The sequence below is a fragment of the Burkholderia sp. Bmkn7 genome (assembly GCF_041103175.1).
GTDB classification, from domain to species: Bacteria; Pseudomonadota; Gammaproteobacteria; order Burkholderiales; family Burkholderiaceae; genus Burkholderia; species Burkholderia cepacia.
Genome location: NZ_JBGCUH010000003.1, coordinates 340,107 through 396,720 on the forward strand (window position 1 = coordinate 340,107; position 56,614 = coordinate 396,720).

Sequence of the window (56,614 nt, forward strand, 5' to 3'; positions counted from 1 at the left end):
TCATCCACGCGGTCGAGGAGGCGCAGGGCGCGAAGGCGCCGACGCAGCGCTTCGTCGACCAGTTCGCGCGTGTCTACACGCCGATCGTGTTCGCGGTCGCGCTGCTGGTGGCGGTGGTGCCGCCGCTCGTCATGGGCGGCGCGTGGCACGACTGGATCTACCGTGCGCTGGTGCTGCTCGTGATCGCGTGCCCGTGCGCGCTGGTGATCTCGACGCCGGTGACGATCGTGTCGGGGCTCGCGGCCGCGGCGCGACGCGGGATTCTCGTGAAGGGCGGCGTCTATCTGGAAGAAGGGCGCAAGCTCGCCTGGCTCGCGCTCGACAAGACCGGCACGATCACGCACGGCAAGCCGGTGCAGACCGACTTCGACCTGCATGCGACCGATGCCGATGCGGTGCGGGTGCGGCACCTCGGTGCGAGCCTCGCGGCGCGCTCCGATCACCCGGTGTCGCAGGCGATCGCCGCCGCGGCACGTGACGCCGGCACGACGGCCTTCGCCGATGTGCAGGACTTCGAAGCGATCGTCGGGCGCGGGGTGCGCGGCACGATCGACGGCACGCGCTACTGGCTCGGCAACCACCGGCTCGTCGAGGAGCTCGAACGCTGCTCGACGGCGCTCGAAGCGAAGCTCGATGCGCTCGAACGGCAGGGCAAGAGCGTCGTGGTGCTGGTCGACGAAGCGCGCGTGCTCGGCATCTTCGCGGTGGCCGACACGATCAAGGACACGAGCCGTGAAGCGATCGCCGATCTGCACGCGCTCGGCATCCGCACCGCGATGCTGACGGGCGACAACCCGCATACCGCGCAGGCGATCGCGAAGCAGGCCGGCATCGACGACGCGCGCGGCAACCAGTTGCCGGAAGACAAGCTCGCGGCGGTCGAGGAGCTGTCGGCCGGCGGCGCGGGCGCGGTCGGGATGGTCGGCGACGGGATCAACGACGCACCGGCGCTCGCACGTGCCGACATCGGCTTCGCGATGGGGGCGATGGGCACCGATACGGCGATCGAGACGGCCGACGTCGCGCTGATGGACGACGACCTGCGCAAGATTCCCGCGTTCGTGCGGTTGTCGCGCGCGACGCATCGCGTCCTGGTGCAGAACATCGGCTTCGCGCTCGGCGTGAAGGTCGTGTTCCTCGGCCTCACGGTCGCGGGGCTCGGCACGATGTGGATGGCGGTCTTTGCCGACGCGGGCGCCAGCCTGATCGTCGTGGCCAACGGCTTGCGGCTGCTGTCGTCCTCCGGGGCGTTCGGCGGTACGCAGGCCGCGCGTTGAGGAGCGGGCGATGAGCTTTCTGAAGCGAATCCTGGGCGGCCACGGCGGTGGCCACGGCAGCGGCCACGGCAATGGCCACGGCAATGGCGGCCACGGCGGCGGAGGCGGGCATCACGGCGGGCAGCGCCGGGACGCACACGGCGGCCACGATGCGCGCGGCCGCGATCGCCACGGCTGGGGCTGGCAGGCGCCGGCCGACGCCAGTGGCGGGCGAGGCGGCCAGGGCGGCAACGTGCCGCTGAGCCAGCTCGCGTGCGCCGGCTGCGGCGCGCTCAATGGGGCCGATGCACGCTTCTGCGCGCAGTGCGGCGCGGCGCAACGCGGCAAGGCCTGCAGCCGCTGCCATGCGGCGCTGGCGGCCGACGCGCGGTTCTGTCCCGGCTGCGGGACGCAGGCGGCTTGAAGAGGTCCGCGCGCTCGTGCCGGCTGCGCAAAAGCACCGGCCGGCGCGCTTCGTTCGACGGCCGGCGCACCAGCCTGCCCGATATCGTCCCGGGCCAGCTCGCGCCGGCAATATCGTCGCGGTCCGTCCAGATACACGGCTCCACGACGCACCCTTCGATCAGCGCAGCGGCAGGTAGATCTCGGTACGCAGGTCGGCCGGCGCCGCGTCCATCGGCGTGTTGAGGTACAGCTCGAACGGCGGCGCGTCGGCGGCTTCGCGGCCCGAATGACGCAGCCAGTCGCCGTAGAGCCACTGGTAGGCCGTCTTCAGGTCCGCGTACGGCCCCGTATGCAGCAGCACCGCGTATTCGCCGCCCGCGATCGTCGCGCGTTCGACCGGCGGCACGGGCTCGACGTCCGGCGCGCCGTCGGCCGGCATGAAACACGCCTTCGCGCGCAGCTGCGCTTCGGGCGTCGTGTCCGGATCGTCGTAGAAAATGCCGATCATCTTCGCGCCCGGGCCGATCAGCCCGTGCTGCCCGACCCAGGCGCCGATCCGCCCGAACGCGTCGCCGACCTTCAGGTACGCGCCCGTGTGCGCCACCGCGTAGCCACGCAGTTCCGGCAGCCGCCGGATTTCGACTTCATGCTTGAACATGTCTTCCTCTCCTCTCTGTAGTGGATAGATGGGCCGGTGGCTGCCCGTGCGCCGGTGCTGCGCGGGCGGCACACCGTACGCGTCGCGAAACGCCCGCGCGAACGCGTGCGTCGAACCGTAGCCCGCGCGCCGCGCGATCTCGTCGATCGGCCGCGCCGTGCACACGAGATCCTCGGATGCGCGCACGATCCGCATCCGCCGCACCGTCAGCACGATCGATTCGCCGTACAGCGCGCGATAGACCCGCTGCCAGTGATACGGCGACAGGCACGCGACTTCGGCGAGCCGGTTCAGGTCGAGCGGGCCGTCGAGGTGCGCGCGGATGTATTCGTGGACGCGCGCCACGCTTGCCGCGTAGCGGGCCCAGGCAGGCTGGTCGGGTTTCGTTTCGACGGTCATCGGCGTATCCGGGCAGGAACCGACGCCACGGTAGCACGGTGCGAATTGATAAATCTTGCGGAAATACGCAGGCGCGCCGACCCGTCGGGCCCTTTTTCATTTTGACGAAATGGGGTCTTGCCCCTCTGCGATCTATGACTAAAGTTAAAGACGGTGAAATCGGGTGATCGCGTCATTTTTCTCGGGTAAGTTGCTCCGTCGGGGCAGCACGCTTTTCGAAGTACGCAGGTAGTTCGTCGATGTCCAATCGCAACACCACGTTTTCGGGAGAAGAAGAAATGGATGCTTCCAGCTTCATCACGTCGCTGCAGACCACGCTAGGGGGGTATCTGCCGAAGATTGCCGGCGCGATCGGCATCCTGGTGATCGGCTGGCTGATCGCCGTCGTGGTGCGGGCCGGCGCGATGCGTCTGCTCGGCGCGCTGAAGGTCGACCAGCGGATCAGCGAAAGCACCGGCCAGGGCGCATGCGTCGAGCGCATCATCGCCGGCGGCCTGTTCTGGCTCGTGCTGCTGGTCACCGCGGTGGGCATCTTCAACGTGCTCAACCTGTATGCGGTCTCCAACCCGTTCTCGCTGCTCGTCACCCACATCGTCAACTACCTGCCGAACCTGATCGGCGGCGCGGCGCTGACGCTGATCGCGTGGCTCATCGCGTCGTTGCTGCGCAGTCTCGCGAACCGCGCGCTGAAGGCGAGCAAGATCGACGACAAATTGTCCGAAGGCGCCGGCTTGCAGCCGATGAGCGGTTATCTCGGCGACGTGCTGTTCTGGCTCGTGATCCTGATGTTCCTGCCGGCGATCCTCGCGTCGTTCGCGCTGTCGGGGCTGCTGACGCCCGTGCAGGGGATGGTCGACAAGCTGCTCGCGATCGTGCCGAACCTGTTCGCGGCCGCAGTGATCGGGATCGTCGGCTGGATCGTCGCGCGCGTGCTGCGCGGCCTCGTGACGAACCTGCTCGTCGCCGCCGGTGCCGACCGACTCACGCAGCGTCTCGACAGCCCGACGCCCGTGCGCGTGTCGAGCCTGATCGGCACGGTCGTCTACGTGTTCGTGTTCGTGCCGACGCTGATCTCCGCGCTCGACGCGCTGAAGATCGACGCGATCTCGGTGCCGGCCACCAACATGCTGAACCAGTTCCTCGGCGCGGTGCCGGACATCGTCGCGGCGATCGTGATCGTGCTGGTGACGTTCTACTTCGCGCGCTTCGTCGCGTCGCTCGCGCAGAAGCTGCTGGAAGCCGCGGGCGCCGACGGGCTCCCGGCCGTGCTCGGCGTCGAGCGCGTGTTCTCGGGGATGCTGCAGCCGTCGGTGCTGGTGGCGCGGCTGATCGTGTTCTTCGCGATGCTGTTCGCGTCGGTCGAAGCGGCGAACCGGCTCGGCTTCTCGCAGGTGCGCGACGTCGTCACGCTGTTCATCGAATTCGGCGGCCACGTGCTGATGGGCGGCGTGATCCTCGTGATCGGCGTGTGGCTCGCCAGCCTCGCGCGCCGCGTGATCGAGCAGGCCGACCGCGAGCACAGCGTGCTGTTCGCGCGCATCGCGCAATTCGCGATCCTCGGCCTCGTGTTCGCGATGGGGCTGCGCGCGATGGGCATCGCGAACGAGATCGTGCAGCTCGCGTTCGGCCTCGTGCTGGGTGCGATCGCGGTGGCGGTGGCGCTGTCGTTCGGCCTCGGCGGCCGCGAAGCGGCCGGCAAGCTGCTCGACCGCTGGTTCAACCAGCGCGGCGGCGGGCAATAAGTCTTTCGCGTCGAGCTTCCGTCCGGCCGCTGCGTGCGGCCGGCGGCGGCGGTCGCAGCGGGGCGGGCCCGGCATCGGTGCCTTTCGCGCAGCGGGAGGCCATACAAGCCCGGAACAGGCGTTTCCGTCAGCGAAATGTCAGCCGCGATCTTTGCCGAATTTCGATAACACGTCGTTTAATGACTCTCTAGCATCGATTCTCAGTCGCGCAGGCCGCCAGGCCCGGCGCATTTGAGGAGAGAGTCCGATGAAAGCAGAGTCGAATGGCCGGCCCGCCGCCGGCGCCAAGTCGTCCGGCCAGCCCGCGCTGCAGCAGACGCTCGGGACCTGGCAACTGTGGGGCATCGCGGTCGGCCTCGTGATCTCCGGCGAATACTTCGGCTGGAGTTACGGCTGGGCGAGCGCCGGCACGCTGGGTTTCGTCGTCACCGCGCTGTTCGTCGCGGCGATGTACACGACCTTCATTTTCAGTTTCACCGAGCTGACGACGTCGATCCCGCACGCGGGCGGCCCGTTCGCGTATGCACGTCGCGCATTCGGCCCGACCGGCGGCTATCTGGCCGGCGCGGCGACGCTCGTCGAATTCGTGTTCGCGCCGCCCGCGATCGCGCTCGCGATCGGCGCGTACCTGCACGTGCAGTTTCCGGGCCTCGAGCCCAAGCATGCGGCGATGGGCGCGTATCTCGTGTTCATGGCGCTGAACATCGTCGGCGTGCAGATCGCGGCGACCTTCGAGCTCGTTGTCACGCTGCTCGCGATCTTCGAGCTGCTGGTGTTCATGGGCGTCGTGTCGCCGGGCTTCGCGTGGAGCAACTTCATGAAGGGCGGCTGGTCGGGCGCCGATCATTTCAGCATGGGCGCGTTCCACGGGATGTTCGCGGCGATCCCGTTCGCGATCTGGTTCTTCCTCGCGATCGAAGGCGTCGCGATGGCCGCCGAAGAGGCGAAGAACCCGAAGCGCTCGATCCCGATCGCGTACGTGGCCGGGATCCTGACCCTCGTGGCACTCGCGATCGGCGTGATGGTGTTCGCCGGCGGCGCGGGCGACTGGACCAAGCTCGCGAACATCAACGACCCGCTGCCGCAGGCGATGAAGTACATCGTCGGCGCGAACAGCGGCTGGATGCACATGCTCGTGTGGCTCGGGCTGTTCGGCCTCGTCGCGTCGTTCCACGGGATCATCCTCGGTTATTCGCGCCAGATCTTCGCGCTGGCCCGCGAAGGTTACCTGCCGGAGTGGCTCGGCAAGGTGCATCCGCGCTTCAAGACCCCGCACCGCGCGATTCTCGCGGGCGGCGTGGTCGGCATCGCGGCGATCTACAGCGACGAGCTGATCCAGTTCGGCGGGCAGACGCTGACCGCGAATATCGTGACGATGTCGGTATTCGGCGCGATCGTGATGTATATCGTGAGCATGGCGTCGCTGTTCAAGCTGCGCCGCACGCAGCCGAACATGGCGCGGCCGTTCCGCGCGCCGCTGTACCCGATCTTCCCGGCCTTCGCGATCCTTGCGGCGCTCGTCTGCCTCGCTACGATGGTGTATTTCAACGGGCTGGTCGCGCTGGTGTTCGTCGGCTTCCTCGCGGTCGGCTACGCGTACTTCCTCGCGACGCGTTCGCAGCGCGAGGGCGCGCCGGGCGACGCGCTGGTGGAGGAGTGAGCAGGTGAAGGTGAACGGCCGTTCCTGACGGCATCCGGCGCGCCCCGTCGAACGGGCGCGCCGTCGGCTTTTGGCAAGGCAAGGAGACTCGCACGATGTCCTATACGGAGACGATCGGCCCGCGCACGTACCGTTTCGCGGACCTGAAGACGCTGCTCGCGAAGGCGAGCCCGCTGCGTTCCGGCGACCAGCTCGCCGGTGTCGCGGCGGCGAGCGAGGAGGAGCGCGTGGCCGCGAAGATCGCGCTCGCGGGCGTGCCGCTGAAGGCGTTCCTGAACGAGGCGGTGATCCCGTATGAAGACGACGAGGTCACGCGCCTGATCGTCGACGATCACGATGCGGCGGCGTTCGCGGAAATCTCGCATCTCACCGTCGGCGATTTCCGCAACTGGCTGCTGTCGCCCGCCGCCGACGGCGCGGCGCTCGAACGGATCGCGCCGGGCCTTACGCCCGAGATGGTCGCCGCCGTGTCGAAGCTGATGCGCAACCAGGACCTGATCGCCGCGGCGAGAAAGCGCCGCGTCGTCACGCGCTTTCGCAACACGGTCGGGCTGCCGGGCCGGATGTCGGTGCGGCTGCAGCCGAACCACCCGACCGACGACGTGAAGGGGATCGCCGCGTCGATGCTCGACGGGCTGATGTACGGCTGCGGCGACGCGATGATCGGCATCAACCCGGCCACCGACAGCCTCGCGGCGATCGTGAAGCTGCTCGCGATGATCGACGGATTCCGCGAACGCTACGGCGTGCCGACGCAGTCGTGCGTGCTCACGCACGTGACCAACACGATCGCGGCGGTCGAGAAGGGCGCGCCGGTCGATCTGGTGTTCCAGTCGATCGCGGGCACCGAGAAGGCGAACGCGAGCTTCGGCATCTCGCTCGCGCTGCTCGGCGAGGCGCGCGAGGCCGCGCTGTCGCTCAAGCGCGGCACCGTCGGCAACAATCTCATGTACTTCGAGACGGGCCAGGGCAGCGCGTTGTCGGCGAACGCGCATTTCGGCGTCGACCAGCAGACCTGCGAAGTGCGCGCATATGCGGTGGCGCGCAAGTTCGAGCCGTTCCTCGTGAACACGGTGGTCGGCTTCATCGGGCCCGAATACCTGTACGACGGCAAGCAGATCATCCGCGCGGGGCTCGAGGATCACTTCTGCGGGAAGCTGCTCGGCGTGCCGATGGGCTGCGACATCTGCTACACGAACCACGCGGAAGCCGACCAGGACGACATGGACACGCTGCTGACGCTGCTGGGCGCGGCCGGCATCAACTTCATCATGGGGATTCCGGGCGCGGACGACGTGATGCTGAACTACCAGAGCACGTCGTTCCACGACCAGCTCTACGTGCGCGAGGTGCTCGGCCTGCGCCGCGCGCCGGAATTCGAGGAGTGGCTGGAGACGATGGAGATCGCCGACGCGCACGGAGCATTGCGCGCCGCGAACTCACGCGTGCCGCTGCTCGCGGGCGCGAACGACTGGATGGGGATTTCGGCATGAGCGACGCCGTCGAAAAGAATCCGTGGGGCCAGCTGAAGTCGTTCACGAACGCGCGGATCGCGCTCGGCCGTGCGGGCAACAGCCTGCCGACCGCGCCGCTGCTGGCCTTCAACCTGTCGCACGCGCAGGCGCGCGACGCGGTGCACCAGCCGCTCGACTCGGACGCGCTGCGGCGCGAGATCGAGGCGGCCGGCCTGCTGCCGACGCTCGGCGTGCAGAGCGCCGCGCCGGACCGCGACCACTATCTGCGCCGGCCCGATCTCGGCCGCAAGCTGTCGGACGACAGCCGCGGGCTGCTCGCCGGTTACGGCGCGGCGCTCGACGATGCGCCCGATGTCGTGTTCGTGGTCGGCGACGGGCTCTCTGCGTTCGCGGCCGCAAAGCAGGCGCTGCCGCTGCTGCAGGCGGTTCGGCCGCGCCTCGACGCGGACGGCTGGCGGATCGGCCCGGTGGTGGTCGCGACGCAGGCGCGCGTCGCCCTCGGCGACGAGATCGGCGAGCTGCTGCGCGCGAAGGTCGTGGCGATGCTGATCGGCGAACGGCCGGGGCTCAGCTCGCCGGACAGCCTCGGCGTGTACCTGACGTGGGCGCCGAAGGTCGGCTGCCACGACGCGCTGCGCAACTGCATCTCGAACGTGCGGCCCGAAGGGCTGCCGTACGCGGCGGCCGCGCACAAGCTGCATTACCTGATGACGCATGCGCGCAGGCTCCAGCTGACGGGCGTCGGGCTGAAGGACGACAGCGATGCGCTGTTGCCGCAGGCGGAAGCGGAGCGGATCGGGGCGGACTGAAAACGGTCGCACGCGGGCCGCTCCCGTATCGCGGGGGGCGTGCCGTTCGAGCGGCATGAGCGGCACGAGGGGCGGCTGTCGAGGCGCCCGCTACCCGGCTACCTGAACAGCCGCTCGCACAGAAAATCGACGAACACGCGCAGTTTCGGCGACAACTGCCGGCTCGACGGCCACACGATCGAGAATTGCCCCGGCGCGATCCGGTAGTCGTCGAGCACGGTGACGAGCGTGCCGTGTTCGAGCGCGTCGCGCGCGAGGAAGTCGGGCATGTAGCCGATGCCGAGCCCCGCGAGCACGGTGCCGCGCAGGGCTTCCATGTTGTTGCAGGTCAGTGCGGTGCGCAGCTTCGCCGGCGTGCCGTCGGCGGCCGCGAGCGCCCAGTCCTGCAGCTTGCCGGTGGTCGGGAAGCAGTAGCGCACGCATTCGTGCGCTTCGAGATCGCGCGGCGTGCGCGGCGTGCCGGCCCGCGCGAGATACGCGGGCGTCGCGCACAGCACGAACGCAAACGGGCCGAGCCGCCGTGACATCAGGCTCGAATCGGACAGCGGGCCGCTGCGGATCGCCGCGTCGAAGCCGCCTTCGACGACATCCACCATCCGGTCGTTGAAATCGAGATCGAGCTCGACGTCCGGGTAGCGCTGCCGGAACTCGGGCAGCACCGGCAGCAGGAACCGGTAGCCGATCACCGGCAGGCTCACGCGCAGCCTGCCGCGCGGGCGCTGCGCCGACGCGGTCACGGTCGCTTCCGCGTCGCGGAAATCCTCGAGGATCCGCTGGCAACGTTCGTAGAAATGCCGCCCCTCTTCGGTGAGGGTGACGCGGCGGGTCGTGCGGTTGAACAGGCGCACGCCCAGCGACTGTTCGAGTTTCGCGATCGTCTTGCCGACCGCCGACGCCGAGATGCCGAGCGCGCGGCCGGCCGCGACGAAGCTCAGCGCTTCGGCGGTGCGGACGAACGCGACGATGCCGGACAGGTTTTCCATCGAATCGAAGCGCGCACGACGACACGCGCGGTGAAGTGAATTGCGGAATTCTAGTCCGGTATATGCGGAACTTCGCGTGGTTTTTCTTCGATTGAATCGGATTTATCGTCTGTCGCTCTGACGGCGCATCCGCGCCGGCCTTTTGAGGAGCGATGATGGATCAGCCTTTTTCAGCCGCATCGACGCAGTCGGCACGCCGGCGCGCGTGGGTGCTGGCCGCCGTCTGCATGGCCGCCGTCGCGCTGCCGTTGTCGTTTTCGGGCGGCGCGGTCGCGACGCCCGCGATCGGCCGCGACCTGCACGGCGGCACGGTCGCGATGAACTGGATCACCAACGCGTTCATGCTCGCGTTCGGCAGCTGCCTGATGGCGGCGGGCGCGCTGGCCGACCAGTTCGGCCGCAAGCGCGTGTTCGCGCTCGGCGTCGGCGGCTTCACGCTGATGTCGGTCGCGCTCGCGTTCGCGCCGTCGATGCTAGCGGTCGACCTGCTGCGCGCCGCGCAGGGGCTCGCGGCGGCCGCGGCGCTCGCGGGCGGCACGGCCGCGCTCGCGCAGGAGTTCGACGGCGCGGCGCGCACGCGCGCCTTCAGCCTGCTCGGCACGACCTTCGGCATCGGGCTCGCGTTCGGGCCCGTGCTGGCCGGCGCGCTGATCGGGCACGGCGGCTGGCGCACGATCTTCGTGACGAGCGCGGTGGCCGGCGGGCTGTCGCTCGGCTTCGGGCTGCCGCGCATGCACGAGTCGCGCGACCCGCACGCGACGGGGCTCGACTGGCCCGGCACGGCCGCGTTCACCGCCGCGCTGACGCTGTTCACGTTCGGCGTGATCGAAGCCCCTGCGCGCGGATGGTCGAATGCACTCGTGATCGCGCTGCTGGCCGGCGCGGCGCTCGGCGCCTGCGCGTTCGTCGCGATCGAGACGCGGGTCGCGCGGCCGATGCTCGACCTGTCGCTGTTCCGGATCGCGCGTTTCGTCGGCGTGCAGGTGCTGCCGGTGTCGACCTGCTGCTGCTACATCGTGCTGCTCGTCGTGCTGCCGCTGCGCTTCATCGGCATCGACGGCTTCAGCGAGATCGACGCCGGCTGGCTGATGCTCGCGATTTCCGCGCCGATGCTGGTCGTGCCGCTGGTCGCGGCGACGCTCACGCGCTGGCTGACGGCCGGCGTGATCTCGGGGCTCGGGCTGCTGATCGCGGCGGCCGGGCTCGTGTGGCTGGACGTCGCGCTGCGCGGCGGCGCGGGGCCGGCGGCGATCGCGCCGATGCTCGCGATCGGCGTCGGGGCCGGCATGCCGTGGGGGCTGATGGACGGGCTGTCGGTGAGCGTCGTGCCGAAGGAGCGCGCGGGGATGGCGACGGGCATCTTCAGCACGACGCGCGTGGCCGGCGAAGGGATCGCGCTCGCGATCGTCGGCGCGGTACTGGCCGCACTCGCGCAGACGGGGCTGCGACAGGCGGCGGGCGCAGCCGGCACGCCCGAGGCAACGCTGCGCGCGGCCGCGCGGCTCGCGACCGGCGATCTCGCGGGCGCGGCGGCTGCATTGCCGGGTGTCGGCCATGCGGCGCTGCTCGCGAGTTACGCGCATGCATTCGACCGGTTGCTGATCGGACTGGCGGGCGTCACCGTGCTGTGTGCGGCGGTGGTGTTCGTGTTTCTCGGCGGGCGGCGGGTGGCTGCGGAAGCGGGCGACGGTGCCGACGCGCACGCCCATGCCGACGTGCCGGTGCGCAACCGGATCGATGCGGCCTGCACGGAAACGCACGGGCGTTGAGCGGCGTATCGCCATGCATGGGCGCTTCGGCCACGGCAGCCGGAGCGCCGCGTCGTTTCATCGTCGTTTGCGTCGCGAGTCGACGATCCGTCCAGCGCATCGCGTGAATCACGCCAGCACCAGCGGCGGCAGCGCCGCATCCGCGCGCGCCTGCGCCCGTTCCACGTCAACCACCACATAGCGCCGCGCGTCCGGCCACAGGTGAGCGCGGCCTTGCACATCCTCGTTGATCGTCGCGCGGCCCTGCACGAGCCAGGTCGTCTGGCGCACGAAATCGACGAACAACAGCGCGACGGCCGGATTCACGAGCAGGTTGCCGATCGTGTTGAACAGGTTGTTGCCCGCGAAGTCGGGCAGCACGAGCGTGCGGCGGTCGGGGACGTCGACGAGCGGCTCGAACGAGCCGTCGGCGCGCGGCTGGCGGCCGCGGTACGAGCAGTCGCTGTTGCCGCCTTCGTCGGCGGTCGCGACGATCAGGAACGCCTGCTCGCGGATGAACGCGATGGCGTCGTCGGTCAGGGGGCCGCGGTCGTTCATGGTGTCGGTCGGCGCACTCGCCGTTGCGTGGAAACGCACGATGCGCACGCAAGCGACATGCCACGCGTCGCGGCCGGCGTCCGCCTGCCCGCGCGCCCGCGCACTGTGGAAATTTCGCACACCGGCCCGGCTGCTGCGCAATCGCGCTGTTCAGAATGGGTACACCCGCCGTGCTGCGTGGGTGAACACGGCACGGCGCGCACGCGGGCCGGCCGTGGTCGCCGTGCTTCCGTCCCGTTTGGCACGCATGTTGCGTAAACCGATGCAGCGCGATCCAACCGGCGCTGTACGCACACAAGCACGATGAACAGGAGACATGTATGAACCCGTTTGACCTGAAACAACTGGGCCTCGACGTCGAATACCCGTACCGTCAGCAATACGACAACTACATCGGCGGCAAGTGGGTTCCGCCGGTGAAAGGCGAGTATTTCGAGAACGTGTCGCCGATCAACGGCCAGCCGTTCTGCCGCATTCCGCGCTCGGGCGCCGACGACATCGAGCTGGCGCTCGATGCCGCGCATGCCGCGCGCCGCAAGTGGGGCAAGACGTCCGTGGCCGAGCGCGCGAACCTGCTGCTCGCCGCCGCCGACCGGATGGAAAAGAACCTGAAGCTGCTGGCCGTGGCCGAGACGATCGACAACGGCAAGCCGCTGCGCGAGACGATGGCGGCCGACCTGCCGCTCGCGATCGACCACTTCCGCTACTTCGCGGGCTGCATCCGCGCGCAGGAAGGCGGCATCTCCGAGATCGACGACAACACCGTCGCGTACCACTTCCACGAGCCGCTCGGTGTCGTCGGCCAGATCATCCCGTGGAACTTCCCGCTGCTGATGGCCGCATGGAAGCTCGCGCCGGCGCTCGCGGCCGGCTGCTGCGTCGTGATGAAGCCGGCCGAGCAGACGCCCGCGTCGGTGCTCGTGCTGATGGAGCTGATCGGCGACCTGTTCCCGGCCGGCACGATCAACATCGTGAACGGCTTCGGCAAGGAAGCGGGCGAAGCGCTCGCGACCAGCAAGCGGATCGCGAAGATCGCGTTCACGGGCTCGACGCCGGTCGGCAAGCACATTCTTCGCGCGGCGGCCGACAGCCTGATCCCGTCGACGGTCGAACTGGGCGGCAAGAGCCCGAACATCTTCTTCGCCGACGTGCTCGACCAGGACGACGCATTCCTCGACAAGGCGCTCGAAGGGCTCGCGATGTTCGCGCTGAACCAGGGCGAGGTGTGCACGTGCCCGTCGCGGATCCTGATCCAGGAATCGATCTACGAGAAGTTCATCGAGAAGGCGGTCGCGCGCGTCGAGCGCATCAAGGCCGGCCACCCGCTCGACCTGCAGACGATGATCGGCGCGCAGGCGTCGCAGCAGCAGCTCGACAAGATCCTGTCGTACATCGACATCGGCCGCGGCGAAGGCGCGCAATGCCTGACGGGCGGCGAACGCACGGCGCCGGCTGCCGGCCTCGACACGGGCTACTACGTGAAGCCGACGATGCTGCTCGGCAACAACAAGATGCGCGTGTTCCAGGAAGAGATCTTCGGGCCGGTCGCGTCGGTGATGACGTTCAAGGACGAGCAGGAAGCGATCGAACTCGCGAACGACACGTTCTACGGGCTCGGCGCGGGCGTGTGGACGCGCAACGGCACGCGGGCGTACCGGATGGGCCGCGAGGTCGAGGCCGGCCGCGTGTGGACCAACTGCTACCACCTTTACCCCGCGCACGCGGCGTTCGGCGGCTACAAGCAGTCGGGGATCGGCCGCGAGACGCACAAGATGGCGCTGTCGAACTATCAGCAGACGAAGTGCCTGCTGGTCAGCTACCAGGCCGAGGCGCTCGGGTTCTTCTGACCGGGGCGTCGACGCAGTGGCGGAGCGCCGGGATTGGCCGGCCGGCAGGGCAGCGCCGGCCGGGACGATCGCCGGGGTTCGTTGGCGGGGCGCGTGGCGCGCCGGCTGCGGTCAACGTTCGACGGACGGGTGACGTTTGCCCGTCCGTCGGGCGTTGCGCATGCGGGTGCGATGCGGCGGTTACCGGCTACCGGCTATCGGCGGGTGGCCGTCGGCCCATCCGGTCACCCGGCGCGTCGCCATTTTCGACTTCGACATCCGACCCCCGATGTCGGCCGAGCATCGTCGCGGCCGGCGCCGGAAACGATACCGGCCGTCGTGTCGTCGCTGCGGCGCGGCGCGCCGATGCGTGTAACGAAAACCAGCATGGCAGAACTGCCCCGATCCTTTCCGCGTCACCCCGTGTTCCATGCGGGCGAACTCGACGCGCAGCACCGCTTCGGCGTGGCCGACGAAGCCGAGCGGATGAGCGACGTGGTGACGACACGCGTGAGCATCGGCGTGCGGCAGTTCGTCGAATCTCAGCCGTTCATGTTCATCGCCACTGCGGGCGGCTCGCGCACATCCGTGACCTGCGACATCGTGCCGGGCATGCGCGACGCGAACGGCGATCTGCTGCCGGTCGTCCGCGTGATCGACACGAAGACGCTGCGGTTCGCGTTGCCTGCCGCCCCCGGCGACGGTGGCCGGATCGATGCGGCGGCATGCGACGGCAGCGGCGTCGGGTTGCTGTTCGTCGACTTCGTGCGCGGCATCCGCTACCGGATCAACGGTCGCGCGACGCTGCGCGCCGATTTGCCCGAAGCCGACGCGGCGCCCTGGCCGGCCGGAAGCGCGATCGTCGAGCTGGCGGTCGCGCAGGCGTATGGCAATTGCGGCACGCGGGTCGTGCGGCTGAAGCCGGCCGGGTAGCCGGGATTCGGCGGCCGGCGGCGGTCGAGATGCGCGGTCGTCGCGCGGATCGCACCGGCGGCGTGCGCGGCACGCCGCCTTCGGGTGCGCCCGGATGGCGCGCAACGGCCGGACAACGTGGAATGACGGGCCGTTCGCCGAACCGCGCGGTTCGGCACGGGACTTGCGTGACAGACGCGGTTCCGGGCAGGTGAGGGAGGACACGATGGACCAACACGTGGCGTGTAGCGAAGAACCGACGGCCGAAGACACGCGGCGCAACGCGCAGGGCGACGACGCGCTGGCCGGGCAGGCGGTCGTCAGCGTCGCGCATGACGCCGACGAGCAGGCGCGCAACCTGATCGGCTGGCGGCAGACCTACGACCAGCTCGCGGCCGGCCGTTTCGTCGGCACGCTGACCGAGCTGCCGCTCGACACCATGAAACTGTTTCGGGAATCGACGAGCCACCTGCTGCGCCAGGCGTGCGAGGTGCGCGGCGATGCGTACTGGTTCGGCATTCCGCTCGTGAGCGACGGCACCGCGCGCGTCGATGCGTGCCGCATCGGGCCCGGCGCGCTCGCGTTCCGGCCCGGCAACGTCGAATTCGAACTGGTGACGCCCGCGCAGTTCTCGATCTACGGCATCGTCGTGCGCGGCGACGTGCTGCGCCGTTATGCGGAGGAGGTCGAGCACCGTGCGCTCGACGAGCGGCTGTTCACGCAGCGCGTGATGCAGGTCGGCGATGCGCGGCTCGCGCGCCTGTGCGCGCTGCTCGGCCGCCGGCTCGACGGGGCGGTGGCGATGGCCGGCCCGCTGGCCGATGCGCAGCGCGACGACCTGCAGGCCGAGGTGCTGGCCGCGCTGTTCGACGTGTGCGCGCAACCGGCCGACGACGATGCCGGCCGCGCGCCGTCTATGCGCCGCTGGATCGTCGAACAGGCGCGTGACTACGTGCTTGCGCATCGCACGCGCCCGGTCGGCGTGCCCGAACTGTGCGAGCAGTTGCACGTGAGCCGGCGCACGCTGCAGTACTGCTTCCAGGACGTGCTCGGCATGGCGCCCGCCACCTACCTGCGCACGCTGCGGCTGAACGGCGCGCGGCGCGACCTGTGCGGCCGCGCGGCCGGTTCGGTGCAGGACGTTGCGGAGGCGTGGGGCTTCTGGCATCTCAGCCAGTTCGCGACCGATTACCGGCGACTGTTCGGCAAGCGGCCGTCGGAGACGCTGCGCGATCGCGCGGTGATGGTGGCGGGGTGAGCGCGGGGCGGCAGTCGGGGTGAGCCTGGCTCGGGCTCACGCTCGGACTCGAGCTTGGCTCAGGCTCGGCTCAGGCTCAGGCTCAGGCGGTGCGGGCACGCTATTGCGCTTTCGGCCACGCTGCGGATGCTCGCGTCCGGTTTTCCTGATCAGCGGTCGTCGCGGCTTTGCGCGGCGCGGGCCAGGCCAGCGCGTCCCAGTCGATCGCCCGGTAAGCGGCCTCGACCGCCGCGAGATCGGCCGGCCGCTCGCTGCGATGCAGCCCGTGCAATTCGGCCGGCACGTCGAGCGCGACCGGCACGCAATGCGGATAGTCGCGTACGCGCAGCGCCGGCTCGATCGTTGTAAAGCATGCGAGCGTCGGCACGTCGAAACCGTCGGCAAGGTGCAGCGCGGCCGTGTCGGGCGCGAACAGCAGGCTGGCGCCCTTGACCCATGCGATGAACCGGGCCGTATCGCCTGCCGCATCGGCGCTCACGTCGACATACGCGGGATGCGCGACCGGCCCGAACCCGGCCACCGGCAAGCCGTAGCGCCGGGCCAGCTGTTCGACGAACGTTGCCCGGAGGGCAGGCGGCACGCTGCGCAACGCGGTGCTCGCGTTCGGACAGAACAGCACGTACGGGCGCTGCCATTGCGCAGGCAACGCGGGCAACGGCAGCCGCGCGAGCCAGCGGTTGCGCCTGGCCGATGCCGGCACCGAGGCAGGCTCCACGCCGAGCGCGTCGAGGAAGAAATCGATCATCGGCAACCGCGCGAACGCGGGCCAGTACAGGTGATTGCCGACGTCGATGCACGGCGCGTCCGCCGGCAGTGCGTCGGCGGGGTACGGCAGCGCGCGCGACGGCGCGACGATGTCGGCCGCGAGCGCGTACAGCGCATCGACGTAGCGCGGCGCGCGGGCGGGCCGGTACAGCGTGAAGCCCAGGCCCGGATGCGCTGCGCGCAGCGCGGCCAGGGCGGTGAGCCCGATCACCGAATCGCCGAGCGTGACCCCCATCCCGTTGATCACATGCACCTGCCGTGCGCGGCCATAGTCGAGCCGAAACGGCCGGTGCGCCGCGTGCAGCAGGCCGCGCGCGGGCGCGGCCGCCACGTGGCCGGCGGCACGCGCGTCGCCGTGCTCGAGGTCGTAAGGCGCGACGAGCGTGCCGTCCGGTGCGAGCAGCGTGCCGGGGAGCGCCAGCGCGTCGTCGTGCGACAGCGCGGCGGCAGGGGGCGCGGCGTGCGTGCTCACCGTCATCCGCCGCGCGCGCGGCGGCCCTGTTCGCGGATCTGTTCGAGGGTCGCGGCCGGCGTGCTGGCGTCCTGCGGGATGCGGATCTCGATCAGCGCAGGCAGCCCGCAGGTCAGCGCGCGTTCGAGCGCGGGCGCGAAATCGGCGGTGCGCTCGACGGTCTCGCCATGCGCGCCGAATGCGCGCGCATACGCGGCGAAATCGGGATTCGTGAGCCCCGTGCCGTGCACGCGGCCCGGGTAGTTGCGCTCCTGATGCATGCGGATCGTACCGAAATGGCCGTTGTTGACGACGATTGCCACGATGTTCAGCCCGTACTGCATCGCGGTCGCGAGTTCGTTGCCGGCCATCATGAAGCAGCCGTCTCCCGCGAGCGCGACGACGGCGCGCGACGGGTACAACGACTTCGCGGCGAGCGCGGCCGGCAGCCCGTAGCCCATCGCGCCGCTCGTCGGCGCGAGCTGCGAGCGGAAGTGCCGGTACGCGAAGTGGCGATGCAGCCAGATCGCATAATTGCCGGCGCCGTTGGTCAGGATCGCGTCGTGCGGCAGGCGCTCGCGCAACTGCACCATCACGTCGCCGAGCTGGACGTCGCCGGGCATCGGCAGCGGCGCATGCCATTCGCGATACGCGCGATGCGCGTCGGCGGCGCTGCCGGCCCACGCGGGATGCTCGGGCGGCTCGAGCGCGGCGAGCGGCGCGGCGATCTCGGGCATCCCGGACACGATCGGCAGGTCGGCCGCATACACGCGGCCGAGCTCGTCCGCGCCCTGGTGCACGTGAACCAGCGTCTGGCGTGTCTTCGGGATGTCGAGCAGCGTGTAGCCGCCGGTCGTCGCTTCGCCGAGGCGCGGCCCGATCACGAGCAGCAGGTCGGCGTCGCGGATGCGCTTCGCGAGCGCGGGGTTGATCCCGAGCCCGACGTCGCCCGCATAGTTCGGGTGCGCGTTGTCGATCGTGTCCTGGTAGCGGAACGCGCAGGCCACCGGCAACTGCCAGCGCTCGACGAAGGTGCGCAGGTTCGCGCACGCGTCGGGCGTCCAGCCGCTGCCGCCGACGATCGCGAACGGACGCTCGGCGCGCGCGAGCCGCTCGCGCAGCTCGTCGAGCTGCGCGGCCGACGGCGCGGCCGCGACGCGTTTCGCGGCCGGCACGACGGGCTGCGGCGCGCAGGCTTCGGACAGCACGTCCTCCGGCAGCGCGAGCACGACCGGGCCGGGCCGGCCAGCGGTCGCGACGTGGAACGCATGGCTCAGGTACTCGGGAATGCGGCGCGGATCGTCGATCTGCGCGACCCATTTCGCCATCTGGCCGAACATCCGCCGGTAGTCGATTTCCTGGAAGGCTTCGCGGTCGAGGTGCTCGCGCGCGCACTGGCCGACGAACAGGATCATCGGCGTCGAATCCTGGAACGCGGTGTGCACGCCGATCGACGCATGGGTCGCGCCGGGCCCGCGCGTGACGAACGCGATGCCGGGGCGGCCGGTCAGCTTGCCGACCGCCTCGGCCATGTTCGCGGCGGCCGCCTCGTGGCGGCAGACGACCGTCTGGATGCGCGCGGTGTCGTCCGCCAGCGCATCGAGTACGGCGAGGAAACTCTCGCCGGGCACGCAGAACACGCGTTCGACGTGATTGGCGAGCAACGCATCGACGAGCAGTCGCGCGCCGGTGGTGGCGGGCTGCTCGAGATCCTTGGAATGCGACATGGGCTGCCGTCTCCCTGGGTAGCGGGACGTACAGCTTACGCCTGTCGGCCCGGCGCCGGTACGCCGGCCAGTGAAAAGTGTCGGAACCCGGAGCGGGTCGGGCGGCGCGTCTTGCGTGCTCGCCGGGTTCGGCTGGCCGAAAGGACGACTGGTGCGTGATTGCCGGACGGTGGACAGTGGAGGCTGCCGGCATCGAGCTGGACAGGACGATCCGCTGCCACGGTCAGGCGGGTGGCGAATTGCGTCGAACCACGTGTCTTTTCGCCGCAATTGACCGGCCGCCGGCAGTGGATATCTCCGGCATATCGCAAGCCGCCCGCATGATCACTTCGGAGTCGTGTACACACATGGATTTACATTGCCTCGGAAACACCCTAAAGTACATCCATCGTACACACGCATGGGAGATCGACATGCATACCACGAGGGTGTTCCGGAACGGCAACTCGCAGGCCGTACGGATTCCGGCGGACCTTGCCTACGAGCGCAGCGATATCGAGCTCGAAATCGAACGGATCGGCGACGAAATCCGTATTCGTCCCGTGCGACGGCCGTTGGCTGGCGTGCTCGAGAAGTTCGCGAAATTCGCACCGGATTTCATGGCTGAAGGGCGTGGCGACCAGGAGCAGGCCGACCGCGAGGGTTTGTGATGCCGCGCTACATGCTCGACACCAACATGTGCATCTATTTGATGAAGCATCAGCCGGAACAGGTCGCGAAACGATTTGCCCAGTGCTACACGGGGGACGTCGTGATGTCGGCGATTACGTACGCCGAGCTCGAATACGGCGTGGCCGCGTGTGCGAATGCGGTCCGGGAGCGCCGCAACCTTGCCGACCTGATCGAGGATATCCCGGTTGCGCCGTTCGACGCGGCGGCCGCGCAAGCGTACGGCCCTGTTCGCGAAGCGACCCGCGAGCGGAAGAGGGATCATCTCGACAAACTGATCGCGGCGCACGCGGTGTCGCTCGACGCCGTGCTCGTGACCAACAACGAGCGGGATTTCGCGAGTTACCCGGGGTTGCGGCTGGAGAACTGGCTGAACGACTAGCGTACCCGGTCATGTCCGGCGGCACGGCAGGGTATCGATTCGCCCCGCGTGACCGCCGGAATCCGCATCAGCACTCGACGATATTCACCGCGAGCCCGCCGCGCGACGTTTCCTTGTACTTCGTCTTCATGTCGGCACCGGTCTCGCGCATCGTCTTGATCACCGAGTCGAGCGACACGTAGTGCGAGCCGTCGCCGCGCAACGCCATGCGCGCCGCGTTGACCGCCTTCACCGACGCCATCGCGTTGCGCTCGATGCAGGGAATCTGCACCATCCCGCCGACCGGGTCGCAGGTGAGGCCGAGGTTGTGCTCCATCCCGATCTCGGCCGCGTTCTCGACCTGTTGCGGCGTGCCGCCGAGCACGGCCGCGAGCGCGCCCGCCGCCATCGAGCACGCGACGCCCACTTCGCCCTGGCAGCCGACTTCCGCGCCGGAGATCGACGCATTCAGCTTGTAAAGAATGCCGATCGCGGCGGCGGTGAGCAGGAAGTCGATCACGCCCTGCTCGTTCGCGCCCGGCGTGAAGCGCGTGTAGTAGTGCAGCACGGCGGGGATGATGCCGGCCGCGCCGTTGGTCGGCGCGGTGACGACGCGCCCGCCGGCCGCGTTTTCCTCGTTGACCGCGATCGCGTACAGGTTGATCCAGTCGATCATCGACAGCGGATCCTGCAGCGCGCGCTCCGGGCTGCCCGTCAGCGTGCGGTACAGCTGCGGCGCGCGGCGCTTGACCTGGAACGGGCCGGGCAGGTTGCCGTCGGCATCCGGGTTGCCGATTCCGCAGCCGCGCGACACGCACGACTGCATCACCGCCCAGATCTTCAGCAGGCCATCGCGCGTCTCTTCCTCGGTGTGCCACGCGCGCTCGTTTTCCCACATCAGCTGCGCGATCGACTTGCCGGTCGACTCGGTCAGCGCGAGCAGCTCGGCGCCGGTGCGGAACGGGTGCGTCATCTGCTCGGCCGCGCTCAGCACCTTCGTGTTCGGCGCGCCGGCCGTCACGACGAAGCCGCCGCCGACCGACAGGTAGGTGCGCTCGACCAGCACCGCGCCGTTCGCGTCGCTCGCGCGCAGCTTCATCCCGTTCGGATGCTCGGGCAGCGCCTGGCGGTAGAACGCGATGTTCTCCTTCAGCACGAACGGCACCGGGTGCGTGCCGAGCAGCGCGAGCTTCTTCGACTTGCGGACGTCTTCCAGCCGCGCGTCGATCGTGTCGGGATCGACGGTGTCGGGCGCATCGCCGAGCAGGCCGAGCATCACGCCGCGGTCGGTGCCGTGGCCCTTGCCGGTGGCGCCGAGCGAGCCGTACAGCTCGACCTTCACGTGGGCGGTCGCGTCGAGCATCCCGTCGCGCTCGAGGCCCTGGACGAACATCAGCGCCGCGCGCATCGGCCCGACCGTATGCGAACTGGATGGACCGATACCGATCTTGAAGAGGTCAAAGACGCTGACTGCCATTTCGATTCCTGCCTTGCTTTAAGAGTAGTGCTAGCGCGCCTGCAATGGCAGGCACGCGGCGAGCCATGCGGGCGGCGTTGGGGAAAGTTGCTGCGCGACGCGGGCATAACGCCCGTCGAGCCGCGCGGCCAGATGAAAGAGTTCGGTGGCGTTTTTCGGGTCCCACTGCCCCGTGTAGCCCGGCAGGCCGGCTTCGCGGCGCTTCGCGTCGAACGGCACCGGCGAATTCACGAATTCCTCGTGCGTTTTCTCGCCGAGCGCGTACGGCACGAGCCAGTCGAGCGCGGCCGCGAGCGTCGCACCGTTCGTGCCGCGCTCGCGCAGCCAGTTGCGGTTGAAGCGGCGCGCGGCGAGCGCGGCCGTCACCAGCGGCTGCAGGTCGTAGACCGCGTAGTGCAGCGCATCGCGCTCCTCGAAGTCCCACGTCTTGCCGTCCGGGCCGATGTTGTCGGCGAGATGCTCGACGAACAGCCGCTGCGCGGCGTTCATCATCCTGCGATCGCCGAGCGTGAACGCGGACAGCGCGATCAGCTTGATCCGGTGGCTCTGCCAGTTGTTGCGCCAGGTGCCGGTGAGCGGGCGCTTCTGCGCGTCGATCTGTGCGACATAACCGGCGCCGAGCTTCGCGATGAACGCTGCGGTCGCATTGCGGGTCTTCACCGGCAGCGCGCTTGCCGTCATGTCGTACGCGACGATCAGGCTGTCGAAACGCGTCTCGTCGATCGGGTTGAAGCTCGGCTGGTAGGTGCCGACCCACGCGGACAGGAAGCGGTCGACGAGCTGCAGGTAGCGCGGCGCGTTCGTCACGCGCCACGCGAGCGCGGCATCGCGCATCAGGTCGAGATCCTTCAGCGCGGCGGCGCTCTGGTCGTAGATGCCTTCGTGCGGCAGCGTGCCCTCGGTGTGCACGCGCGCCATCGCCTTCGGCTGCTCGCCGATGCGTGCGTCGACGCTGCGGATCAGCGCCTGGACGCCCGGCTCGGCCTGCGTCGTCTCGCTCGCCTGCAGGGCCGGCGCCGCGCAGAAATTCATCGCCGCGCGCGCGCTGCCGCACGCGCCGAGGCCGGCAGCGGCCAACGACAGCGACGCGACGAACATCGGCACGACACGGCGCGCGCGCGGCCGCCCTTGCAGTGCACCATGGCCCGGAAACATCGGACGCACCATGCGGAACTCCTTCATTGGCTGGATCGCGTGTGATGTTAGCTGGATTGGCGCACGAACGTGCACGGGTTCGAGCGGCGAACAAAAAACCGCACGCAACCCCGGGTTGCGTGCGGTGCGGGCACCATCGGACGGCTCCTGGCCTCGTGTGCGTTATGCGTATTCCGACATCGGCACGCACGAGCAGAACAGGTTGCGGTCGCCGTAGACGTTGTCCGCACGGCCGACCGGCGGCCAGTACTTGTTCGTGCCGAGCGACGCGACCGGGTACGCGGCCTGCTCGCGCGAGTACGCGTGCGGCCATTCGTTCGCGGTGACGACGGCCGCCGTGTGCGGGGCGTGACGCAGCGGGTTGTCCTCGCGGTCGGCGCGGCCTTCCTCGACCGCACGGATTTCCTCGCGGATCGCGATCATCGCGGCGATGAAGCGGTCGAGTTCCTCCTGCGATTCCGATTCGGTCGGCTCGACCATCAGCGTACCCGGCACCGGGAAGCTCATCGTCGGCGCGTGGAAGCCGTAATCCATCAGGCGCTTCGCGACGTCGTCGACGGTGATGCCGCTCGATTCCTTGATCGGGCGCAGGTCGAGAATGCACTCGTGCGCCACCAGCCCGCCCGGGCCCGAATACAGCACCGGGTAGTGCGGCGCGAGGCGCTTCGCGATGTAGTTCGCGTTGAGGATCGCGGTTTCCGTCGCGGCGGTCAGGTTCTTCGCGCCCATCATCGCGATGTACATCCACGAGATCGGCAGGATCGACGCCGAGCCGTACGGCGCGGCCGACACCGCGCCGATGCCGTTTTCGTCGCGCGAGTAGCCGGTCGAACGCTGGTTCGGCAGGAACTTCGCGAGGTGCGCGCCGACCGCGACCGGGCCGACGCCCGGGCCGCCGCCGCCGTGCGGGATGCAGAAGGTCTTGTGCAGGTTCAGGTGCGACACGTCGCCGCCGAACTGGCCCGGCGCGGTCAGGCCGACCATCGCGTTCATGTTCGCGCCGTCGACGTACACCTGGCCGCCGTGCGCGTGCACGATCTCGCAGATCTCGCGGACGTTCTGCTCGAACACGCCGTGCGTCGACGGATACGTGATCATGATCGCCGCGAGGTTCTTCGCGTGCTCGTCGGCCTTGGCCTTGAGATCGGCGATGTCGACGTTGCCCTGCGCGTCGCAGGCGACGACCACGACCTTCATGCCGGCCATGTGCGCGGACGCCGGGTTCGTGCCGTGCGCGGATGCCGGGATCAGGCACACGTCGCGGTGCGCTTCGCCGCGCGATGCGTGGTAAGCGTGGATGATCAGCAGGCCCGCGTACTCGCCCTGCGAGCCGGCGTTCGGCTGCAGCGACACGGCCGCGTAGCCGGTGGCCGCGACGAGCATCTGCTCGAGCTGGTCGATCATCTCGCGGTAGCCGACGGTCTGCTCGGCCGGCGCGAACGGATGGATGCCGCCGAATTCGGGCCACGTGACCGGCAGCATTTCCGACGTCGCGTTCAGCTTCATCGTGCACGAGCCGAGCGGGATCATCGAGCGGTCGAGCGCGAGATCCTTGTCCGACAGGCTGCGCAGGTAGCGCAGCATTTCGGTTTCGGAATGGTGGCGGTTGAACACGGGGTGCGTCAGGTACGCGCTCGTGCGCTCGAGGCCGGCCGGCAGCGCGGCGACGCCGGCGAGGCCCGCGTCCAGCGCATCGACGGCCGGCGCGGTGCCGCCCGCGGCCTGCGCGAACACGTCGAGGAGATCGGCGAGGTCGTCGCGCGTCGTCGTTTCGTCGACCGATACGCCGACTTGCGTGTCGCTCACGCGGCGCAGGTTGATGCGCTTGGCCTTCGCGAGTTCATGGACCTGCGCGGTGCGCGCGCCGGTATCGATCGTCAGCGTGTCGAAGAACGTGTCGTTGACGGTCGCGAAGCCGAGCTGCTTTACGCCGGCGGCGAACAGCGCGGCGATGCGGTTCACGCGCAGCGCGATCGTCTTCAGGCCGTGCGGGCCGTGGTAGACCGCGTACATGCTGGCCATGATCGCGAGCAGCGCCTGCGCGGTACACACGTTCGACGTCGCCTTCTCGCGGCGGATGTGCTGTTCGCGCGTCTGCAGCGCGAGGCGCAGCGCGGGCTTGCCCTGCGCGTCGACCGTCACGCCGACGAGGCGGCCCGGCATCTGGCGCTTGAATTCGTCACGCACCGCGAGATACGCGGCGTGCGGACCGCCGAAGCCCATCGGCACGCCGAAGCGCTGCGTGTTGCCGATCGCGACGTCCGCGCCCCAGTCGCCGGGCGGCGTCAGCACGGTCAGCGCGAGCAGGTCGGCCGCGACGACCACGTGGCCGCCGGCCGCGTGGATCGCTTCGGTGAGCGCGCGGTAGTCGCGCACGTCGCCGTTCACGCCCGGGTATTGCAGCAGCACGCCGAATGCATTCGCTTGCGCCGCGTCGGCGGCCGGGCCCGTCTTGACCTCGATGCCGACCGGCAGCGCGCGCGTGCGGATCACTTCGAGCGTTTGCGGCAGCACGTCGTCGGCGACGTAGAACACGTTCGATGCCGGCTTGCCGGTGCGCTGCAGCAGCGTCATCGCTTCGGCGGCGGCGGTGGCTTCATCGAGCAGCGACGCGTTCGAGATCGCGAGGCCCGTCAGGTCGGCGACCATCTGCTGGAAGTTCAGGAGCGCCTCGAGGCGGCCCTGGGAAATTTCGGGCTGGTACGGCGTGTAGGCCGTGTACCACGCCGGGTTTTCGAGCACGTTGCGCAGGATCACGGCCGGCGTGTGCGTGTCGTGGTAACCCTGACCGATATACGAGCGGAACACCTGGTTCTTGTCCGCGAGAACCCGCAGCGCGGCGAGGGCTTCGGCCTCGCTCTTCGGCTGCGCGAACGGGCCGAGCGGCAGCGTTTCGGCGCGGCGGATCGAGGCCGGGATCACGGCGTCGATCAGGGCGGCGCGCGACGCGAAGCTGAGCGTGTCGAGCATGGCCTGCTGGCTGGCGGCGTCGGGGCCGATGTGGCGTTCGGCGAACGCGTCGTGCGTTTCGAGCGCGGCGAGCGAGAGGGGCGTGCGGTTCATCAGGCGGTCCGGGTGTTCGAGCTTCATGGCGTGACTCTGGTCCCGCGCGGGCCGGCCGGCGGCCGGCGTCGCGCGGTTCGGGTAAGGGAATTAGTCGATCAGCTTGCTGTAGGCGGCGGCGTCGAGCAGGCCGTCGGTCGATGCGCCGGCGGCGAGCTTGATCTTGAACAGCCACGTGTCGTACGCGTCGCTGTTCACCTCTTCCGGCGTGTCGATGGCGTCCGCGTTGATCGCGACCACCTCGCCCGACACCGGCGAATAGATGTCCGACGCCGCTTTCACCGATTCGACGACGCCGATCGCGTCGCCCGCCTTCACCTGCTTGCCGACGGCCGGCAGTTCGAGGAAAACGATGTCGCCGAGCGTGTTCTGCGCGTGATCGGTGATGCCGACCGTCAGCGTGCCGTCGGCTTCAGTGCGGATCCACTCGTGTTCGTCGGTGTACTTCAGATCGGCCGGGACGTTGCTCATCGGATGCTCCTGATAAAAGGGTTTGTTCGTTTTGCTGGCGCGCCCGCCGGGGCGCGCCGGGTGTGGTGTTGCGCCGGGCGCCATCTCCCGGCTTTCCGGGAGGCGGGCCGCCCGGCCGTTACGCAGCGAGGACCTTGCCGTTGCGCACGAACGGCAGTTTTACCACGCGCGCGGGAAGATTCTTGTCTCGAATTTGCACCTGGACGATGTCGCCGATCTGGACGGCCGCTGGCACGCGCGCGAACGCGATCGATTCCTGCATCGACGGCGAGAACGTGCCGCTCGTGATCTCGCCTTCGCCGTGCGGCGTGACGACCTTCTGGTGCGCGCGCAGCACGCCGCCCGCCTTGCCGTTTTCCTTCTGCAGGATCAGGCCGACGAACGCGGCGCGGGTGCCGTTGGCTTCAAGGGCGGCGCGGCCGACGAAATCGCGCGGCGCGCCGAGGTCGACCGTCCACGCGAGGCCCGCGTCGAGCGGGGAGACGGTGTCGTCCATGTCCTGGCCGTACAGGTTCATGCCGGCCTCGAGGCGCAGCGTGTCGCGTGCGCCGAGCCCGCACGGGCGCACGCCGTTCTGCTGCAGCGCGTTCCAAAGCGCTTCGACGTGCACGGCCGGGACGATCACTTCGAAGCCGTCTTCGCCGGTATAGCCGGTGCGTGCGACGGTGAGATCGCCGAACGGCGTGCCGGCAACCTGCGCGGCGTTGAACGGCTTCAGCTCGCTCGTCGCGGCACGCGCGGCGGGCACGGTCGCCCAGGCCTTTTCGCGGGCGTTCGGGCCCTGTACGGCGATGATCGCGAAATCGCGGCGCGGCGCGATCGTGACGCCGTAGCCGCCTTGCTCGTTCAGCTGGTTGAACCACGCGATGTCTTTCTCGGCCGTGCCGGCGTTGACGACGACGCGGAAGAATTCTTCGGTGAAGTAGTAGACGATCAGGTCGTCGATGACGCCGCCCTGCGGATTGAGCAGGCACGAGTAGAGTGCCTTGCCGGGCGTCTTGAGCTTGCCGACGTTGTTCGCGATCGCGTACTCGAAGAACGCGCGCACGCGGCTGCCGGTGAAATCGACGACGCACATGTGCGACACGTCGAACATGCCGGCGTCGGTGCGCACGGCTTCATGTTCTTCGATCTGCGAGCCGTAGTTGACGGGCATGTCCCAGCCGCCGAAGTCGACCATGCGGGCATTGAGCGCGCGGTGCGCGGCGTTGAGCGGGGTGTGATTCAGTGCAGTCATCGAGGCCTCAGGCAAGGCGCTTGCGCGCGGATCAGAACGGCCATGTGCCGACCACCGCGGCCGACGGCCTGCGAGCGATCCGGTACATGCCCCTCTGTCCTCGATACCTGAGAGATTGCGCTGCCGGCCAGGCCTGGCGAACGCGCGCCCCTTCGGTGGGCAGCCTGCCCGCGCAGCCTATGCGCTGCGGGCTACTGCCGCTCTCCAGAGTGCGGGGAGTGTGTGGCCCGCGCGATGCACGGACGAGGTTCCCCGACGCGGTCGGTCCTTTTGCCTGAGAGTTTGCGGGTGTGCCCCTTCGGCGGCGCAACCGGCTGAAACAGCACGGTCACACGCTCTCCCGACGCGTGCGGGCGACTGTACGCGAGCAGGTGGGCCTTGTCAATTTGAGCAAAAGAATGTCGCTTCGCGACAAGCGGCGGTAAGCGGCGACAAGCGGTGCCGCCGCTTTTTCCGCGCCGGCGGGCGCCGGTGCGTTACTCGCCGATCGCGCGCGCGGCCGTGTCGAGTTCCTGGTTCAGCACGCGCTGCTCGTCGCCGGACAGGCCGCCGCTGTGCTGCGCGGACATGTCGTTCGCTTCCTGGCGGATCACGTCGAGGCGGTGGTGAAGCTGCGCGCCGTACGGCGGCGGGTAGTAGCCGCCGTTCACGCGCGCATCGATGCGGCGGTGCAGGTTCTCGATCCGGCCCTGGATCTGCTGCATCCGCTCGTTCGCGACGACCTGCGGATTCGGGCGCGGCGGAGGGGCCGGGCGAACCGGCTGCTGCGGCTGCACGATACAGGCCGCAAGCGAGGAAACCAGGACGCAGCACGCTGCTGCGCGAATCAACCGTTGCATCAACATTCTCCAGACGGATTGGTGTCGGATCGACTTTTTCGAGAAACGCGTCAGACCGGTCGGACGCTGACTTTCGTTCCCCCGGCATTTGTAACCGAATGTTCCTGTAATCGAATCCGCCGGGCCGGCCGCGCGCGTGCCGGCCGGCCGCGACCGGCCGGCGCGCGGTGTCAGATCGTGCGGCGCACGAACGGCAGCCGGCGGCCGTCGTGCTCGCTCTGCGCGGCGAGCTCGATGATCGTCATCACGTCGACGGCATCCTGCGTGGTGACGGGGAACGGCGCGCCGTCGCGGATCGACGCGGCGAGCGCGCGATAGAACTCCGCGTACTGGCCGTCGAGTGTCGGCACCGGGCGTTCGACCTCGACCTCGCCGTCGAGCACGCGCAGCAGGCCCGGCGGATTGCCGCCGCCGAATTCGACGTCGTCCGCGGTGAGGCCGGCCTTGAGCTGGTCTTCCTGCGTGTCGAGCCCGAACTTCTGGTAGCTGCCGCGTGTGCCGTGCAGTGTGAAGCGCGCGGGTTCGATCGCCGACAGCGCGCTCGCATGCAGCGCCACGTCCTTGTCCGGGTAACCGAGCTGCAGGTGCACGAAATCGGGCGCCGTGCCGTTGTCGCGACGGGTCTTGACGGTCGCGCCCACCGTTTCGGGCAGGCCGAACAGCGCGAGCGCCTGGTCGATCAGGTGCGGGCCGAGGTCGAGCAGCAGGCCGCCGCCGCGGGCGGGTTCCTCGCGCCAGCGCGTGCGCGGCGTCGGGCGGAAGCGGTCGAAGTGCGACGCGAAATACGTGAGCCGGCCGAGCTCGCCCGATTCGACGATGCGGCGCACGGTGAGGAAATCGCCGTCCCAGCGGCGGTTGTGGAACGGCGCGAACAGCCGGCTGCGCGCGTTCGCGAGCCGCGCGAGCGCAAGCGCCTCGTCGGCGGTGAGCGTGACGGGCTTGTCGACGACCACGTGGCGGCCGGCTTCGAGTACCTGGCGCGCGAGCGTGAAGTGCGTGTCGTTCGGCGTGGCGATCACCACGCATTCGATGTCGTCGAGGCCGAGCAGCGTGTCGAGATCGGGGACGACGCGCGCGCCCGGATACGCGGCCTGTGCGCGATCGGGCTGCCCCGTCGCGATCGCGGCGACTTCAGTGCGGCCGCTCGTGGCGATGACCGGCGCGTGGAACGTCGCGCCGGCGAAACCGAAACCCATCAAACCAATCCTGAGCAATGACGACATGGCAATCCCTGGCTGCGAAGGAAACTAAAGGATGGTGCGCCGAGACGGCGCGAAGACGACCGGCTATTTTGGCATGGCGCAGCCGCTCGTACCGGGGCGTTCGGGCGAAACGCGCCGTGCGACGCGGCGCTTGCGCAAGGAAGGCCGGCATTTTGCGCGGGCCCGTGTGTCGCCCGTGCGGGATTTTGCCTGCCGGCCCGCGCGGTGAAAGGCCGGTGCCGGGGCGTCGTGGTACGTCATGCGGCCGCCCGGCGCAGCACGGCGGCGGCGACTTGCGTGGCCCACACCGTGCAGGCGGCGGCACCGGGGTGGAAGCCGTCGGTGGCCATCAGGTGGCGCTCGAGCGGCAGCTCGACGCGCAGGAACGTGCAGTGCGGCTGCGTCGCGGCCCAGCCGGCGAGCGCCGTGTTGAGCCGTTTCGCGCGCAACCCGAGATACCACGCGAGCGGCTGCGGCAGCGCCGGAAAGCGCTCCATCGGCGGCACCGCCGACAGGATCGCGTGGCCGACCCGGAAGCGCGTCGCGAGCAGCCGGACGAGCTCGGCCTGCTGCGCCTGCCAGCGGGCCGGCGGCACGCCGCCCGTCACGTCGTTGACGCCGAGCGACGTGACGGCCACGTCGAACGGCTCGGCCGGTGCGGCGGCGAGCCAGTCGACGAGCTCCCGCGTGGTCAGGCCTGTGCGCGCGAGCAGCTTCCAGTGCACGCGGTGCGTGGCCGCGAGCGCGTTCGCCAGCTGCCCAGACAGCGCGTCGCGCTGCGTCGCGACGCCGACGCCCGCGGCGGCCGAATCGCCGACCACCAGCACGCGCAGCGGGGGGCCGTCGCCCGCCACGCCGTCGCGCGGGCCGGCCGCCTCGGGCAGGCGCGGCGTGACGCGGCGCACGTAGCGCCCCTGCGCGAACAGCAGCGGGCCAAGGGCGGCGGTGGCAAACGGGTATCCCATGATGTCGATCCGGTGGCGATTCAGGCGATTCAGGCGATTCAGGCGGTTGGGCGCGGGGCGGCGCCGGGTGGAGATATTGTGGCCGATCGCTGCGCGAACGGGGCCGGATTGGCCGGACGGACAAGGGGCGGCCGCGGGATCCGGCCGCGCGGCCCCGTCCAGCGGCGCTCCCGAAAAGCGGGCCGCCGACGTGTTAACATGCGCGTCCTGCCCCGCGTGTCCGCCTGCTTCGCCGGCCCGCCGCGCACGGCATCCTCCCGGCGTTCCGCCGTCAACCGCAACACCATCCGCCATCATGTCCGCAGGCCTCAATCCCGCCCAGAACGAAGCGGTGCGCTACCTCGACGGTCCCTGTCTCGTGCTCGCCGGCGCGGGCAGCGGCAAGACCCGCGTGATCACGCAGAAGATCGCGCACCTGATCGAAGCGAAAGGCTTCGAGCCGCGCCACATCGCGGCCGTCACGTTCACGAACAAGGCGGCCGCCGAAATGCGCGAGCGCGTGGGGAAGCTGCTCGAGGGCAAGACGCTCACCACGCCCGGCAAGGAAGGGCGCAAGGTGCCCGTCAACCAGCTCACCGTCTGCACGTTCCACTCGCTCGGCGTGCAGATCCTGCGCCAGGAGGCCGAGCACGTCGGCCTGAAGCCGCAGTTCTCGATCATGGATTCGGACGACTGCTTCGGGATGATCCAGGAGCAGCTCGGCACGACCGACAAGGGGCTGATCCGCAAGATCCAGAGCATCATCTCGCTGTGGAAGAACGGCCTGATCATGCCCGACGAGGCGATGGCGATCGCGGCCAACGAGGACGAGCACCAGGCCGCGCTGGTCTACCGCAACTACGTCGCGACGCTGCACGCGTACCAGGCGGTCGACTTCGACGACCTGATCCGCCTGCCGGCCGAGCTGTTCGCGAAGAACGAGCAGGTGCGCGACCGCTGGCAGAACAAGCTGCGCTACCTGCTGATCGACGAGTACCAGGACACTAACGCGTGTCAGTACGAGCTGCTGAAGCTGCTCGCGGGCCCGCGTGCGGCGTTCACGGCGGTCGGCGACGACGACCAGGCGATCTACGGCTGGCGCGGTGCGACGCTCGAGAACCTCGCGCAGCTCGGCAAGGATTTCCCGAAGCTGCACCTGGTCAAGCTCGAGCAGAACTACCGGTCGACGGTGCGCATCCTCACCGCCGCGAACAACGTGATCGCGAACAACCCGAAACTGTTCGAGAAGAAGCTGTGGTCCGAGCACGGGATGGGCGATTCGATCACCGTCACGGCGTGCAACGACGAGGAGCATGAAGCCGAATCGGTCGTGTTCCGGCTGTCCGCGCACAAGTTCGAGCGGCGCGCGCAGTTTCGCGACTACGCGATCCTGTATCGCGGCAACTTCCAGGCGCGCATCTTCGAGCAGGTGCTGCGGCGCGAACGCATTCCGTACGTGCTGTCGGGCGGCCAGTCGTTCTTCGACAAGGCCGAGATCAAGGACCTGTGTGCGTACCTGCGGCTGATCGCGAACGCCGACGACGATCCCGCGTTCATCCGCGCGGTCACGACGCCGCGCCGCGGGATCGGCAACACGACCCTCGAGGCGCTCGGCTCGTTCGCGGGCCAGGCGAAGGTGTCGCTGTTCGAAGCGGTGTACATGGGCGGCATCGAGGCGCGGCTGTCGGCGCGCCAGGTCGAGCCGCTGCGGATGTTCTGCGACTTCATCCAGCGCCTGACCGAGCGCGCGGACAAGGAGCCCGCGACCGTCGTGCTCGACGACATGATGGAGGCGATCCACTACGAGGCGTACCTGTACGACGCGTTCGACGAGCGCCAGGCGCAGTCGAAGTGGCAGAACGTGCTCGAATTCCTCGAATGGCTGAAGCGCAAGGGCACCAAGCCCGAGACGGAAGCCGTCGACGGCGAGGCCGAAGGCTTCCACAACGCCGACGGGCTCGCCGATACCGGCAAGAACCTGCTCGGCCTGATCCAGACCGTCGCGCTGATGTCGATGCTCGAGGGCAAGGACGAGGATCCGGACGCCGTGCGGCTGTCGACCGTCCATGCGTCGAAGGGGCTCGAGTATCCGCACGTGTTCCTGGTCGGTGTCGAGGAAGGCATCATGCCGCACCGCGGCGGCAGCGAGGACGACGGCCCGATCGACAACGAGCGGATCGAGGAGGAGCGCCGGCTGATGTACGTCGCGATCACGCGTGCGCAGCGCAGCCTGCACCTGAACTGGTGCAAGAAGCGCAAGCGGGCGCGCGAGACGGTCGTGTGCGAGCCGTCGCGCTTCATTCCGGAGATGGGGCTCGACGATGCGCCGCCGCCTACCCCGGAAGAGGCGCCGATGTCGCCGAAGGACCGGCTCGCCAGCCTGAAGGCACTGCTGCAGAAGTGACGCGGCGGCGCCGTCGGGCGTGCGGTGTTTCGACGATCCGACGATCTGACAGTCAGCCGGTCAGCGGGTCAGCGGGTCAGGCAAAAAACAAACCCCCGCGGTGCGTGTGCGCCGCGGGGGTTTTTTCTGGCCGGCCGGTGTTACTTCGCCGAGTTGACCATGTAGTCGACGGCGGCCTTCACGTCGGCGTCGGATGCGTTCGACCCGCCCTTCGGCGGCATCGCGCCCTTGCCGTGCAGCGCGTAGTTGTAGACCGTGTCCATCGAGTCCTTCAGGCGCGGCGCCCAGTCTTCCTTGCTGCCGAACTTCGGCGCGCCGAGCACGCCGGCTCCGTGGCAGGCCACGCAGGTCGACGAGTACAGCGCCTTGCCGGCGGTTGCCGCATCGGCGCTGGCCGGGGCGGCCGCCGGTTGTTCGCCGGCCTTCGGGATCGCGGCGATCGCGGCCTGCGCGGCGGCGATCTGCGCGCTCGCGGCGTCGGCCGGGCCCGATGCGCCTGTCGCGCCGCTGGCGGGCTGCGCCGCGTTGGCGGCCGGTGCGGCCGGTTCGGGGAAGTTCGCGCCGTCGTTGTTCGCCATGTAGACGATCGCGCGGGCGATTTCATAGTCGCTGACGTCGTCGGGGCTCGTGCCGCCGCGCGGTGGCATCGCGCCCTTGCCGGCCAGTGCCGTCTTCAGCAGCGTGTCGAAGCCTTGCGAGATGCGCGGCGCCCAGTCGTCCTTGTTGCCGAATTTCGGCGCGCCGGCGGCGCCCGTGCCGTGGCAGGTCACGCAGACGGCCTTGTAGACAGCCTCGCCGGTCTTGTACGTGCGGGGCGCGTTGGCGTCCTTCACTTCGACCTGCGCGAGCGGGGCGATACGCGCGGCGACCTGCTCGTCGGATAGCGCGTCCGTGCCGGCGCCGGCGCGGAACGCATGGTTCGCATAATTGGCGAACAGGACGATCAGGATGATCGGAATCGCGAACGACGCGATGATGACGGCAATCAGCTGCCCGGGGGTTTTGACGGGAGATTCGTGGGGTGCTTCGCTCATGCTTGCCTCGTCTCCGTGAATAGGAATTGTGAGCGCGGTGCAACGGCAAAATGGCAGTCCAATGAAGCACGGACGATTATAGACGGAACGTTTACATCACGGCGAGCGGTGCGATGGCGCGTGTTTACCCGCACGCAGCACGGTGCGGCGGGGATTCGTCGGGCAAGGTGGACGCGTCATGGGAAACCGGGTATCCTTGCCGTCTTGCCAATAGTGGGCGGCCTGTATATTGGGGTCGTTTCACTGTCACACGCGCCCGTAGCTCAATGGATAGAGTACTGCCCTCCGAAGGCAGGGGTTGCTGGTTCGATCCCAGCCGGGCGCGCCAAAACATGCCTGTTCAGGCGTTCGGCGGTTTCGCCGTCTCATCCGCATCACCATTTCTCCGCTTGCAGTAATATTCCGGCCGGCTATCCGAATGGCGGTTTCCGATCGCACGCATCCGACCGAGCGAAACCTTGCACCGATGTCGTTCGATGCACCCGAAGCCCGCCTGAAACACCGATTGAGCATGTCGACCGAAACGACGAACAGCCGCCCAGAAGCCGGCGGCGCGATCCCCGCATGAGCAAATCCCTCCCAGTCCAGATCATCAACGGCCCGGACGGCGCGCCAGCCTTCGTCGTGATTCCGTACGCGGACTATGTCGCGCAGCGGTGCGCCGCACGCGACCTGATTCCGCACGAGCTCGTGACGCGCGTCGTGTTCGACGGAAGCTCGCCCGCCCGTGCGTGGCGCGAGCATCTCGGCCTGACGCGGGCCGAGGTCGCGCGGCGGATTGGCATCAGTCGGTCGGACTACGCCAAACAGGAAAAGCGCGGGAAGCTGCGCAAGTCGATGCGCAAGAAGGTCGCGGCCGCGCTCGACATCACGATCGCGCAGCTCGATTTCTGACTTTCCGACCCGCGGCGCAACGCGGCGAGCGGCCCCGGATGCAGGTGGCCGGCACGCCGTCGCGCCGCCTCGCCGATGTGCGAGAATCCCCCGCAACGACAACTCCAAGCGTCGATCGCGGCGGCCGTCCGCGCATCGCGCCGACTCCCGATGGCTGCCATTCCGTCTACCTCGATCGCAGTCGATGCCCGCGCGCTGACCGATGCGCAGCACGCGTTGCTCGCGCGTCTGCACGCGTATTCCCCTGACGACCCGAACGCGCCGTTGCCGTACAGCCGGCGTCTTGCCGAAGCCGAAGGCTGGTCGCATGCGCACGCGCTGGCCGTGATCGACGAATACAAGCGCTTCGCGTTTCTCGCGCAGGCGGCCGGACACCCGGTCACGCCGTCGGTCGCGGTCGATGCCGCATGGCATTTCCACCTGCAATACACGCTCGAATACTGGGACGTCTTCTGCGCCGGCGTGCTGCGCGCGCGGCTGCATCACATGCCCGGCACGGGCGCGCCGGACGAGGCCGCCGTGTACGCGCAGCGTTATCGCGACACGCTGGACAGCTATCGCCGGCTGTTCGGCTGCGAGCCGCCGGAGTCGATCTGGCCGCGGCCTGCCGGCCTGCGTGCCGCGCCGGAATCGTCGGAGCTTGGGCCAGATCGGCTTGCTGCCGGCGCATCGGCCGAACGGGAGTCACCGATCGGCAGAACCTGGCGCAGTCGGCTGCCGAAACTCGTGTGGCCGGCGGCCTTCGCAAGTGTCGCCGCGACCTGTGCATCGGCGCAGGACTTCAACGTGCTGAATTACACGGGACCGCAGTTTCTCGCGTTCTACGTGCCGGCCTGCATCATTGCGCTGCTGTTGATCGTCGGCCTGCAGCAGATCGAATACCGTTGCCGGCGTAGGAGCGTATTCACGCGTGAAGCGGTGCCGGACCTGACGCCCGAGGAGGTTGCGTATATCTCGGGCGAGGAGCCGCGGGTTGTGCAAGTCATGACGCTGTCGCTGATTCATGCAGGCGCGATCGACCTGAAGATGGCCGGACGGCTGGGCACTCGCGTACAGATCGGTGACCCGGCACGCGCGGGGGCTTACGCGGACGAGTGCGAATGGCTCGGCGCGCAGCCAGGCGGGGAGGCGAGCTTTGGCGCGTTCCGTCAGCTTCTTGCGCGCCGTGCGTCCGAACACGCGGATGCGACACGCCGGCGTGGCTGGTTTTGGGCACCCGGGGAGATGCTCATGGCGCGGCTGGCCGCGCGCGCGATTCTGCTGATCGTGCTGGGCACGGGCATGGCGAAACTCGCGGTCGGACTGAGTCGCGGGCGACCGGTGCTGCTGCTCGGCATCAGCATGGCGGTGTTCGTGATCGCCTACCGCATGATCGTGCGACGCATGACCGGTTTCGGGCGCGCCGGCCTTTCGATTGGCGCGCGGGCGACGCTCGACGCGCACCGGAAGGATCGACAGGACGCGCGCAATACGCCGGACGAGTTGCTGTGGACCGCTGCGCTGTTCGGCGCGGGAGCGCTGGCCGGCACCGCATGGGCCGCGCATGCAAGTGCGTTGATGGAGCCGCCGCCATTGGCGCGGGCTGCGATGGCAGCGCGCACGGGCGGCTCGGATTCTTCCGGCAGCAGTTGCTCGTCGTCGAGCTGCAGTTCGTCGAGTTCGTGCAGTTCCAGCTCGTGCAGTTCGAGTAGTTGCGGTGGGTGTTCGTCGAGTAATTGAGCGCGGGGGCGGTGATGGAGAGTGAGGGGCGCGTCGTTGGTGAAGGCCGCGGCAGCACGTAGCCACATCGCCACTGCGGCCGGCTCCCGTGACGGAACCGGCTGGCCGGATCGAAGCGGCGACTCTGCCGACGTGTGAGCATCACGAAGGAAAATCGGGCGCCAACGCTCGAGCGCGAAATGATTCGCGCGCCGGCCGCTGCCGGCAATTCCTCATCGACGCGTGGTACGTCGAGCCGTGGGCACGCGAGACCCCACCAGCCCCTATCTCCGGAACAGAAGCCAGAACGCCGTTCTTATTCGATGTCGGCTACCGTCGCCGGCTTTCTATACTGCATCGTCCATGCTCGTGGCCGATGTGCCGCGACGTTTTCCACCGCTGTTTCGAGCGGCCCGGCATCGAGCCGCCGCACCGGCACACTTGCGACCGCGAATGAACGTTACGACCTCCGACGATTGTATTGGCGTGCTGCCTGACCATCCGTGGGCGAAGCATTTCATCGTGCTCGGCTACCGGGATGGCGCCTTTTCGGCGATTCCGAACAATTTTTTCCGCAACTGGGTCGATGAAGAGGCGCCGATGGGGACGTGTCATATCGGCCGGTGCTCGTCGATCGGTGTGGGCTCGATCGCAAAGTACGATCGGGACGTTCAGAAACTCGTGATCGGCAAGCACGTGGCTGGCGGAATGCGTCTGCGGTTCCTGTTGAATGGCCAGCACGAGATCCGGACCATTTCCACGAGCCTGCTCAGCCTCTACGGTAACGGCCTCGAGAATCCGCCGATGCCGCAATACGCGGACACCGTGATCCACAACGACGTCTGGATCGGCGACGAAGCGCTGTTTCTCGGCGGCAGTCAGATCGAGAGCGGATGCGTGATCGGCGCGCGGGCCGTCATCCCGCCCAATTTCCGCACCGAGGCGTACGGCATTTATGCCGGTTCGCCGGCCCGTCTGATTCGCTTCCGCTTCACGGAAAAAGTGCGCGAACGACTGCTGCAGCTCGCGTGGTGGGACATGCCCCTCGACTGGATCAAGCAGAACAACGACGCATTTCTGGTCGATCTCACCGCCGACGAAGAGCGCGCACTCGACACGCTCGCAGCGCTCCAGGAAGCCAGGGACCGGGCCGTCAGCCAGCCGGGCCAAACGGCCGCCGTGCCGGCGTCCGTCTGACCGTCCGTTCGCGCCGCGCGCCGCGAGGCGCCGCATGACATGACCCCTGCTTCCGACGAATCCGCGCTGGTTCAACACGCGGCGACCCTGTGCCAGAACGGACAATTCGCCGACGCACTGTCGCTCGTCGCGCCCCTGCTCGACCGGTCGGCGCCGGCAGTCGCGGCGCTGCACATCGCGGCCGTCTGCGCGCTCGGCCTGAACCGGCTGGCCGACGCGGAAGCATGGTGGCGGCGCGCGATCGACGCGATGCCGGCGTTCGAGCCGGCCTGCGACGGCCTCGGCGCGCTGCTCGTGTCGCAAGGGCGCCTGCCCGATGCCGAGGCACTCCTGCGCCGGCAGCTCGCGTCCGTCACGCCGTTGCGGGCGTCGCACCATCACCGGTTCGGCAAGGTGCTCGAAGCGCTCGGCCGGCTCGATGAAGCGGAACAGGCATTCGGGCAGGCGCTGCTGATCGAGCCGCAGTCGGCCGACGTGCTGACCGATCTCGGCAACCTGTTGCGTGTGCTGGGCCGCCACGCCGAAGCGGAACTCGCCTACCGGCTCGCGATTACCGTGCGAGCGGACTTCGTGCTCGCGCACGCCAATCTCGGCGCGATCCTCGTCGACATGCAGCGGTTGCCGGAAGCGGAAGCCGCCAGCCGCCAGGCGCTCGTGCTGTGCCCGGATCACCCGGAGGCGCACTACAACCTCGGCGTCGCGCTGCAGAACCTCGATCGCCTGCCGGAAGCCGAAGCGGCCTATCGCGACGCGATCCGTTGCCGTCCCGGCCTGCCTCAGCCGCACAACAATCTCGGCTGCGTCCTGCGCGCGCAGGGGCGCCACGACGAAGCGATGGCCGTGTTCGCCGACGCGCTGTCGCTCGCTCCGGACATGGCCGAAGTGCACTACAACCTCGGCACCACGTTCGCGCATGCCGGCCGCCACGACGACGCCGAACGCGCGTACCGCCGCGCGCTCGAACTGCGTGCGGACTATGGCGATGCGCGTTTCGGCCTGGCGACGCTGTTGCTCGGCCTGGGCCGGTTCGAAGAAGGCTGGCGGCGCTACGAATCACGCTACGAACAAACGGCGTTCGTGCACCGCCGGACCCGCGAGGTGCTGCGGTGCGCGCAGTGGCAGGGCGAGCCGCTCGCCGGCAAGACGCTGCTCGTCTGGCAGGAAGACGGCCTGGGCGACATGCTGCAGTTCAGCCGCTATTTCGCGGAATTCCGGGCGCGGCACGCGGCGCGCGTGGTGTTCGCGTGTCAGCCCGCGCTGCATCGGCTGATGGCGACGGTCGACGGCGTCGACGCGGTGCTCGATCACGAGACGGCGACGGCGCAAGCCGCGCAGTTCGATTACTGGACGAGTTTGCTGAGCGCGCCGATGCACACGGGCACGACACTCGACACGATCCCGCCGCCGGTGCGGCTCGCGCCCGATCCGGCCAGCGTCGCGCGCTGGCGCGCACGCCTCGATGTATTGCCGGCCGGCCCGCGCGTCGGGCTCGTGTGGAAAGGCAACCCGAAGCATCACAACGACGCGCACCGCTCGCTGCCGTCGCTTGCGTTGCTGACGCCGCTATGGAGCGTGCCGGGTGTGAATTTCGTGAGCCTGCAGAAAGGGCAGGGCGAGGACGAGGCGCGTCAGCCGCCGGGCGGCCTGCCGCTGCTGCACCTGGGCTCGGAGCTCGACGATTTCGCGGATACGGCAGCGATCGTCGCGCAACTCGATCTCGTGGTGTGCGTCGACACGTCCACCGCGCATCTGGCCGCGTCGCTCGGCAAGCCTTGCTGGGTGCTGCTGCCGAATCAGGACGTGGACTGGCGCTGGATGCACGGCCGCGACGATTCACCGTGGTATCCGGGCACGGTGCGGCTGTTCCGGCGCGGGCGCGACGAGAGCTGGATCCAGATGGCCGAGCGCGTGCGGGCGGCGTTTGCCGCGCATTTCGCAGCGGGTCGCGTGACGGCGGACGAGACGGCGCAGGTCGTCTGACGTGACGGCGCGCGCCGCGCGGGTGCGGCGACGCGGCATACTGCGGGGAACGCGGCAAGGCCGCCCCTGCTTTCAGATCAATCGAGGCCCTTGTGGAAAACATCGTCATCGTCGGCTCGTCCGGTCACGCCAAGGTCGTGATCGACATCGTCGAACAGGCTGGCCGGTACCGGATCGCCGGGCTGATCGATTCGTTCCGGCCCCGCGGCGAGGAGACCCTCGGCTACGCGGTACTGGGCGCCGAACGCGACCTGCCGGATCTGGTCGGTGCGCACGGCATCGCCGGGCTGCTGGTCGCCATCGGCGACAACCACGCGCGCGAGAACGTGACGGCCGCTCTCGCGGCGCTCGTGCCGGGCCTGCCGTGCGTGTCGGCGGTGCATCCGGCCGCACGCATCGGCAAGGCGTCTGCGATCGGCGCGGGTACGGTCGTGATGGCCGGCGCGGTGATCAATCCGTGCTGCGCGATCGGCAACGGGTGCATCGTCAACACGAACGCGTCGCTCGATCACGACGGCACGATGGAGGATTTCTCGAGTCTCGCGCCAGGCGTCGTCACGGGCGGCAACTGCCGGATCGGCCGCGGCGCGGCGATCGGCCTCGGCGCGATGCTGCGGCACCGGATCGCGGTGGGCGAGCACGGCGTCGTGGGCGCGGGTGCGGTCGTGCTGCACGACGTCGAGCCGTACACCGTCGTGTACGGCAACCCGGCCCGCCGGATCCGCGCGCGCGCGGCCGGCGAGCGTTACCTGTAGGCGTCGCGCGTCAGCGCGCGATCAGCTCGACGATACGGCGGACCATGTCGTCGGTGAGCGCCGGGTAGATCGGCAGGCACAGCACCTTGCGCGCGGCCTCGGTCGCGACGGGCAGGTTGTCGCGGTTGGCGGACGGCAGCCCGCGGTACATCGGGAATTCCGAAATCAGCGGATGGAAGTAGCGGCGCGCGTACACGTCGTAGTCGCGCAGCTTCCGGTACAGCCCGTCGCGATCGAGCGGATAGTCTTCGTCGACGAGGATCGCGAAATACGCGTGGTTCGCGACGGTCTGGCCGCCGAGCGGCACGCAGCGGATGCCGCGCACGTCGGCGAGCAGCGTGCGGTACAGCGTGTCGATTTCGCGGCGGCGCGCGAGTGCGCCGTCGATGTGCTGCAACTGCAGCATCCCGAACGCGGCGTTGATTTCGCTCATCTTGCCGTTGATGCCGGGCGCGACGACCGTGACTTCGTCGACGAAACCGAAGTTCTTCAGGTGGTCGATCCGTTGCTTGGTCTTCGCGTCGGGGCAGATGATTGCGCCGCCTTCGAACGTGTTGAACACCTTCGTCGCGTGGAAGCTCAGCACCGACAGATCGCCGTGGGTGAGCACGCTGCCGGTGGTGTTCTGCACACCGAACGCATGCGCGGCGTCATAGATCACGCGCAGGTTGTAGTTGTCGGCGATCTTCTGGATGGCTTCGACGTCGCACGGATTGCCGTAGCAGTGCACGGGCATGATCGCGGTGGTCTGCGGCGTGATCGCCGCCTCGATGCGCGCGGGGTCCAGGTTGAGCGTGCCGGGCGTGACGTCGACGAATACCGGCTTGATGCCGTTCCACAGTAGCGAATGCGCGGTGGCGACGAATGAATACGGCGTCGTGATCACTTCGCCGTTGATGCGCAGCGCCTGCAGCGCGGTGACGAGCGCGAGCGTGCCGTTCGCGAACAGCGACAGGTGCGGCACGCCGAGATATTCGCACAGCGCGCGCTCGAACTGCTGGTGGAACGGGCCGCCGTTGGTCAGCGTGCGGCTCTCCCAGATCTTCTCCAGGTACGGCAGGAATTCGTCGAGCGGCGGCAGGTGCGGCTGCGTGACGTAGATGCGTTCGTGCGGCAGTTGCGCGACGGACGACGCGGGCAGGCTGGCGGTCATGATGGTCTCTCTCGATCTGACGTGAGGTTCAGGCCTCTGCCGCGGCCTGTGCGGTGGTCATGTCGTCGAACAGCGGTGTGTCGAATGCGGTCGCGGGTTCGCCCGCGCACCAGCGGGTCCACATCGTGCGCAGCGCCGACGACAGCCCGGCCGCGACGACAGCCGGCCGGAACGCGGCTGACTCTCCGCAGCGCGCGCGCAGGCCGGCGCGAAGCGCCTGCAGCGCGGCGGTGTCGCGGCCGAGCGCGAGCGCCCTCGCGACGAAGTCGTCCTCGTCGGTCGCGATGTACGCGTCGAGCCCGACGTGCTGCAGCCAGCCCGCGCTGCCGCGCCCGGCCATCGTCGCGCCGGGGATCGTCACGGTCGGCACGCCCATCCACAGCGCGTTCAGCGTGGTCGTCGAACCGGTGTAGGGGAACGCGTCGAGACAGAGGTCGACGCCGTGATGCTGCTGCATGTAGACGGGAATGTTCGAGCGCCGGTGGAACGTCAGGCGGCCGGCATCGATGCCGGCGGCTGCGAACCATTCGGTCAGCGTCTGCTGGTCGCCGTCGCTGCCGATCGCGCCGAGCGCCATGCGCGCGGTCGGGTCCGCGTGCAGCACGCGCGCCCAGACCTCGATCACGTGCGGGCTCAGCTTGTTCAGGCGGTTGAAGCTGGCGTACGTCGTATAGCCGTTGTGCAGCGCCGGCAGCACGTTGACGGGCGGGCAGTTCGGCGGCGGCATGAACGGCGCGATCGCGGGTAGCCGCACGATCTGCTCGATGAACTGGTCGTCGAATGCGCCGTGCGGTGCGACGAAGCGGTCCGTCAGGTAGTAGTCCATCGCGGCGAGGCCGGTCGTGGCCGGATAGCCGATCCACGACGCCTGAACCGGCGCGGCGCGCTGCGCCAGCGCAGCGAGCCGGTTGCGGCCGGTATGGCCCGACAGGTCGATCACGATGTCGATGTGGTCGTTGCGCACGCGTTCGAGGAAGGCCGAGTCGCTCATGCCGGTGACGTTGCGCCAGGTCGTGGCGTGGGCCTTGAAGCGCTCGGACGTGTGATCTTCCTCGAAGTGATTGTGATAGAAGTGCATCGCAATGCCGGGGTCGGCCGCGAGATGCTCGATCACGGGCACCGCGTAGGAGGCGACTGCGTGGCTGTACAGGTCGCCCGACACGAAGCCGACCTGCAGCTTGCGCGCCGGATCGCGCGGGTTCGAGAACACGGCCGCACGCTTGCGCTTTTGATTGTCGTAGCGCTCGCCGAACTTGCGGTGCTCCGCCACGAGCGCCTGCGGATCGAATTCGCTGCTGTGCGCGATACAGAACAGCATGCTGCTGTGGGTGACGCTGTCGGTCGGGTTGATTTCGATCGCGCGCTTCAGCCAGCCTATCGCTTCCTGCGTTGCGCCCAGTTCGAGCAGCACGAAGCCGAGCGTGCCGCACGGCGCGGCGGCCCCGGGCGCGAGTTCGACCGCGCGCCGGCAGGCCGCGAGCGCTTCATCCGTGCGGCGCAGCGCGAACAGCACGAGACCGCGAATCCGCATGGCCTCCGGGTGATCCGGCTGAAGCTGGTACAGGCGCGTGCACTGCTCGTCGGCTTCCGCGAGACGGTTCATCGCCCGCAGCGTATCGGCCAGCAGGATGCGCACGAGGACTTCGTTCGGCAGCAATTCGACCGTGCGCAAGCCGGCCTCGATCATCTCCGCGAAGCGGCCTTCCCGGTGAAGCGAGGCGGAAAGCGCGCGCCAGCATGCGCCGTCTTCCGGATAGTCGTTGACCAGTTTTCGCGCAAGCGCGGTGGCTTCTGCGTGCCTGTTCTTGTCGAACAGCGCTGCGTGCTTTTGCAGCAGCGTCTGATTGGGGCGGCGGGCAGGCTTGCCGGAGTCGCTCCGCCCGGCCGCGGTTTCCAGGACGATCGCCGCATCGATGCCGCTTGGGGCGGCCGCGACCGCTGCAGTTGCGAGCACGATGTCGGGTGACGCCAACTGGGCGATCAGGCCGTTCAGCGCAGGGCCGTGCACGCCGCGCTGCTGCGCGATTTCGACCGCGATCCACGCGGCGGCCGTCTGCCCGCTGCGATGCAGCGCATGAATGTAGCTGACCCAGTAGTAGCCGTTGTCCGGGCTCGCGCCGAGGGCGGCTTCGAAATGCGGCACCGCGTCGGCCGCGTGGCCCGTATCGGCCAGCAGCACCGCGAGGTTGTAATGCGCATCCCCATGCGCGGGCACCGCGTCGAGGATGGCCTCGTACAGTGCCCGGGCGTCGTCGAACGCGCCGCTGCGCTGGCGTTCGAGCGCGTTCTCCATGACGAGCGCGATGTCTTGCGCAAGCTGCTGTTCGGGCGTGAGCGCGGCGGAGGCGGGCAGTTCGGTCGAGAACATGATGGGATCTGCGGAAAGTCGGTCGATACCATTATGGGTAGCGCGCCGCTGCGCCGATGCCGCGAGATGACGGTAAAAGCCCGGTCAGTTTGGCCGATTGAACGGCCCGCCGCGGGGCCGGGCGGCACCCCAAAAAAAACGCCCGCACGAGGCGGGCGGAGGCGAACGAGCACGCCCTCACATCAGCGCGTAGTTCTTGTTGTCAGGTTGGCGGCGCGCGTGTGTCGGGCGCCGCGTGGCGCGATTTAACGGCTCGCGATGCTCTGGTACTGGCCGACGGCCTGCACGCGGCCCATCGCCGCCTGGTATTCGTTGGTCAGCTCCTGCTGCGCGCGTTGCGCGTCGGCGAAGATGCGCGCGTTGCTGGCCTGAATCCGGCGGATCGCGACGATGCCGGCCGGCGGCTGATCGGCCGCGAGCGACGCAACGAGCGGCTCGCGCAGGTCGACGAGGCGCGCCGCCTCGATCCAGTCGGCCATCGCGGCCGCATGTTCGATCGCGTCGGTGAGCGCGTCGAGCTGGGCGATCAGTTCGGTCTGTTCCATCGTGGCTCTCCTGTCCGGCTAGCTGTCAGCTCTTGTTGCTCGACAGCGCGCCGGCACTGTTCGTGCCGCCGAACAGCTGCGTCAGGTACTGCGAGTTGCTGTTCATCGTCGCCATCAGCGTGTTGAGCGCGGTGAATTGCGCCTGGTACTGGCTGGTCAGCTGCGCGACATAGTTCGACAGGTTCGTCTGCTGCGTGGCGACGCTTTTCAGGTCGTTGTTGAGCGCGGTCGTGCGTGCGGCGATCAGCCCGCCCGTCTGCGTGTAGTTCGTGATGTCCTTCGTCAGCTGCTGGCCGATCCCGTTCGTCGAGTTGAACAGCGACGCGACGCCGGTCGGGTTGTTCTGCAGTGCGGAGTTGAGCGCGGTGCTGTCGACCTGCAGCGTGCCGTCGGCCTGCAGCGTGACGCCGATCGACGCGAGGTTGACCGTCGAGCCGTTGCTGCTCACGCCGCCCGCGACGACCGACGCGAGTGCGTTGCGGATCGTGTTCAGCGTCGAGTCGCCGAGCAGCGGGCCTTGCGACGACGCGCCGGCCGTGAAGCTCGACAGCGAGCCCATCGTCGTGACGAGCGTGTTGTAGAGCGTCACGAAGTTGTTGATCGCCGACGCTTGCGTCTTCGTGTCGGTGGCGACCGTCAGCGTCTGCGGCTGCGTGCCGCTGACGGCGGCCGAGGTCAGGTTCAGCGTGACGCCGGTGATCGCGCCCGTCACGGTGTTGCTCGCGCTCGTCGCGGCGATGCCGTTGATCGTGAAGGCGGCGTCCTGCGCGGCGGTGCTTTGCTTCCACGCGGCGCTGCTGTTGGCGGACGCAATGGACGACTGGCCGCCCGTCGTGCTGGCCGTCGACGTGACGCCGAGGCTGGAGAGGCCGTTGTCGCCGGTCACGTTGCTGACCGTGACGCTGATCGCATTCGCCGCGCCGGTCGGCGTCGAGCTGAGCACGAGGTGCGCGCCATCGCTGCCGTTGACGACGGACGCGACGATGCCCGGGTTGCCGGTCGTGTTGTTGATCGCGGCGGCGATGCCGGACAGCGTGTTGTTGTTGCTGCCCACGTTGACCGTGAACGACTTGCTGCCGAGCGACAGCGTCATCGTGCCGGTGCCGAGCGCCGTCGACGCACCGAACGCGGCCGACGACAGCGACTGCGACGTCGCGATCTGCGTGACGCCGACCGAATAGCTGCCGGCGACAGCGCCGGCGCCCGCGGTCGCGGTCAGGCCGGTGCCGCTCGCGGTGGCGGTGAAGGTGTTTTGCAGCGAGCCGTTCGACAGTGTCGTGACGCCGGCCTGGAGTGCGCTCAGCGCGGCCGAAAGGGCGCCGTACGCGGAAATCTGGGTGTTGTCGCTGGCCTGCTGCGCGCTGAGCGCGGCGGTCTGGCCGGCGGTCTTCGCATTGACGAGCGCCGTCACGAGCGAGTTGACGTCCATCGACGAGTTGCCGGTCGATCCGCTGATGATCGATTGGGCAGCCTGTTGCAGCGCGCTGTTGGCCGAGCTGTTGGCGGCGGTGACGGCGGGATTGATCGTCGACATCGTAGTGCTCCGTGCGGCGGGTAGTCCGTGAAATTCTGGATAAGGACCTGGCGGCGGGGCAAGGCCCCGCGCGCCAAGTGACTACGGCCGGGCCGCGCGTTACGCGGGGCCCGGCCGTGGGTTGCTACGCGATTACTGCAGGAGCTTCAGGACCTGCTGCGGCAGCGAGTTTGCCTGTGCGAGCACCGAGATGCCGGCTTGTTGCAGCACCTGGTTCTTCGACATGTTCGCGGTTTCCTGCGCGAAGTTCGCGTCGGTGATCTGCGACTGTGCCGACGACAGGTCGGTCGATTCTGCCTGCTGCGCCGTGGCGATTGCCGTGAAGCGGTTTTGTGCCGCACCGAGCTGTGCCTGAACGTTGTTCACCGTCTGCAGCGCGTTGTCGATCGACACCATCGCGACGTTCGCACCGCTGACGGTGCTGATGTCGAGGCCCGACACGGTTGCCGGCTTGTTGACGGCGTTGATCTGCGCAACTGCGTTCGTGATTGCGGTGAGCGCCGCCGACGACATGCTCGTGCTGGTTGCGCTCGCTTGAATCGACAGATTGCCGACTGCCGTGCCGTTGCTGGTCGTTGCGCTTGCGCCGAACACGGACTGAGCAACGGTTTGCGCGATGGCGCCGCCGTTCTGGTCGGTGAAGGTGTAGCCACCTTGACCGTCCGACAGCACGTTGATCGCCGTAATGGCCGCGCCCGACGACGTGTACACGCCGGCGGTGTCGAGGCTCAGGCCCGTCACCGTGCCGACCGTCTGGCCCTTCTGTACCAGGCCGCCGCCGATCTTCGCAGCCGACATGCTTTGGCTCAGGTCCAGCGAAATCGTCTGGCCGACGTTCGCGCCAACCTGGAACGACACGATGCCTGCGTTGCCGTTCAGGATGTTCGTGCCGTTGTACGTCGTTTGCGACGCGATACGGTTCACTTCCTGGATCTGTTGCGCAACTTCCTGTTGCAGTGCTGCCTGGTCGGTCGAGGACATCGTGCCCGTCGACGCCTGGACGGCCAGCTGGCGGATACGTTGCAGGCTGTTCGTCAGCGACGACAGTGCGCTCGATGCCGTTTGAATCATCGACACGCCGTCGTTCGCGTTCGACACGCCCTGGTTCAGACCGTTGATCTGGGTCTGCATCCGGGTCGAGATCGCGAGGCCTGCTGCGTCGTCTGCCGCGCTGTTGATGCGCTTGCCCGACGACAGGCGGGTGATTGCCTGCGACAGGGCGTTTTGCGAGCCGTTGAGGTTCTGCTGTGCAACCAGCGAGTTGATGTTGCTGTTAATTCCGAGCATGGAAAAATCTCCTGTGTAAGCCGAAAGCCCTGGAAAGCCGTTTTGGCGTCGGCGGAAGCACTCGTTCATTGCTGGCCGCCTCAGAGCAGGATTTCGGCGCACCAAAACAAAACTTGAGGGGCGCGTTGAGATTCGGCCCGATTTTTTATCCTTCTTTGTCATTTCGGACCGACCCAGCACGATGCCGGATGGAAGTAGCCCGAGAGCGGTCCCGGCACGCAGTCGTTCGCCTGTGCACACGCATTCGACAAAAGGGTGGTTTTGTCTGTGATTCCCTGCTATGATGGCGGGCTGAATTGAGATTTCTGTCAAGCCTCTGCCGTTTTCGGCGTGTCTGCTGGCAGTCAAACGCGGCGCTGCACGCGGCTTGTGAAGCGTACTCGCGGTGCTTTCCGCCTCTCTTTTCCGGCCTCCGAGGCCGTATTTCCGCTCGTTTCGCCTGTTTGTGGGGACGCTCGGATGGCCGGTGCGTGGCGCTTGGCCGCTACGTTTTTGACCGTTTAAGCAATTTAGGAACGACATGACGACGATTCTTCTGAAAGAAAACGAGCCGTTCGAAGTGGCGATTCGCCGCTTTCGCCGTGCTATCGAAAAAAATGGCCTGATCGCTGAACTGCGCGAACGCCAGTCCTACGAAAAGCCGACCGCAGTCCGCAAGCGCAAGAAGGCAGCAGCCGTCAAGCGCCTGCACAAGCGCCTGCGCAGCCAGATGCTGCCGAAGAAGCTCCACTAAGAGCGTCTGACGGTTCGCCGCGAAACGGCGGAGCGAGCTTCGAAAGAAGCCGCTCCGCCGTTTTGCTTTTGGGGGGGCGGAATTTTTCGAGCCCCGGGGAAAATCCCGAGGCCGCCGCGGTGCGGCCATGCCGGCCGGCCGCCGACGGATTGCGGCCGCCGGCGCGGCGTTCAGAAGTCGAGCTTCGCGCTCAGGCTCACCGTGCGCGGGTCGCCCGGCTTCACGTAGTCCGCGTACTGGTATTCCCAGTAACGGCGGTTCAGCACGTTGTCGATCGACGCGCGCAGCGTCACGTCGTGGCGGCCGATCCGCGTCAGGTAACGCGCCCCCGCATTGACGACGAGAAAGCCCGGGGCGTCGAGGCCGCCGGCCGCGCGCAGCGGCGTCGCGCCGGTGAATTTCGCATCGACGCCGAGCGTCAGCCCCGGCACGCCGGGCACCGCATAGCCGATGTCGCCGGCGAGCACGAAACGCGGTGCGCCCGCGACGCGGTTGCCGTTGTTGCCGATCCCGTTCGCGTACCACGCGTCGAGCAGCATCGCGTCGACGCCCGCGTTCCAGCGCGCGCCGAATTTCGCGCGCGCACCGAACTCGATCCCCTGAATGACCGATTCGCCGTCCTGCACGTAGACGTTCGCCGCGTTCGCATATTCGGCGCTGCGCTCGATGCGGAACAACGCGGCCGTCGTGCTCCAGCGCGCGTGCTCGCTCTTGATCCCCAGTTCGTACTGCTTGCTGCGCAGCGGCTTGAGCACCTGGCCGGCGTTCGCGTAGACGTCGTTCACGCGGCTGCCGGGCTCGAGCGATTCGGCGTAGCTCGCGTACGCGGTGGTCGTCGGCGCGAGCTTGAACATCACCGCGAACGTCGGCGTCACCACGCCGTTCTGGCGATAGCCGGGATCCTCGGCGCCACTCGCCTGGAATGAGCGCTGCTCGTAGTTCATGTAGCGCACGCCGGCGAGCACCGACCAGCGCTCCGTGAGCTGCACGGTGTCGCTCGCGAACAGCGATTTCTGCACGATCTCGCTCGTGCGGTACTGGATGAAGCCGTGCGGGCTGTCGTAGCGGTACGGATTCGGCGCATACAGGTTGCCGGCGCCGAGCGGCACGAACACGCTGTTCGCCGAATAGTCGTTCGCCTGCTTCTGCCACGACGCGCCGATCACGATCTGGTGGCTGAACGCCCCCGTGCGTACCTTGCCCTCGAGCATCGCGCGCCACTGGCTGAAGCGATGATCCTCCATCCCGACGTAGCGGCTGTCGGTGTAGTTGCCGGCCGCATCCTGCAGGTACAGCGTGCTTTCGTTGCGACGGCGCGTCGCCTTGCTGTAGCTGTACGCGACGTCGAGCTGCCAGTCGGGCGCGAGCTGGTACTGCAGCCCGGCCGTATAAAGCTGCAGGTTCGTGTTCAGGTACTGGTCCTTGCCACCGAGGTTCGTCGTGCCGCCGCTGATCGTCGCGGGCAGCACGCCGCCCGGATAGCTGCCGGTGAAGATCGACGGCGTCTGGCCCGTCGTGCGGCGATCCTGGTACAGCGCGCCGACATTCACCGACAGGTCGCGCGTCAGGTTCGCCTGCAGCGCGAGCGATACGCTGTCGCGGCGGATGTTGCCGTCGTTATACGTCTTGCCTTCCTCGTGCGTCGCGTTCAGCCGCGCGCCGAACCTGCCGTCCGGCCCGAAGCGCTGGCCGAGATCGACGTGCTCGGTCCATACATTGGTGCTCCGGTAGCCGACGTCGACGCTGCGCACGGGTTCGGCACCAGGCTGCTTCGTCACGTAGTTGACGACGCCGCCGGGCGTCACGAAGCCGTACAGGAAACCGCCGAGCCCCTTCAGCAACTCGACGCGATCGAGCTGCTCGTACGGCATCGTGATCCCGTACGTGACGAACGGCAGCCCGTCGATCTTGTAGCCGTTCTGCCAGTCGAGCTGCATGCCGCGCACGGTCATGTAGCTGGCCCACGCGCTGTACGCGCCGCTGTTGTCGGACACCGACGCGTCGTTCGCGAACACGTCGCCGAGCTTGTACGGCTGGCGTGCCTCGAGTTCCTCCGACGTGACGATCGTCGTCGAGAACGGCGTGTCGAGCTGGCGGCGCGTGCCGAGCGCGCCGGTGGAGACCGTGTCGGTCAGGTGCTGCGGCGAGTCGTGCGCAGCCGTGACGTTGACGGCAGGCAGCACCGTGGCGCCGCCGGGCGAATCGTCCGCGTGCGCGAGCGACGCGGCAACGCAGGCAAGGGCGGCGGCCACGCGACGTGGACGGACGGGAGGGCGGACGAGGCTGACGGTCATCGTGGATAAGTAAAAATGCAAGTAAGAATCATTCGCATTGCGATAAAATGTCGCGCATCGTATCAAAACCCGTCGAACGCGCAACAATTCCATGCCGCGTGCAAGGGCATCCGGCCTCGCCAGCGACGGCCGGCACCGCTCGTGCGCGGCGCGTGACCTCAAATGACCTGCATTCCGTTGATCCGGGGCCGCTCGTGCCGGCCCGCTTTCCCGTTGCCGGGTGCGCGATGAACGCGTTCCTGCGACCGTTTCTCGTCCGCCTGCATCGCTGGTTCGGCCTCGCGATCGCGCTGTTCCTGTTTGTCGCGGGGCTGACCGGCGCATTGATCGCGTGGGACCACGAGCTCGACGCGCTGCTGAACCCGGACTTCTACACCGCACGCAGCGATGCGGCGCCGCTTGATCCGCTCGCGCTCGCGGCGCGCATCGAGGCCGCCGACCCGCGTGTGCAGGTGACCTATCTGCCGCTCGCGATCGAACCGGGCCACACGCTGCAGGCCGGCGTGATGCCGCGCACCGATCCGGCGACCGGCCAGCCCTATGCGCTCGACTTCAGCCAGATCGCCGTCGATCCCGCGACCGGCGCGGTGCAGGGGCGCCGCGAATGGGGCGCGCTGTCGCTCGCGCGGCTCGACCTGATGCCGTTCATCTACCGGCTGCATTACTCGCTGTTCCTGCCGGTGTATGTCGGGATCAATTTCGGGTTCTGGGTGATGGGCGTCGTCGGCATCGTGTGGGCGATCGACAGCCTGATCGCGCTCGTGCTCGCGTTTCCGAACCTGAAAAGCTGGCGCAAGTCATTCGTGTTCCGCGTGCGGCGCGGCGGCTATCCGCTGGTGTTCGACCTGCACCGCTCGGGCGGCGTGTGGGTGTGGGGGCTGCTGCTGGTCGTCGCGGTCACGTCGATCTCGATGAATCTCGCCGTGCCGGTCGTGCGGCCGCTGGTATCGCTGGTGTCGCCGCTCGCCGAAACGCCGTACACGAATCCCGAACACTTCCCGCCCGCGCCGCCGGGCAGCACGATTCTGACGCGCGAGCGGATCGTCGAGATCGCGCGCGCGGCCGGGCGCGACGCGGGGGTCGCCCCGCCGCCCGGCGCGCTGCTGTTCGCGCCGGCGATGAACGCCTACGCGGTCGGGTTCTTCACGCCCGGCAACGATCACGGCGACGTCGGGCTCGGCAACGCGTGGCTCTACTGGGACGCCGTGACCGGCAAGCCCGTCGCCACCCAGGTGCCAGGCCGTGGCTCGGCCGGCGACCTGTTCATGCAGGCGCAGTTTCCGTTGCACTCGGGGCGGATCGCCGGCGTCGCGGGCCGCGCCGCGGTGAGCGTGCTCGGGATCGTCATCGCGATGCTGAGTGTGACGGGCATCTGCATCTGGGTGAAGAAGCGCAGCGCGCGCGTGCGCGCCGCACGCGGTGCACGGGCGGTTGCGCCGGCGCCGTCGCGCGCCGCCAGGTGAGCGGTTGCGCGTTGAGCATCGTTTCGTGAGCGGGCAGCCGGCGGCCTGACCGGAATTGCCGGCATAACCGGCATAACCGCCGCAGGGCCGCGGCGAACGATGGGCGGCCGGCGGATGCCCGCGCCGTCAGCCCGCCTTGCGCCGGCGTGCCGGCTGCTTGCCGCCGAGCGCCGCGCATTGCGCGTGGCACGGGCAGCCTACCTCGTGATCGTTGACCATGCCGGTGGCCTGCATCAGCGCATAGCAGATCGTCGAACCGACGAACTTGCAGCCATACGCCTTCAGCGCCTTGCTGAGCGCGTCGGACTGCTCGGTCGACGCGGGCGCGTCACGGTACGACTGCCACGCGTTCTGGACCGGCGTGCCGCCGACGAACGACCACAGGAACGCGGCGAGCGACCCGTGTTCTTCCCGGATGCGCTGCACGGCACGCGCATTGGTGACCGCCGATTCGACCTTGGCGCGATTGCGCACGATACCGGGATTCTCGAGCAGCTTTTCGATGCGCTTCGGCGTGAAGCGCGCGACGGCATCGACGTCGAAATCCGCAAAGGCGTCGCGATAGCCCGCGCGCTTGTTCAGGATCGTCGACCACGACAGCCCGGCCTGCGCCCCTTCCAGGATCAGCATTTCGAACAGGTGGCGATCGTCGTGCGACGGCACGCCCCACTCGGTATCGTGATAGTGAGCATCCGCTTCAGTCTTCACCCAGTTGCACCGCTGCGACATCGTCTGCCTCGTTTTCAGTGTCGATTCGATCGTGCCAGCATAGCGGAAGCCCTTTTCACGGAACAGCCGGCCGAACGGCAGATGGGCGCGCGGCGCCGATCCGGTTAAGCTTGGCGCCTGTTCGAATCAGCGGGATGAAGGCATGGCGGCATTACTTTTTGCGATCGGGATCGACGGTGGCGGCACGGGCACGCGCGCGGTGCTGGCCGACCGGCACGGGCGCGAGCTCGCGCAGGGGCGCGGCGGCCCGTCGGGGCTCGGGCTCGGCATCGAGCGCGCGTGGGCATCGATCGGCGCAGCCTGCGCGGACGCGTTCACGCGGGCCGGCCTCGCATTCGACTGGCCGCAGTGCGCGCTCGGCTGCGGGCTCGCGGGCGTCAACAATGCCGCGTGGCTCGCCGCGTTCCGCGCGCAGGCGCCGCTCGGCGCGCTCGCGGTCGAGAGCGACGCGTATACGACCGTCGTCGGCGCACACGGCGGCGCGCCGGGGCTCATCGTCGCGCTCGGCACCGGCAGCATCGCGGCGGCGCTCGACGCGGCCGGCGCCTGCCGGATCGCGGGCGGCTTCGGCTTTCCGTCCGGCGACGAGGCGAGCGGTGCATGGCTCGGCGTGCGCGCGCTCGCGTATGCGCAGCAAGCGCTCGACGGCCGCGTACCGCGCGATGCGTTCGCGAACGCGTTGCTCGCGGAAACGGGCGCGCAGGATCGCGACGCGCTCGTCCAGTGGTCGTGCGATGCGAACCAGACGATCTACGCGCGGCTTGCGCCGATCGTGTTCGCGCACCGTTCGCATCCGGTCGCGGGCGCGCTGATCGCGCAGGCGGGCGACGAGATCGGCAAGATGATCGACGCGCTCGATCCGCAGCAGGCGCTGCCGGTCGCGCTGTGCGGCGGCCTGGCGGACGCACTGGCTCCGGCCGTGCCGGCGCGCCATGCCGCCCGGCTGCGCGCGCCGCTCGACGATTCGGCGCACGGCGCGCTGCGGCTCGCGCTGCAGGCGCTGCGCGAGGCGGAAGGCAACTGAACAACTGAAGGCATTCGAGGGCAGCTGAACGCGCACCGAAACCGGGCCGACGGCGGCGATCGACCGGGAACCGTCCGGCAGGCAACCGGGCGCGACGTTAGAATGGCCGTTCCGCAGAGCCCTGAGCGCCATTCTTCCGTCCCATGTACAAAGTCATCGCCACCGATCTCGACGGTACCTTGCTGAACAGCGACCACCAGCTCGATCCGTACACGATCGACACCGTCCGCCGGCTCGACCGCGACGGCCTGCAGTTCGTGATCGCCACCGGGCGCCACTACGCGGACGTCGCCGGCATTCGCGACGTGCTCGGCATCCGGCCGTACCTGATCACGTCGAACGGTGCGCGCGTGCATGCGCCGGACGACACGACGATCCACGCGCAGGACATCGATCCGGCAATCGTCCGCGGCCTCGTGCAGCCGGATATCGTCGGTGCGCACGGCCGCGTGATCGTCAACCTGTTCACCGACCAGGGCTGGCTGATCGACCGCGACGCGCCGCACCTGCTCGAATTCCACCAGGATTCGGGCTTCCGCTACGACGTGATCGACATGGCCGCGCACGACGGCACGGATATCGCGAAGGTGCTGTACATCGGCGATCCGGCCGATCTGGCGGTCGTCGCCGAGCAGATGCGCGTGCGTTTCGGCGATGCGTTGTATGTCACGTACTCGCTGCCCGACTGCCTGGAAGTGATGACCGCGAACGTGTCGAAGGGCCGCGCGCTGCGCTCGGTGCTCGCGCGGCTCGGCGTCGACACCGGCCACTGCATCGCGTTCGGCGACAACATGAACGATATCGACCTGCTCGAAACCGCCGGCCACGCGTTCATGATGAACAACGCGAACCCCGACCTGGTCGCACGGTTGCCGCACATCCCGCGGATCGGCAACAACTTCGACGCGGGCGTCGCCCGACACCTGCGCACGCTGTTCTCGCTCGAAGGCAACGCCGCCGCGTCCTGAGCGTCCCGCCCGGGCGGAAATGAAAAACGGGCGCCAGCGGCGCCCGTCGAAATTACCTGCCTCTATCTTCTTGGACAGCGTGAGGCTCGCTGCTCTGCTCGCTTGACCCCGTAGTGATTTATTCGCTTGTGCGAGCGGATGCCGGCAGCAGGTCGACGGCGTTGTCACGCCCCGCGACCAGCGGGTAGATGATCCCGGCGAGTGCCGCGCCGATGATCGGCGCCACCCAGAACAGCCAGAGCTGGCCGATCGCTTCGCCGCCCACGAACAGCGCAGGGCCGGTCGAGCGGGCCGGGTTCACCGACGTGTTGGTGACCGGAATCGAGATCAGGTGAATCAGCGTCAGGCAAAGGCCGATCGCGATCGGCGCGAAGCCGGCCGGTGCGCGCTTGTCGGTGGCGCCCAGGATCACGAACAGGAAGAAGCCCGTCATCACGACTTCGCAAATGAACGCCGCGCCGAGTGCGTAGTGGCCGGGCGAGCGCTCGCCGAAGCCGTTCGTCGCGAAGCCGCTGCCGACGACGTCGAAGCCCGGCTTGCCGGTCGCGATCAGGTACAGCACGAATGCGCCGAGCGTCGCGCCGACAACCTGCGCGACGATGTACGGCACGAGATCGCGTGCGGGGAAGCGGCCGGCGACCGTCAGGCCGACGCTCACCGCGGGATTCAGGTGGCAGCCCGAAATATGGCCAATTGCGAATGCCATCGTCAGCACCGTCAGGCCGAAGGCAAGTGCGACGCCGGCAAAGCCGATGCCGAGGCCCGGAAAGGCGGCGGCCAGCACGGCGCTTCCGCACCCGCCGAGCACCAGCCAGAACGTGCCGAATGCCTCTGCAGCGAGACGCTGAGAAAGATTCATGTAAGGACCTCGTTCAAGTTCAAGTGGATTGAAGGCGACCGGACGACGCGACGCATTTAAACCGTCATCCGGAATTGGTCTGGATTATAGGAAATGAATCGGGTGGGGGAGGGTCAACGATTGTTAAATTTTAATGGCTGACGAATGCCCTTATTAGAATAAGTCCGCATTCTCGATATAGTCGAATCGGTTAAAGATGGCAGCATTAATTTCGAAGGGCAGGGCGGCAGTGCGGATGGCGTAACGGATGTTGGTGTCCCGGCCGGATTCGCCGGGGCCGCATCATCAAAAGGGGAGTCGAAAAATGTCTCAATACGCGAAACTCAAGGCGCAGATCGCGGATCTGCAGGCCCAGGCGGACGATGTGCGCCGCCAGGAAGTGGCGGCAGTGATTGCCGAAGTCCAGCAAAAGATTGCCGAATATGGACTGACTGCCCAGGATCTGGGCTTCGCGGAGCGAGCGAAGCGCGGGCGCCCGCCGAAGAAGGCGCCGCTGCCGCCGAAATACCGCGATCCGAAGTCGGGCGCGACCTGGAGCGGGCGCGGCAAGCCGCCGAATTGGATCGTCGGTAAAAACCGCGATCGTTTCCTGATCGAATGATCGAAAACCCCAAACAAAAGAGCCGCATCGAGATGCGGCTCTTTTGTTTGGCGCGCCGATTGCGGCGCGGATTGGATTACGAAATATTTCTTCGCGGATTTCCGTATCAGGCGCCGGCGACGCGGCGCAATACCGGCTGGCGCGCTCCCGTGCAAAGCGATTCGTAAGTTTCGACATAACGCTGCGCCATTGCCTTCGAGCTGAAGCGCGTATCGAAACGTTCGCGGATTGCGGTGCGCGACAGGCTGTCGATCCGGTGCAGTGCGCCGACCGCGCCCTGTACGTCCTCGACGATGAAGCCCGTGACGCCGTCCTCGATCACTTCCGGCACCGAGCCGCGGTTGAATGCGACGACCGGCGTGCCGCAGGCCATCGCCTCGATCATCACGAGGCCGAACGGCTCCGGCCAGTCGATCGGGAACAGCAGCGCCTTCGCGCCGGACAGGAACGCGGGCTTCTGCGCCTCGTTGATCTCGCCGATGAATTCGACGTGCGCCTCGCCGAGCAGCGGCTCGATCACTTCCTTGAAATAGTCGGCGTCCGCCTTGTCCACCTTCGCGGCGATCTTCAGCGGCAGCCCGCTTTGCGCGGCGATCCGGATCGCGGTGTCGACGCGCTTTTCCGGGCAGATCCGGCCGAGGAACGCGAGGTATTCGGGCTTCACGCCCGGCTGCGGCGTGAGCAGCGTATCGGGCAGCCCGTGATACACGGTGCCGGCCCACGCGGCCTGCGGCAGCGGCTTGCGCTGGTTGTTCGAGATCGACACGACCGGCGCGTCGGGAAACGCGTCGAACACCGGCTGCAGTTCCGGCAGGTCGAGGCGGCCGTGCAGCGTCGTCACGTACGGCGTGTCGAGGCGCGACATCAGCGAGAACGGCAGGTAGTCGAGGTGGAAGTGCAGCACGTCGAATTCGTGCGCGACCCGAGCGACCTGCTCGAGGAGGCGCATATGGGGCGCCATCGAATCGCGGATCGACGGATCGAGCCGCAGCGCGCGCGGCCAGGCCGCCTCGAGGCGCGCCGACGTGACGGAGTCGCCGCTGG

46 protein-coding genes, 1 tRNA gene and 2 riboswitches (2 of these 49 only partly in view) are annotated in these 56,614 nt (G+C 68.4%); of the genes, 24 read left to right on the plus strand and 23 right to left on the minus strand.

Annotation, left to right across the window (positions count from 1 at the left end; translation table 11 throughout):
* Both AB3K92_RS22975 and AB3K92_RS22980 read left to right on the plus strand, forming a co-directional pair.
* Positions 1-1,277, plus strand: partial view of a heavy metal translocating P-type ATPase gene (locus AB3K92_RS22975; protein WP_369465873.1) — the 3' portion only. Its footprint begins 1,279 nt before the window's first position; 1,277 of the gene's 2,556 nt are visible here — the last part of the coding sequence; its start codon lies beyond the left edge, outside the window; the stop codon is at positions 1,275-1,277.
* Between the two features lie 10 nt (positions 1,278-1,287).
* Positions 1,288-1,680 (plus strand): zinc ribbon domain-containing protein, encoded by a 393-nt coding sequence (locus AB3K92_RS22980; protein WP_369465874.1) that lies wholly within the window; start codon positions 1,288-1,290, stop codon positions 1,678-1,680.
* 159 nt (positions 1,681-1,839) lie between these two features.
* Here AB3K92_RS22980 and AB3K92_RS22985 read toward each other — a convergent pair whose 3' ends face one another.
* Complete coding sequence (locus tag AB3K92_RS22985; RefSeq protein WP_369465875.1) at positions 1,840-2,718, minus strand: GyrI-like domain-containing protein; 879 nt, start codon at positions 2,716-2,718, stop codon at positions 1,840-1,842.
* 278 nt (positions 2,719-2,996) lie between these two features.
* Here AB3K92_RS22985 and AB3K92_RS22990 point away from each other — a divergent pair, with 278 nt between their 5' ends.
* The 4 genes from AB3K92_RS22990 to eutC all read left to right on the plus strand — a co-directional run bounded on the left by AB3K92_RS22990 (position 2,997) and on the right by eutC (position 8,404).
* Positions 2,997-4,460: a mechanosensitive ion channel gene (locus AB3K92_RS22990; protein WP_048026172.1), complete on the plus strand. Its 1,464-nt coding sequence runs from the start codon at positions 2,997-2,999 to the stop codon at positions 4,458-4,460.
* A 247-nt stretch (positions 4,461-4,707) separates the two neighbouring features.
* Positions 4,708-6,120 (plus strand): ethanolamine permease, encoded by a 1,413-nt coding sequence (gene eat, locus AB3K92_RS22995; protein WP_048026174.1) that lies wholly within the window; start codon positions 4,708-4,710, stop codon positions 6,118-6,120.
* 95 nt (positions 6,121-6,215) lie between these two features.
* A complete protein-coding gene (locus AB3K92_RS23000) occupies positions 6,216-7,613 on the plus strand; it encodes an ethanolamine ammonia-lyase subunit EutB (RefSeq protein WP_318826357.1) in 1,398 nt (465 codons plus the stop codon).
* Positions 7,610-8,404: an ethanolamine ammonia-lyase subunit EutC gene (gene eutC / locus AB3K92_RS23005; RefSeq protein WP_021164100.1), complete on the plus strand. Its 795-nt coding sequence runs from the start codon at positions 7,610-7,612 to the stop codon at positions 8,402-8,404. The genes AB3K92_RS23000 and eutC overlap by 4 nt, the downstream gene beginning before the upstream one ends.
* Before the next feature lie 98 nt (positions 8,405-8,502).
* Here the strand turns inward: eutC and AB3K92_RS23010 are convergent, their stop codons facing one another.
* A complete protein-coding gene (locus AB3K92_RS23010) occupies positions 8,503-9,387 on the minus strand; it encodes a LysR family transcriptional regulator (protein ID WP_021164099.1) in 885 nt (294 codons plus the stop codon).
* A gap of 155 nt (positions 9,388-9,542) precedes the next feature.
* Between AB3K92_RS23010 and AB3K92_RS23015 the strand changes: the two genes are divergently transcribed.
* Complete coding sequence (locus tag AB3K92_RS23015; protein WP_318826358.1) at positions 9,543-11,156, plus strand: MFS transporter; 1,614 nt, start codon at positions 9,543-9,545, stop codon at positions 11,154-11,156.
* A gap of 108 nt (positions 11,157-11,264) precedes the next feature.
* Here AB3K92_RS23015 and AB3K92_RS23020 read toward each other — a convergent pair whose 3' ends face one another.
* Positions 11,265-11,693, minus strand: coding sequence for a pyridoxamine 5'-phosphate oxidase family protein (locus AB3K92_RS23020; RefSeq protein WP_260429873.1), 429 nt, complete (start codon positions 11,691-11,693; stop codon positions 11,265-11,267).
* A gap of 320 nt (positions 11,694-12,013) precedes the next feature.
* Here AB3K92_RS23020 and AB3K92_RS23025 point away from each other — a divergent pair, with 320 nt between their 5' ends.
* From AB3K92_RS23025 to AB3K92_RS23035, 3 genes are all read left to right on the plus strand, one after another.
* Positions 12,014-13,540 (plus strand): aldehyde dehydrogenase family protein, encoded by a 1,527-nt coding sequence (locus AB3K92_RS23025; protein WP_021163584.1) that lies wholly within the window; start codon positions 12,014-12,016, stop codon positions 13,538-13,540.
* A 366-nt stretch (positions 13,541-13,906) separates the two neighbouring features.
* Complete coding sequence (locus AB3K92_RS23030) at positions 13,907-14,452, plus strand: hypothetical protein (RefSeq protein WP_059591617.1); 546 nt, start codon at positions 13,907-13,909, stop codon at positions 14,450-14,452.
* A 205-nt stretch (positions 14,453-14,657) separates the two neighbouring features.
* Positions 14,658-15,689, plus strand: a complete 1,032-nt coding sequence (locus AB3K92_RS23035; protein WP_042978041.1) for a helix-turn-helix domain-containing protein — start codon at positions 14,658-14,660, stop codon at positions 15,687-15,689.
* Between the two features lie 100 nt (positions 15,690-15,789).
* Here AB3K92_RS23035 and AB3K92_RS23040 read toward each other — a convergent pair whose 3' ends face one another.
* Both AB3K92_RS23040 and AB3K92_RS23045 read right to left on the minus strand, forming a co-directional pair.
* Entirely contained in the window at positions 15,790-16,932 is a 1,143-nt protein-coding gene (locus AB3K92_RS23040) for an ADP-heptose--LPS heptosyltransferase (RefSeq protein ID WP_369465876.1), read from the minus strand.
* A complete protein-coding gene (locus AB3K92_RS23045) occupies positions 16,929-18,632 on the minus strand; it encodes a thiamine pyrophosphate-binding protein (protein ID WP_059678233.1) in 1,704 nt (567 codons plus the stop codon). The genes AB3K92_RS23040 and AB3K92_RS23045 overlap by 4 nt, the downstream gene beginning before the upstream one ends.
* A gap of 413 nt (positions 18,633-19,045) precedes the next feature.
* Between AB3K92_RS23045 and AB3K92_RS23050 the strand changes: the two genes are divergently transcribed.
* A complete protein-coding gene (locus AB3K92_RS23050) occupies positions 19,046-19,282 on the plus strand; it encodes an antitoxin (protein ID WP_042978332.1) in 237 nt (78 codons plus the stop codon).
* Positions 19,282-19,683, plus strand: a complete 402-nt coding sequence (locus AB3K92_RS23055) for a type II toxin-antitoxin system VapC family toxin (protein ID WP_048025213.1) — start codon at positions 19,282-19,284, stop codon at positions 19,681-19,683. The genes AB3K92_RS23050 and AB3K92_RS23055 overlap by 1 nt, the downstream gene beginning before the upstream one ends.
* Before the next feature lie 67 nt (positions 19,684-19,750).
* Here the strand turns inward: AB3K92_RS23055 and AB3K92_RS23060 are convergent, their stop codons facing one another.
* From AB3K92_RS23060 to AB3K92_RS23095, 8 genes are all read right to left on the minus strand, one after another.
* Entirely contained in the window at positions 19,751-21,139 is a 1,389-nt protein-coding gene (locus AB3K92_RS23060) for an L-serine ammonia-lyase (RefSeq protein ID WP_021164187.1), read from the minus strand.
* Between the two features lie 30 nt (positions 21,140-21,169).
* Complete coding sequence (locus AB3K92_RS23065) at positions 21,170-22,306, minus strand: alginate lyase family protein (protein WP_059490381.1); 1,137 nt, start codon at positions 22,304-22,306, stop codon at positions 21,170-21,172.
* A gap of 150 nt (positions 22,307-22,456) precedes the next feature.
* Positions 22,457-25,384 carry an aminomethyl-transferring glycine dehydrogenase gene (gene gcvP, locus AB3K92_RS23070; protein ID WP_369465877.1) on the minus strand — a complete coding sequence of 976 codons (2,928 nt, stop codon included), beginning with the start codon at positions 25,382-25,384 and terminating at the stop codon, positions 22,457-22,459.
* Between the two features lie 63 nt (positions 25,385-25,447).
* Positions 25,448-25,828 (minus strand): glycine cleavage system protein GcvH, encoded by a 381-nt coding sequence (gene gcvH, locus AB3K92_RS23075; protein WP_021164191.1) that lies wholly within the window; start codon positions 25,826-25,828, stop codon positions 25,448-25,450.
* A 118-nt stretch (positions 25,829-25,946) separates the two neighbouring features.
* Positions 25,947-27,065 carry a glycine cleavage system aminomethyltransferase GcvT gene (gene gcvT, locus AB3K92_RS23080; protein ID WP_369465878.1) on the minus strand — a complete coding sequence of 373 codons (1,119 nt, stop codon included), beginning with the start codon at positions 27,063-27,065 and terminating at the stop codon, positions 25,947-25,949.
* Between the two features lie 84 nt (positions 27,066-27,149).
* Positions 27,150-27,283, minus strand: a riboswitch (glycine riboswitch).
* A 33-nt stretch (positions 27,284-27,316) separates the two neighbouring features.
* Positions 27,317-27,418: riboswitch (glycine riboswitch) on the minus strand.
* 123 nt (positions 27,419-27,541) lie between these two features.
* Positions 27,542-27,904 (minus strand): hypothetical protein, encoded by a 363-nt coding sequence (locus AB3K92_RS23085; RefSeq protein ID WP_021164193.1) that lies wholly within the window; start codon positions 27,902-27,904, stop codon positions 27,542-27,544.
* Positions 27,905-28,074: 170 nt separating this feature from the next.
* Positions 28,075-29,127 carry an oxidoreductase gene (locus AB3K92_RS23090; protein ID WP_042978333.1) on the minus strand — a complete coding sequence of 351 codons (1,053 nt, stop codon included), beginning with the start codon at positions 29,125-29,127 and terminating at the stop codon, positions 28,075-28,077.
* Positions 29,128-29,363: 236 nt separating this feature from the next.
* Complete coding sequence (locus tag AB3K92_RS23095; RefSeq protein WP_369465879.1) at positions 29,364-30,071, minus strand: SGNH/GDSL hydrolase family protein; 708 nt, start codon at positions 30,069-30,071, stop codon at positions 29,364-29,366.
* Between the two features lie 295 nt (positions 30,072-30,366).
* Here AB3K92_RS23095 and AB3K92_RS23100 point away from each other — a divergent pair, with 295 nt between their 5' ends.
* The gene (locus AB3K92_RS23100; protein WP_048025221.1) at positions 30,367-32,454 is read left to right on the plus strand and encodes a UvrD-helicase domain-containing protein; all 2,088 of its coding nucleotides are present in this window, start codon (positions 30,367-30,369) and stop codon (positions 32,452-32,454) included.
* A gap of 140 nt (positions 32,455-32,594) precedes the next feature.
* Here AB3K92_RS23100 and AB3K92_RS23105 read toward each other — a convergent pair whose 3' ends face one another.
* Positions 32,595-33,488: a cytochrome c5 family protein gene (locus tag AB3K92_RS23105; RefSeq protein WP_060159677.1), complete on the minus strand. Its 894-nt coding sequence runs from the start codon at positions 33,486-33,488 to the stop codon at positions 32,595-32,597.
* A 252-nt stretch (positions 33,489-33,740) separates the two neighbouring features.
* Here AB3K92_RS23105 and AB3K92_RS23110 point away from each other — a divergent pair.
* The 6 genes from AB3K92_RS23110 to AB3K92_RS23135 all read left to right on the plus strand — a co-directional run bounded on the left by AB3K92_RS23110 (position 33,741) and on the right by AB3K92_RS23135 (position 40,012).
* Positions 33,741-33,816 (plus strand) — tRNA-Arg (locus tag AB3K92_RS23110).
* 236 nt (positions 33,817-34,052) lie between these two features.
* A complete protein-coding gene (locus AB3K92_RS23115) occupies positions 34,053-34,382 on the plus strand; it encodes a helix-turn-helix domain-containing protein (RefSeq protein ID WP_059490270.1) in 330 nt (109 codons plus the stop codon).
* 150 nt (positions 34,383-34,532) lie between these two features.
* Positions 34,533-36,101 (plus strand): TIGR04222 domain-containing membrane protein, encoded by a 1,569-nt coding sequence (locus AB3K92_RS23120; RefSeq protein WP_301854566.1) that lies wholly within the window; start codon positions 34,533-34,535, stop codon positions 36,099-36,101.
* 432 nt (positions 36,102-36,533) lie between these two features.
* Complete coding sequence (locus AB3K92_RS23125) at positions 36,534-37,277, plus strand: acetyltransferase (protein ID WP_369466851.1); 744 nt, start codon at positions 36,534-36,536, stop codon at positions 37,275-37,277.
* A gap of 39 nt (positions 37,278-37,316) precedes the next feature.
* Positions 37,317-39,257, plus strand: a complete 1,941-nt coding sequence (locus tag AB3K92_RS23130) for a tetratricopeptide repeat protein (RefSeq protein ID WP_369465880.1) — start codon at positions 37,317-37,319, stop codon at positions 39,255-39,257.
* Between the two features lie 92 nt (positions 39,258-39,349).
* Positions 39,350-40,012: an acetyltransferase gene (locus AB3K92_RS23135; protein ID WP_369465881.1), complete on the plus strand. Its 663-nt coding sequence runs from the start codon at positions 39,350-39,352 to the stop codon at positions 40,010-40,012.
* 10 nt (positions 40,013-40,022) lie between these two features.
* Here AB3K92_RS23135 and vioA read toward each other — a convergent pair whose 3' ends face one another.
* From vioA to AB3K92_RS23160, 5 genes are all read right to left on the minus strand, one after another.
* Positions 40,023-41,165: a dTDP-4-amino-4,6-dideoxy-D-glucose aminotransferase VioA gene (gene vioA / locus AB3K92_RS23140; protein WP_059490261.1), complete on the minus strand. Its 1,143-nt coding sequence runs from the start codon at positions 41,163-41,165 to the stop codon at positions 40,023-40,025.
* Positions 41,166-41,193: 28 nt separating this feature from the next.
* On the minus strand, positions 41,194-43,533 hold the full coding sequence (locus AB3K92_RS23145; RefSeq protein WP_059493915.1) for a tetratricopeptide repeat protein: 2,340 nt from the start codon (positions 43,531-43,533) through the stop codon (positions 41,194-41,196).
* Between the two features lie 245 nt (positions 43,534-43,778).
* Positions 43,779-44,078, minus strand: a complete 300-nt coding sequence (locus tag AB3K92_RS23150; RefSeq protein ID WP_059493917.1) for a flagellar protein FliT — start codon at positions 44,076-44,078, stop codon at positions 43,779-43,781.
* A gap of 25 nt (positions 44,079-44,103) precedes the next feature.
* Positions 44,104-45,612, minus strand: a complete 1,509-nt coding sequence (gene fliD, locus AB3K92_RS23155) for a flagellar filament capping protein FliD (protein ID WP_048025301.1) — start codon at positions 45,610-45,612, stop codon at positions 44,104-44,106.
* Between the two features lie 132 nt (positions 45,613-45,744).
* Positions 45,745-46,899 (minus strand): flagellin, encoded by a 1,155-nt coding sequence (locus AB3K92_RS23160; RefSeq protein ID WP_021161125.1) that lies wholly within the window; start codon positions 46,897-46,899, stop codon positions 45,745-45,747.
* A 520-nt stretch (positions 46,900-47,419) separates the two neighbouring features.
* On the opposite strand from AB3K92_RS23160, the gene rpsU reads away from it, so the two are divergent.
* Positions 47,420-47,632, plus strand: a complete 213-nt coding sequence (rpsU, locus tag AB3K92_RS23165; RefSeq protein ID WP_006401410.1) for a 30S ribosomal protein S21 — start codon at positions 47,420-47,422, stop codon at positions 47,630-47,632.
* Between the two features lie 170 nt (positions 47,633-47,802).
* On the opposite strand, the gene AB3K92_RS23170 is transcribed toward rpsU, so the two are convergent.
* Positions 47,803-49,926 (minus strand): TonB-dependent siderophore receptor, encoded by a 2,124-nt coding sequence (locus tag AB3K92_RS23170; RefSeq protein ID WP_369466852.1) that lies wholly within the window; start codon positions 49,924-49,926, stop codon positions 47,803-47,805.
* A 227-nt stretch (positions 49,927-50,153) separates the two neighbouring features.
* On the opposite strand from AB3K92_RS23170, the gene AB3K92_RS23175 reads away from it, so the two are divergent.
* Complete coding sequence (locus AB3K92_RS23175) at positions 50,154-51,389, plus strand: PepSY-associated TM helix domain-containing protein (RefSeq protein WP_369465882.1); 1,236 nt, start codon at positions 50,154-50,156, stop codon at positions 51,387-51,389.
* Positions 51,390-51,515: 126 nt separating this feature from the next.
* Here AB3K92_RS23175 and AB3K92_RS23180 read toward each other — a convergent pair whose 3' ends face one another.
* A complete protein-coding gene (locus AB3K92_RS23180; RefSeq protein WP_059490251.1) occupies positions 51,516-52,118 on the minus strand; it encodes a DNA-3-methyladenine glycosylase I in 603 nt (200 codons plus the stop codon).
* Between the two features lie 142 nt (positions 52,119-52,260).
* Between AB3K92_RS23180 and AB3K92_RS23185 the strand changes: the two genes are divergently transcribed.
* Together AB3K92_RS23185 and AB3K92_RS23190 are read left to right on the plus strand one after the other, a co-directional pair.
* Positions 52,261-53,142, plus strand: a complete 882-nt coding sequence (locus AB3K92_RS23185) for a BadF/BadG/BcrA/BcrD ATPase family protein (RefSeq protein ID WP_048025306.1) — start codon at positions 52,261-52,263, stop codon at positions 53,140-53,142.
* 143 nt (positions 53,143-53,285) lie between these two features.
* A complete protein-coding gene (locus tag AB3K92_RS23190) occupies positions 53,286-54,110 on the plus strand; it encodes a Cof-type HAD-IIB family hydrolase (protein WP_048025307.1) in 825 nt (274 codons plus the stop codon).
* Positions 54,111-54,228: 118 nt separating this feature from the next.
* Here the strand turns inward: AB3K92_RS23190 and aqpZ are convergent, their stop codons facing one another.
* Positions 54,229-54,969: an aquaporin Z gene (gene aqpZ, locus AB3K92_RS23195; protein ID WP_021162848.1), complete on the minus strand. Its 741-nt coding sequence runs from the start codon at positions 54,967-54,969 to the stop codon at positions 54,229-54,231.
* Positions 54,970-55,273: 304 nt separating this feature from the next.
* Here aqpZ and AB3K92_RS23200 point away from each other — a divergent pair, with 304 nt between their 5' ends.
* Positions 55,274-55,570 carry an H-NS histone family protein gene (locus tag AB3K92_RS23200; RefSeq protein ID WP_021162849.1) on the plus strand — a complete coding sequence of 99 codons (297 nt, stop codon included), beginning with the start codon at positions 55,274-55,276 and terminating at the stop codon, positions 55,568-55,570.
* 106 nt (positions 55,571-55,676) lie between these two features.
* Here the strand turns inward: AB3K92_RS23200 and AB3K92_RS23205 are convergent, their stop codons facing one another.
* Positions 55,677-56,614, minus strand: the 3' portion of a protein-coding gene (locus AB3K92_RS23205; protein ID WP_021162850.1) for a glycosyltransferase family 4 protein. 127 nt of this gene lie beyond the right edge of the window; the window shows 938 of its 1,065 coding nt (coding positions 128-1,065); the start codon falls outside the window, past its right edge; it ends in the stop codon at positions 55,677-55,679.

What these genes read in the sequence shown, in the direction of transcription:
- AB3K92_RS22980 (WP_369465874.1), top strand. Translation starts at nt 1,288, where the DNA reads ATGAGCTTTCTGAAGCGAATCCTGGGCGGCCACGGCGGTGGCCACGGC.
- AB3K92_RS22985 (WP_369465875.1), bottom strand. Translation starts at nt 2,718, where the DNA reads ATGACCGTCGAAACGAAACCCGACCAGCCTGCCTGGGCCCGCTACGCG.
- AB3K92_RS22990 (WP_048026172.1), top strand. Translation starts at nt 2,997, where the DNA reads ATGGATGCTTCCAGCTTCATCACGTCGCTGCAGACCACGCTAGGGGGG.
- eat (WP_048026174.1), top strand. Translation starts at nt 4,708, where the DNA reads ATGAAAGCAGAGTCGAATGGCCGGCCCGCCGCCGGCGCCAAGTCGTCC.
- AB3K92_RS23000 (WP_318826357.1), top strand. Translation starts at nt 6,216, where the DNA reads ATGTCCTATACGGAGACGATCGGCCCGCGCACGTACCGTTTCGCGGAC.
- eutC (WP_021164100.1), top strand. Translation starts at nt 7,610, where the DNA reads ATGAGCGACGCCGTCGAAAAGAATCCGTGGGGCCAGCTGAAGTCGTTC.
- AB3K92_RS23010 (WP_021164099.1), bottom strand. Translation starts at nt 9,387, where the DNA reads ATGGAAAACCTGTCCGGCATCGTCGCGTTCGTCCGCACCGCCGAAGCG.
- AB3K92_RS23015 (WP_318826358.1), top strand. Translation starts at nt 9,543, where the DNA reads ATGGATCAGCCTTTTTCAGCCGCATCGACGCAGTCGGCACGCCGGCGC.
- AB3K92_RS23020 (WP_260429873.1), bottom strand. Translation starts at nt 11,693, where the DNA reads ATGAACGACCGCGGCCCCCTGACCGACGACGCCATCGCGTTCATCCGC.
- AB3K92_RS23025 (WP_021163584.1), top strand. Translation starts at nt 12,014, where the DNA reads ATGAACCCGTTTGACCTGAAACAACTGGGCCTCGACGTCGAATACCCG.
- AB3K92_RS23030 (WP_059591617.1), top strand. Translation starts at nt 13,907, where the DNA reads ATGGCAGAACTGCCCCGATCCTTTCCGCGTCACCCCGTGTTCCATGCG.
- AB3K92_RS23035 (WP_042978041.1), top strand. Translation starts at nt 14,658, where the DNA reads ATGGACCAACACGTGGCGTGTAGCGAAGAACCGACGGCCGAAGACACG.
- AB3K92_RS23040 (WP_369465876.1), bottom strand. Translation starts at nt 16,932, where the DNA reads ATGACGGTGAGCACGCACGCCGCGCCCCCTGCCGCCGCGCTGTCGCAC.
- AB3K92_RS23045 (WP_059678233.1), bottom strand. Translation starts at nt 18,632, where the DNA reads ATGTCGCATTCCAAGGATCTCGAGCAGCCCGCCACCACCGGCGCGCGA.
- AB3K92_RS23050 (WP_042978332.1), top strand. Translation starts at nt 19,046, where the DNA reads ATGCATACCACGAGGGTGTTCCGGAACGGCAACTCGCAGGCCGTACGG.
- AB3K92_RS23055 (WP_048025213.1), top strand. Translation starts at nt 19,282, where the DNA reads ATGCCGCGCTACATGCTCGACACCAACATGTGCATCTATTTGATGAAG.
- AB3K92_RS23060 (WP_021164187.1), bottom strand. Translation starts at nt 21,139, where the DNA reads ATGGCAGTCAGCGTCTTTGACCTCTTCAAGATCGGTATCGGTCCATCC.
- AB3K92_RS23065 (WP_059490381.1), bottom strand. Translation starts at nt 22,306, where the DNA reads ATGGTGCGTCCGATGTTTCCGGGCCATGGTGCACTGCAAGGGCGGCCG.
- gcvP (WP_369465877.1), bottom strand. Translation starts at nt 25,384, where the DNA reads ATGAAGCTCGAACACCCGGACCGCCTGATGAACCGCACGCCCCTCTCG.
- gcvH (WP_021164191.1), bottom strand. Translation starts at nt 25,828, where the DNA reads ATGAGCAACGTCCCGGCCGATCTGAAGTACACCGACGAACACGAGTGG.
- gcvT (WP_369465878.1), bottom strand. Translation starts at nt 27,065, where the DNA reads ATGACTGCACTGAATCACACCCCGCTCAACGCCGCGCACCGCGCGCTC.
- AB3K92_RS23085 (WP_021164193.1), bottom strand. Translation starts at nt 27,904, where the DNA reads ATGCAACGGTTGATTCGCGCAGCAGCGTGCTGCGTCCTGGTTTCCTCG.
- AB3K92_RS23090 (WP_042978333.1), bottom strand. Translation starts at nt 29,127, where the DNA reads ATGTCGTCATTGCTCAGGATTGGTTTGATGGGTTTCGGTTTCGCCGGC.
- AB3K92_RS23095 (WP_369465879.1), bottom strand. Translation starts at nt 30,071, where the DNA reads ATGGGATACCCGTTTGCCACCGCCGCCCTTGGCCCGCTGCTGTTCGCG.
- AB3K92_RS23100 (WP_048025221.1), top strand. Translation starts at nt 30,367, where the DNA reads ATGTCCGCAGGCCTCAATCCCGCCCAGAACGAAGCGGTGCGCTACCTC.
- AB3K92_RS23105 (WP_060159677.1), bottom strand. Translation starts at nt 33,488, where the DNA reads ATGAGCGAAGCACCCCACGAATCTCCCGTCAAAACCCCCGGGCAGCTG.
- AB3K92_RS23115 (WP_059490270.1), top strand. Translation starts at nt 34,053, where the DNA reads ATGAGCAAATCCCTCCCAGTCCAGATCATCAACGGCCCGGACGGCGCG.
- AB3K92_RS23120 (WP_301854566.1), top strand. Translation starts at nt 34,533, where the DNA reads ATGGCTGCCATTCCGTCTACCTCGATCGCAGTCGATGCCCGCGCGCTG.
- AB3K92_RS23125 (WP_369466851.1), top strand. Translation starts at nt 36,534, where the DNA reads ATGAACGTTACGACCTCCGACGATTGTATTGGCGTGCTGCCTGACCAT.
- AB3K92_RS23130 (WP_369465880.1), top strand. Translation starts at nt 37,317, where the DNA reads ATGACCCCTGCTTCCGACGAATCCGCGCTGGTTCAACACGCGGCGACC.
- vioA (WP_059490261.1), bottom strand. Translation starts at nt 41,165, where the DNA reads ATGACCGCCAGCCTGCCCGCGTCGTCCGTCGCGCAACTGCCGCACGAA.
- AB3K92_RS23145 (WP_059493915.1), bottom strand. Translation starts at nt 43,533, where the DNA reads ATGTTCTCGACCGAACTGCCCGCCTCCGCCGCGCTCACGCCCGAACAG.
- AB3K92_RS23150 (WP_059493917.1), bottom strand. Translation starts at nt 44,078, where the DNA reads ATGGAACAGACCGAACTGATCGCCCAGCTCGACGCGCTCACCGACGCG.
- fliD (WP_048025301.1), bottom strand. Translation starts at nt 45,612, where the DNA reads ATGTCGACGATCAATCCCGCCGTCACCGCCGCCAACAGCTCGGCCAAC.
- AB3K92_RS23160 (WP_021161125.1), bottom strand. Translation starts at nt 46,899, where the DNA reads ATGCTCGGAATTAACAGCAACATCAACTCGCTGGTTGCACAGCAGAAC.
- rpsU (WP_006401410.1), top strand. Translation starts at nt 47,420, where the DNA reads ATGACGACGATTCTTCTGAAAGAAAACGAGCCGTTCGAAGTGGCGATT.
- AB3K92_RS23170 (WP_369466852.1), bottom strand. Translation starts at nt 49,926, where the DNA reads ATGACCGTCAGCCTCGTCCGCCCTCCCGTCCGTCCACGTCGCGTGGCC.
- AB3K92_RS23175 (WP_369465882.1), top strand. Translation starts at nt 50,154, where the DNA reads ATGAACGCGTTCCTGCGACCGTTTCTCGTCCGCCTGCATCGCTGGTTC.
- AB3K92_RS23180 (WP_059490251.1), bottom strand. Translation starts at nt 52,118, where the DNA reads ATGTCGCAGCGGTGCAACTGGGTGAAGACTGAAGCGGATGCTCACTAT.
- AB3K92_RS23185 (WP_048025306.1), top strand. Translation starts at nt 52,261, where the DNA reads ATGGCGGCATTACTTTTTGCGATCGGGATCGACGGTGGCGGCACGGGC.
- AB3K92_RS23190 (WP_048025307.1), top strand. Translation starts at nt 53,286, where the DNA reads ATGTACAAAGTCATCGCCACCGATCTCGACGGTACCTTGCTGAACAGC.
- aqpZ (WP_021162848.1), bottom strand. Translation starts at nt 54,969, where the DNA reads ATGAATCTTTCTCAGCGTCTCGCTGCAGAGGCATTCGGCACGTTCTGG.
- AB3K92_RS23200 (WP_021162849.1), top strand. Translation starts at nt 55,274, where the DNA reads ATGTCTCAATACGCGAAACTCAAGGCGCAGATCGCGGATCTGCAGGCC.